This is a genomic window from uncultured Gilvimarinus sp., from assembly GCF_963972205.1.
Classification (GTDB): Bacteria; Pseudomonadota; Gammaproteobacteria; order Pseudomonadales; family Cellvibrionaceae; genus Gilvimarinus; species Gilvimarinus japonicus.
The window spans coordinates 230687-288357 of sequence record NZ_CAXAUC010000001.1; the positions used below are offsets into that span (position 1 = coordinate 230687).

Sequence of the window (57671 nt, forward strand, 5' to 3'; positions counted from 1 at the left end):
TTTGGGCAAGCGACGTTTTACATTGTTTCCGCCAGAGCAAATTGACAACCTTTATCCCGGCCCGTTAGAGCCTACCCCAGGTGGCCAGCCTATTAGTATGGTGGACTTCGCCAATCCCGATTTTAACTGTCACCCTAGGGCGAAGTGGGCTATTGATTCGGCGCAAGTGGCAGACTTAGAACCGGGAGACGTATTATTCTACCCCAGTATGTGGTGGCACCAAGTGGAGTCTTTTAGCCCTTTTAATGCCATGATTAACTACTGGTGGGATACCACTCCAGATTATATGGGGACGCCAACGAGCGTTCTGATGCATGCACTTTTGAGTATTCGAGGTCGACCCGAGCAGGAGCGAAAAGCTTGGAAGCATATTTTTGATTATTATGTTTTTGGCTCTACCGAAAATTCTGTGGAGCACTTGCCTGAGCATGCTTGGGGTGACTTGGGAGCGTTAGATGGTATGAAGGCGAGAAAGCTCAGAGCATATCTGCTCAATCGTCTTAACCGATAGCTAGCACTGTGAAATAGGCTTAATTTTTAGGTAGGGACTACCGGCAAAGTGTACTTAAATGTACTCTTGAGTGGTCGCATAATGTACAGCGTTTAAAGAGCTTTTGCCACTTTATACTCATGCGCGAGGTGGGGCGCATTCAGGGTGTGAAATACAGTAATCTTGGCGCATATTTACCTGCTGCATCGGTGGTTAACGAATGTTCAGCAAACACGATCTTGATAAACGATACTGATAAAACTTATAAGGAGCCTATATGGCTATTAATGCCTTTCAGCGCCTAACCCTGGCGGGGGCCGTAATGGCCGCTCTGGTGGGGTGTCAGACGCAAAATGACTCAGCCTCAGCGGGTACGAGTAAAAGTAACCATGTGACTTGGCCTGCGGTGCACAGTGAAGTCGAGCAGGACCCTGCGATCGAGGCCCGTATCGACGAGCTGTTGTCCCAGATGACGCTCGAAGAGAAAGTGGGACAGATGATCCAGCCGGAAATTAAGCAGGTAACCCCGGAAGACATCCGCGAGTATCACATTGGCTCGGTGTTAAACGGCGGTGGTACGACACCCGATAACAACAAGTATGCCAGCGTCCAAGATTGGGTCGATTTGGCTGATAGTTACTATTACGCATCTATCGATAAAACCGATGGTCGCACTGGGGTACCAATTATCTGGGGGACCGATGCGGTCCACGGTGTGGGCAATGTGGTAGGTGCTACCTTGTTCCCCCATAACATCGCTTTGGGAGCGACTCACAATCCGGATTTGCTAGAGCAAATCGGCTGGGTTACCGGGCGTGAACTAAAAATCACCGGTATCGATTGGAACTTCTCTCCTACCGTGGCGGTATCGCGCGATGAGCGCTGGGGCCGCGCTTACGAGGCCTGGTCAGAAGATCCAGAGCTGGTAGGCCAGTACGCCGGTCGTATGATTCGCGGTTTGCAGGGCGAGCCCAAATCGGACGACTTCTTAAATGAAGATCACGTTATTGCAACCGCCAAGCACTTTATTGGCGATGGCGGCACCGCTAAAGGTATTGACCGTGGTGAGACGCTCGCGACGGAAGAGCAGTTGCGCGATATCCACGGCGCTGGTTATTTTAGCGCTCTCGAGGCGGGCGTACAGGTGGTGATGGCATCGTTTACCTCGTGGGAGGGCACGCGTATGCACGGTCATGAGTATCTGCTGACCGATGTGCTGAAAGGCCAAATGGGCTTTGACGGCTTTATTGTGGGTGACTGGAGTGGTCACGGCTTTATTCCCGGCTGCACTGCACTTGATTGTCCGCAGGCTGTTAACGCCGGTTTGGATATCTATATGGCGCCGGAGCCCGAGTGGAAAGAGCTGTTTGCCAGCACGGTAAAACATGCCGAAGATGGCACTATCCCCATGTCTCGTATTGATGATGCGGTGCGTCGCATCCTGCGCGTTAAGCTGCGTGCTGGCCTGTTTGAAGTAGGTGCTCCATCCGAGCGCGGTATCGCCGGACGGGCCGACCTGTTGGGCGCTCCCGAGCATCGTGAAGTGGCTCGCCAAGCGGTGCGTGAGTCGTTGGTGTTGTTAAAAAACAGCGATGGCTTATTACCGCTAAGTCGGGACGCGAAAGTCTTGGTGACCGGCGACGGCGCGGATAATATCGGTAAGCAAGCCGGTGGTTGGTCGGTAACGTGGCAGGGAACGGGTAATAAAAACTCCGATTTCCCCGGCGCGACGTCTATCTACGATGGTATTGCCGAGGCGGTTGAAGCTGGCGGTGGTAGCGCTGAGCTGAGTAAAAACGGCAGTTTTAAAGAAAAGCCCGATGTCGCCATCGTGGTATTTGGTGAAGACCCTTACGCCGAAATGCAGGGCGATTTGACCAACTTGATGTACAAGGGCGGTTCGGAGTCCGATCTAGATTTACTTAAATCTTTTAAAGATCAGGGTATTCCGGTGGTATCGCTGTTTATCACTGGACGCCCACTGTGGGTCAACCGCGAACTTAACGCCTCTGATGCCTTTATGGTGGTTTGGCAGCCGGGTACCGAGGGTGAGGGCATTGCCGATGTTGTGTTCCGCAAAAACGATGGCTCGATCAATCACGACGCTACAGGGCGGTTGTCGTTTAGCTGGCCTCAACGTGCAGACCAGTACCGTTTAAATCGCGGCGACAAAAACTATAACCCGCTGTTTCCTTACGGGTTTGGTTTGAGCTATGCCGATAAAGACACGCTGGGTGATGAGCTGCCAGAAAGCGGCCTAAAGCAAGCCGATACCCAGGACGTGCTAGAACTGTTTAATCGTCGTCCTATCGAGCCTTGGGGTATTGAGGCCGTGGGCGCTGAGAATGACCGTGCTGTCATGACCAGCAATACCCTGCAAACCTCTACGGTATTGGTTGAGGCGGTGGATCGTAATGAGCAGCAAGATGCCCGTCGAGTAGTGTTTAACGGTAAGGGAGCAGGCCATGTTGCTTTGTTTGCCGAGGATCGTCAGGACTGGAGCGGTTATGTGAAAGCCAAATCCGTGCTGTCTTTTGATATCAAAGTCGACAAAGCCCCGACCGAAACCACATACTTGCGTCTCGGTTGTGGCTCTTACTGTGCATCCGATATTGATATGACTCAAGGTATGCGCGAGCATTTGGCGGGTAGCGACTGGCAAACCGTGACGGTTGATCTGTCGTGTTTCCCCGCTGCTGGCGAAAACTTCGGTTTGGCTCAGCCGCAATCTGAGTACATCACTCAAGTGCTCCGCCCGTTCACCATTTATACTACCGGTGAACTGGATATGAGCTTTGCTAATGTACAGCTCTTAAAAGGCCGTGCGGAGAGTGCTATGGTGAATTGCCAGTAGTATCGCCATGTAAAATGCCGTTTCGGGCACTGTTGCCGGAGCGAGTCATATAAAAGCAGCCTCACCTGAGGCTGCTTTTTTGTTTCGGGAAAGCTTCTTTTTTTACAGGATCCGAAGTTTGGTTTATCGCGTAGGTCTTGCCGATTTAAGCGGTATTTCGCCTTAACGCTTATCGCAGGGCGCCTTTACCATAAAAATTCTTTCTGGTTATTCTTCTTTATAGGTAGGGCAGGCGCGGCTTACCTGCTGCACTCGGTTCTCGGTTACGCTGCTTCTCTCTAATATCGCTTCATTTTGGCGCAAAAACCACCATGTAATGGGTTACATAGTGAAGTGTAATGGGTTACACTTCGGGTCGATCGCCGTCGCGGTCATGCCTTAGGGGCCAAAAATAAGCGTTTATACGCCAGCCCTAGTTGGCTAACCAGTTTCCAATCGGCTTCTGAAACTCAGGAGCGCGAGACTGGCTAAGCGGCCAGTAGTATTCGCTTAGACAAGCGGAACCACGATAAAGAAGACCTAGCCCGGTCTTTGATACGAGGTAGTGCGTACGGGAATAGTTAGTGATTCCTAATCATAATAAAGGAGAGATCCATGTATAAGAACACCAATTTTAAGAGAAAGATGATGGCATCGGTAGTGGCCTCTTGCGCGTTGGCCAGCCTTAGTGGGGTCGCTGTCGCACAGGATGATCCGATGCTGGAAGAAGTTGTTGTCCGCGGCGTTCGCGCTGCACAGGAGACAGCGGTAAATATCAAGCGTGACGCAAACTCAGTAGTGGACGCAATATCGGCCGAGGATATAGGCAAATTGCCCGATGCGACTATTTCTGATTCATTGCAGCGTATTCCCGGCATCCAAATCCGCCGCTCAGCTGGTGAGGGCTCATCGGTTAATATTCGCGGGCTACCGCAAGTGATTACCCAGCTCAATGGTGAGCAGTACCTCGGCGCTAATTCTGTGGTTTCTATTCAGCCCAACTTTGGGGATATTCCGTCACAGTTGTTTAAGGGGGCTGATGTATATAAAACTTCAACAGCCGACCTTAAATATAGCGGTATTACCGGTACTATTAATTTAAAAACCTACCGTCCTTTTGATTTTGATGAAGGTTTTACTTTTGCTGGCGGTGTAGAAGGGCAATACGGTGAAGAGACTGGTGAGACAGATCCATCGCTCAACGCGTTGATGAATTGGCAGAATGAAGACGTTGGTTTTATGCTTGCGGGCACCTACGCCAACGTCAATTTGGCGAATTCTTACAATGGTATTAATACCGGGTCTCCGGGCGATGCAGGCTGGACGTCGCAAATTACCGACACTCAGGTTGGCTTGCCCGATATGGGGCGGCGCTATATGGGTTCGCAAGGTTTTTCAGCCTGGAAGCAGGTGACTGAGCGTGAGCGCATGGGGTTAAACTCATCTTTTCAGGCTGACCTTGGCGAAGGCTTTATGTTGACCGCTGATTGGTTTTATACCGAGCAAGATGAGTACAACCGAAAAGTGGGTATGAGCGCCACCAATAAATGGCAAGGCGATAATTGGTTTGTACCAACGCAAGATGCTGCCGCCGGCGCTGAAGACTGGTATTCATGGACAGAGGCTGAGTTGTCGCCGAAGCGGTTAAAGTCTTTTACCCAAAACGATGTTTGGCATACTTCATCAAACAATATTAATGTCCAGTTGGACTACGATAACGGCGGTGCTTTTACCGGAAGTTTCCGAGCGGTAACCGGTAGTGCGGAGCGCGAAAAGCGTCATGCCTATAACGAAGGTGATTTAACGAATGGCACGACCACGGGTGTTAACCCATTAACATGGAGCGGTAGTGGCACACCTACGGGTTTTTTCCCCGCATCTGAATGTGGCCCAGACGCAATCGTTTTGGGTGCCGACGGCGGATGTTTTCAGCCTATTAATCCCGGTGGTTATAGTGAACCCCCCCAGATTACCTACAACACTGCCGGCGAGCACGCCCAGTGGGGTGGCTTTGATCGCCCGCTGGCCGGTGGGCTTGGTGCCGATGCAACCATTGCCGATTACATGGGTAACTTAGACAGTTATAACGTTGGCGCATTCTCATCAGAAAACAATGAAAATGCCGAAGGCGATTTGACCGCTTTTAGTATGCAGGGGAATTATAAATTTGATGAAGGCTTTATCACCGATATTGATATTGGCCTGCGTTCTGGTCAAAGGTCATCTGAGTTTGAGCGTTACAACTTATTTAACCAACCTTACGCTGATAGTTGTGAAGTTCAGTGGAAGGCAACCGATGTGCAGATGCATAGCGGGCCTTGCCAAGACGGAGAGCTGGTAAGCGGAACCCTAAACGGAACGGCCATCGACAATATGTTTGTCGGTTATACCGCTTTACCGCCTACGGCGTTGGATGAGCACAACAATGTTAACTGGGTAACTGATTTTGGACCGGTAGGCGGTATACCCGGTATGTGGGCGGTTGATCCCACAGACTACGATGACCCGGAGGCTTTCCAAGAGCGTGTTTTTGGGCCCTCCACAAAATATGTAATTCCAGGCAGCAGCTTTGATGTCAACTTGGATGAGCTGACTTACTACGCCCAAGCAAACTTTGAAGCCGGTGCTTTACAAGGTAACTTGGGGCTTCGTGTTGTTGAGACCGACCTTACCGTTCGCGAAAATGTGGCTGGCACACAAAAAAGCTACGGTAACACCAATATAGACGAGGGCGATAAAGTTACCAACCGTAAATACACTGATTACCTCCCATCGTTAAACCTTGCCTACTGGGTTAATGATTCGCTGGTAGTACGTGCCGCCTATACGGAAAATATGGTGCCGCTGGATCTAAACCAATACGGCGAAGGCTTGGTGTTGAACTATACCATTGACAGTGAAGCGGGTAGCCCTACCGAAGGTCAATTCGTCGTATCGGGCGGTAGTGATACGGGGAATGCCAGCCTTGAGCCTTGGCGCTCAACTAATTATGATCTTTCTGTCGAGTGGTATGCGGGGGCGGCGACTGTATTTAGCGCAGCGGCGTTTTATGTGGATATTGAAAGTTTTACCGAGTCTACAACGAGCAACGAACCTCAACCTGATGCTGACGGTGTCATTCGACGTAACGTTGATATTACTCGTTTAGTGCAAGGTGAAGGCGGTAGTGTAGAAGGTGTCGAGCTGTCGGCCAAAATTGCCTTTGGCGACTTTACCGATAGCTTCCTGGGTAATTTTGGTTTGGATAGTAACTATACTTACTCGCCTAGCGAAGGGTCGGGCACTGATATTTTCGGTGAGAAAAATCTATTCCCCGACAACTCAGAAAGTCAGTTCAACTTGGCTGCGTGGTATGAAGCGGACCGTTTTCAGGCGCGGATTGCCTACAACTACCGTAGTGAGCGTTTAGTCGCTATCGGCGGGGGCGCTTGGGGTGCTTTGAACCTCTATCAAGATGAGGCTGCCTATGTGGATGTGTCTGCCAGTTATGACATTACCGATGCTGTGACACTCTATGCATCCGGCTCTAATGTAACCGGTGAGTACGAGCACTACTACCTCGGCTTTGAGGATCAGTACGCTTTCCAAAACTATTACGAGCCGCGTTATACATTAGGCGTTCGCGCGCGCTTCTAAGCTATTATTTCATGGGACTTACTTTGCCGCCCTTAACCGGGCGGTTTTTTTTGCTTGATCAATAGAGTAAGCAGTGAAATATTATAAAGGTTATAAATTTGAATTTTAGCTGTGACGCTTACGGCCTTAAGCTTTTGTGCGTCACTCACTATCATACTCAAGACACGAGCTTTTAAAGTGCGAGCCTTGATGCGCCGCGTGCGGGGGATATAATGAGTGGCTAGGAAACGTTAAATTACGATACAAAAATGCCACTTTTGAGTGGCATTTTTTTGGGTAAACTAATAACCTCGAGCACCAATACGTCATTGAGGGCAACGGTCTAACGCCAGCGCTCCCAAGCATCCATAACTTTAGCCGAGTAGCGATAACTGCCGTAGCTGCCGTTGTAGCGGGCCAGCGCCTCGGCCAATCGGCCATCGGCGATATCAATATAGTGTTTTAAAATAATACAGCCGTAGCGTAAGTTCGTGGCAGCATCAATAAGGTTGTCTTCTGGGCGTCCGATTTCGTTCTTCCAAAAGGGCATAATTTGCATAATACCCATAGCGCCGACGGGCGATATGGCAAAGCGATCAAAGTGGCTTTCGGTTTCGATTACCGCGAGCACCAGCTCAGGTTTAACATCGGCAGCGGTTGCCTCGCGGTGAATCAAGCGTAGCAGAGCTAAGCGCTCATCGGGGCTTTTAATATAGCGGGCCAGCCTAGTGTCCATCAGCATCAGCCAGGCTTCGGCATCAAAGCGGTCGGTAAAACTGTCGGCGCGTTCGATGTGGTTTTTAAGCAGCTGGCGCAGCTCGTCATCGACTGTTGACTGCGGGATGATGGGCTGTTCTGTAGCGGGGGTTAAGATGATATTGCCTGCCATTTGCTCGGCGCTCAGCTCGGCAGCGCCTACGAGCAAACCGCAGGCAAGCGCGAGTGCGCACGCCTGCGGGGCTTGGTGCCGGCTGTTAACCGCGAGCGAGCGCATCGCTAATAAGGCTGACAATGTGCTCTTGTGCCACGTCTTGCTTCTCGGCGTCGCGACGGCCTTTGTATTCGACGTTACCTGCCTCCAAGCCGCGATCGCCCACCACAATGCGGTGGGGAATACCCATTAAGTCGGTGTTGGCCAGCAGTACGCCTAGGCGGGCTTTTTCTTCATCCATAAGCAGCACGTCGGCGCCGGCGGCTTGTAAGTCGCGATACAGTTGCTCGCAGGCTTCGGCTACGCGCTCAGATTTGTGCATGTTGATGGGCACAATCGCTACTTGAAACGGGGCAATGGCGGCGGGCCAAATAATGCCGTTTTCATCGTAGTTTTGCTCGATGGCCGAGGCCACCACCCGGGTGACGCCGATGCCGTAGCAGCCCATAATCATGGTTTGCTCTTTACCGTTTTCATTGAGTACGGTAGCGCCCATGGCTTCGGAGTATTTGGTGCCCAGCTGGAAGATATGACCGACTTCGATGCCGCGCTTAATTTCTAAGGTGCCTTGGCCGCACGGGCTAGGATCGCCAGCGACGATGTTGCGAATATCGGCCGCTTCGGCCAGCGGTAAATCGCGCTCCCAGTTAACGCCGGTGCTGTGTAGGCCGTCTTTGTTGGCACCGCAGACAAAGTCTGCCATGGCCAGGGCACTGTGATCGGCAATCACGCGAATAGGTAAACCACACGGGCCAATAGAGCCTACGACCAAACCCAGCTCCGCTTTAATACGCTCCTCAGGGGCAAAGGTAAGCGGGTTGGCAATACCGTCGAGTTTTTCGGCTTTAATATCGTTTAGTTCGTGATCGCCGCGCAGCACCAGTGCTACCAATGGCTGCTGAGCGTCTTCCTCTTTGGCTTCACCCAATACGATCAGGGTTTTAATTGTCTCGCGTGGGGCAACCTGTAAAAATTCAGCGACCTCTTCGATGGTGTGCTTACCTGGAGTGGCCACATCTTGCTTGGTGGCGCTCGCTGCGGCGCGTTCGGTAGCGGGGGCCAAGGCTTCGGCTTTTTCGATATTGGCGGCGTAGTCCGAACTGTCGCTAAAGGCGATGGCGTCCTCACCACTGTCGGCCAACACGTGAAACTCGTGGGAGAAAGCGCCCCCGATAGAGCCGGTATCGGCCAGAACGGGTCGGTACGCCAAACCAATACGGCTAAAAATGTTGCAGTAAGCGCTGTGCATGCGCTCGTAGGTTTGCTGCAGGCACTCAGTGCTGGAATGAAAGGAGTAGGCGTCTTTCATAATAAACTCACGGGAGCGCATCACGCCAAAGCGCGGGCGAATCTCGTCGCGAAATTTGGTTTGTATCTGGTAAAAGTTGGCCGGTAGCTGTTTGTAGCTGTTTATTTCGCCGCGCACTAAATCGGTAATGACTTCCTCGTGGGTGGGGCCAAGGCAAAATGCGCGGTCGTGACGATCGTTTATGCGCAGCAGCTCGGGGCCGTACTGCTCCCAGCGGCCCGACTGCTCCCACAGCTCGGCGGGCTGAACTACTGGCATCATGACCTCTTGCGCACCCGCTTGGTTCATTTCGTCGCGTACGATGTTTTCGACTTTGCGCAACACTCGTAGCCCCAAAGGCAGCCAGGTGTATAGGCCAGAGGCGAGTTTGCGGATCATACCGGCGCGTAGCATTAGCTGATGGCTGATAACCTCGGCGTCGGCGGGAGTTTCTTTTAATGTGGCGATTAAAAAACGACTGGAGCGCATAGTGTTAAGTCTTGTCTAAGGGTCAATGTTTACTATTGGGGTTCGTTCTGGGCTAATGGCTGAGTTTAGGGCGCATGGACATGGTAATAATCGCTATACTCAGTGTTGTTATCTAGCCGGGCCCTGAGGCTTGGCAGTATCCGGGTATTCTACGCAGCTTAGACCTCGGGGTACAGATATCGAGGCGTAATTTGACAGGCCTGCCGCCGTGTTTGGCTACTGTGGCCAGGATAATCAGTGGAGAGCAATTATGTTTGTATTAGACCAACGTCTTACTGACGATACGTATGTTATCGGTCGTTTTGAGTTGTCGTTGTTATTACTGGCCAAAGACGCCAATTACCCTTGGTGTATTTTGGTGCCCGAGCGTGAGAATGTGATGGAACTGTATCACCTCAGTGACGCAGATCAGCAGCAGCTAACCCGGGAGTCCTGTCAATTAGCGGAGGTGATGAATAGCCTGTTTGATGCCGATAAAATTAATATTGCGGCGTTGGGCAATATCGTGCCGCAGCTGCACGTCCATCACGTGGCGCGGTTTGAGTCCGATGTTGCGTGGCCATCGCCTATTTGGGGGGCTGCAGATGCTCTAGACTATGAGTCTGAGCGGTTGCAACAGCGGATTGCGAAACTTACCGATGCGTTGGCCGGAGAAGGCTTTACGCCTTTGTCTAGCCAAGAACCATATCAGCCGCGCGAGACAAAAATCCCTAAAATTAACTGCTAACAAGTGTGTTAGATACAAAAAAGCCCGCGGCTGCGGGCTTTTTAGGGAGTGGCCGGAGTGTTACAGGGCCATTTCTTTTAGTTTTTTCAGGGGGCGAACCTTAACAGTGGTGGTGGCAGGCTTCGCTTTAAACATGGTTTCTTCACCGGTAAAGGGGTTGATACCTTTGCGAGCTTTAGTGGCAGGTTTTTTAACCGTTTGCACTTTTAATAGGCCGGGCAGAACAAATTCGCCACAGGCACGCTTTTTAATGTGACCTTCAATGACGGCAGACAGTTCGTCAAGCACAGACTGAACCTGTTTTTTGCTCAGCTCGGTGTTCTCGGCAATTTGCGACACAATTTGCGTCTTGTTGTAGCGCTCGCGAACAGCGGTAATTTTGCGCTCTGGTGCTGCTTTAGCCGGGGCTTTTTTGGCGACGGCTTTTTTGGCGGGTGCTTTTTTCGCCGGTGCTTTTTTTGCGGCCATGGTGTGATCCTTTTATTGAGAGTTGAATAAATAAAATACTAAAGCTGTAAGTTGCATGCCGTGCACGTTTATACAGCTTATTTTTAGTCGGCAACGCGATTGAGTCTATATATAAAGGATTAAAAAGCGATCAGCAAGAGAAAAGTCACTCTAGTAGGGGAAATACCGCAAAATTTACACTGTAAAGCAAAATTCGCCTACTGTTTGTGCTTGGACGCTGACTCGCGAGCGCGTTCGACTTTTATGTATATCGTCTGCCCCGAAAGAGGAAGTTGGTAGTGTTTGGCGGTATTCGAAGTGTTTTGGGGTTCGCTCGGGGTAAGCGCAAGCCACTGTCCAACCGGGCCTGAAACACGTGTTTCAATGTCGTATAAATCTTGCTCGACCTCATTGCCCTGGAAGTGACGAGTGGCCAGCTCGATGGTTGCTGTGTCGGCGTTGAGCGCGATTGTGGCGTAGAGTTCGTAGCCTTCGCTTTGTCGGCGCTGTCTATTAAATCCACCCCAGCCAGAGGGGGTTAGATCCTCTTGGATGTGCGATTGTGCGATTCGCGTTGGTTGCTGCGTTTGCGTGCGCACTTGTGGCGCACGCTGATTAATAGCCCGTGTTTGGTAGTGCCGATGATTGGTGCCGGCGCTTAAGCCGTTGGGCTCTTGCGGTGCACTAAAGCGAACGCTGAGTGTTAGCTCTTCGGCGGGAGTGTCCAGTTGTTGCAGTAACGCTTCTATTTCGGCAATGTTATGAGCGTTGCTGTTAATCACAAGCCGGTGATTCACCACCGCTATAGTGCCGGGCGCGGGGACAAAAGGGGCAAGCTGCTCGACCAACTGTTCAGCGTTTAAGTGGTGAAGAGGTAGTGTTTTAAGGATTAGCGTTGACTGCTCTTCGCCGGCCGTGGTATCGGCCAGAGCGTTGTTAGTGCTAGGCTCGGCACCTACGGCGACATTAACGCCGCTAACGCCTACAAAAAGCGCTGTGCATAATAGCCAGCGGATGTAACGGTAAGCGCGCATATTGGCTCCTGGTGACAAGGTTATAGGTGAAGAGGTCGTAAACCGGGCTCGGCTAGCGCGTGTTGCCAAATCCTTTGGTGCTCGTCAGCAAGGTTTTTTACCTCTTGCGCGGCCTGGTAGTTGGCAAATCCAGTCGGCTGCGTATCATCGTTTTTGTACAGCAAAAAATCCCGGTCTGCGCATATAAACCCCATCTGCGGGTTGTTGGGCTCAATCACTAACTTGCGCAGTTGTACCTTACTGGGTAAACGTTGGTGCAGGCGAGCAATACGGTGGCCGCGCTCTAACATATCGGCGGTATCGCGGACGAGAATGTGTAACTCACAATTGCGCGCCCGGCGGGCAAATTGTGACAACGCTAGTGCGGTATCGTCTCGATCGTAGATCAAAGGGTCTAATTGGTGGCTGATAATATAAAGCTTACGCCGCGCTTTAGCGATAACACGGAGAGTGTGCTCAAGGCAGTGCGCTACCGAGTCAAATAGGTAGAAGCTGTCGTTAGCGTCGGGTTGATGGTTCACGTTGCCTCCGCTGTTACTATCACATGGTTTTTATAAGCTCGTTTGCCAGATCATCGCGCGATGTTGAATGCCAGCATCCATAAAAACGTCCCCGTGGGCATAAAAACCTAACCGCTCGTAAAACGGTATCACGTCGCACTGGGCGTGTAAAAACACCTGATTACAGTGAGTATAGTCGGTTTGTTGTTGGCACCAGCGAAGCAGTTCACGCATTAAATAAGTGCCCGCGCCGTGCTGACGCGCAGGCGCCACAATGGCGACCCGGCCGACATGAAAATGTGTGCAGCCTGCGCAGTCTTCCCGTAAAACTCGTGCACAACCGATGGCGCCGCTAGGTACGCGAGAGGTTTGCGCCGCTGAGGTCAGTAAAAAGTGATTCGCCTGGTGGTCGGCATCGTCCCATTCTAGCTCTGGCGGCACATGTTGCTCTTCGATAAACACTTGCCTGCGAACTTCGCACAGAGCTTTGGCGGCCGAGCGCCAGCTGACGGTATGGCATGTAAGCGCGGTCACGATTGTTCGTCGTCCAGTTCGTCCTCGTTATCGATAATGACCAGCGTGTTATCGGTTAGCAATTGCATGACTAAGGATGTGTCGGTGTCGTTACTAAGCAGCGCGTCTAGTGATTTAATTGACCATTGGCGCTGGTTTGATAGGGCCGCCGCAAGCGGCGCCGAGCAGGAAAAGGCTTGGCCGTCGACGAATAAAGTGGTGGCGTTGTCGTCGGTAAAGTAGCAAAAACGTGCCCCCAGCTCGCGCTCCGCTTGGGCGTTTCGCTTAAGCCACTGCTGCCATTTTTGTCTGGTAATGTTCTCTGGGGTACTCTCTAATGCGAGCTTGGGCTCGGTCATATAGCGACCAAACCACTGGGCGATATTGGCAGGTGTTAAGTGGCTGATGAGTTGTTTCTGCAGTTGTTCAATAACGGCTATATCAATAGCGCCCGGGCTCGTGCTTGCCCGCGCATTTTGATCTTTATAGCGATTGTCATTGGTAAGCGTGGCGGCAATGTGTTGGCCAAACTCATCGAGAATGTCAGCTTCAGAGGGCGCTCTAAAGCCGATGGAGTAAGTCATGCACTCGTCGTCCAGAGCTGTGCCCCAGTGGGCGACGCCGGGTGGGATATAGAGCACGTCGCCGGGCTGGGCGACGTAAGTCGCCTCGGTTGTAAAGTCGCGCAAAATGTTTAAGTCGGTGCCCTCTAAGCGTGGACTTGTGCTATCGCAGCGCTGGCCAATGTGCCACTCGCGAGTACCAGCCCCTTGGACTAAAAATACATCGTAATAATCAAAGTGGGGCCCGGCACTGCCACCGGTAGGTGCGTAGCTGACCATGACATCATCGAGTCGCCAATTGGGAATAAACCGAAACTTATCCAGCAAGTCGGCCACCTGAGGCTCCCAGTGATCTACCGCTTGTACTAATAAGCTCCATTGCTCGGCGGGCAGTTCGGCAAAGTCCCGCTTGGTAAACGGTCCGGTTTTTAGCTGCCACGGGGCTTGGTCGTCGTGAATAATTAAGCGAGACTCAATGACTTCTTCCAAAGCTAAGCCTGCGAGCTCGTCGGGGCTTAAGGGCGAGTGAAAACCGGCCAGCGCCTGCGGTAAAAAAACCGCGTGTTGCTGCCAGTAGTTTTTTAAGAATTCGTCGATGGGTAGTTCGCTCAGATGGGTGAGAATCGAAGAGGCCGGAGACATGGTGACACCTCAAAGCAAGGCCGGCCCAATAGGGCCGGCTTGTGGGGTTAAATCGCTTGGGCTTGCGCGGTGGCGTTGCCGATATAGTTTGCGGGAGTTAGTTCGCGAATTGTTTGCTTAGCGTGCTCTGGAATATCCAGAGTCTCGACAAACTCGGCCAGCACTTCGCGGGTAATTTTTTGTCCACGGGTAAGGGCTTTAAGTTTTTCGTAGGGCTCGGCGACATCGTAGCGACGCATAATGGTTTGGATTGGCTCGGCCAATACTTCCCAGCTATTGTCCAGGTCTTCGGCTAAGCGGGTGCGGTTAATTTCGAGTTTGCTAACACCTTTTAAGGTCGATGCGTAGGCGATTAGGCTGTAACCAAAACCAACGCCCATATTGCGCAGCACGGTGGAGTCGGTCAGGTCGCGCTGCCAGCGCGAGATGGGCAGCTTTTGCGCCAAATGGCTAAAAATAGCATTGGCGATGCCGAGGTTGCCTTCGGAGTTTTCAAAGTCGATGGGGTTTACTTTGTGCGGCATGGTGGACGAGCCTACCTCGCCCGCAATGGTCTTTTGTTTAAAGTAACCCAGAGATATATAGCCCCACACGTCGCGGTCAAAATCGATCACGATAGTGTTAAAGCGCGCGATGGCGTCAAATAACTCGGCGATATAATCGTGTGGTTCAATTTGTGTGGTGTAGGGGTTCCAGTTTAAGCCCAAAGAGGTAACAAAGGCTTTGGCATTGGCTTGCCAGTCGACGTCGGGGTAGGCCGACAGGTGCGCGTTATAATTGCCCACAGCGCCGTTAATTTTGCCCAGCAACTCAACGCTTTTAATTTGCTCCAGTTGACGACGCAGGCGCGCCACCACGTTGGCCATTTCTTTGCCGACCGTAGTGGGCGAGGCGGTTTGCCCGTGGGTGCGCGATAGCATGGGATCGGCGGCGTAGTCGTGGGCCAGCTTGGCTATGCCGTCGCTGATGGCCAGGGCGTCGCTCAGTAGTACATCGCGGCCGCGGCTGAGCATTAAGGCGTGCGACAGGTTGTTAATGTCTTCGCTGGTACAGGCAAAATGGACAAACTCAAGCACGGCTTCCAGCTCGCTATTGCCCGCAAATTTCTTTTTAAGGAAGTACTCAACGGCTTTAACATCGTGGTTGGTGGTGGCCTCGATGTCTTTAATAGCCTGTGCGTCTGCCTCGCTAAATTGTGCAACGATGGCGTCTAACTGTGCGTGGGTGGCATCGCTAAAAGCGGGCACCTCGGCTACGCCGTCGAGCTGGCTCAGCTGTTGTAGCCAGCGGACTTCAACTTCGACGCGGCAGTGAATAAGGCCGAATTCACTGAAAATAGGTCGTAGAGCGGTCGTTTTGCTGCCGTAACGGCCATCGACGGGGGACACAGCACTCAGCGGGGAAAGTTCCATGGGGCGATCTCGCAAGTTAGTCAGAGTAAGTTAATAGGCTTGTGGAGTGGGCGTTAAATCGGCCTGTACTAGCCGGCGGTCAGTGCCAGCTAGTCCTCCTTAAAATAGGGGCGGTATGATACCGTAAAGTCGGTGGTTTTTCAGTCAGTTTCTATGGGTAGCTTATACCCGTAAGTTGCGCAGTAGGTTTTCGGTTTCGGCCAGGATACGCTTGCGTTGTAGCACTAGGTGCAGCCGTGTGCCCCCGAGTTGGCGCCAGAGGGTGGCCGAGCGAATAGCCGCCAACAGTAATGCGCGCACTTGGTTGGCCACCCGTTGTTGCTGCAAGTAGCCGGGGTCGCCCGCCACTTGAATACGAAAGCGAAAGCGACTGATAGTGTCGCTGTAGATATCTGCCAGATTCCCGATGACATTCTCGTGGGTGGGGCCAAAGTGCAAGGCCTGCTGCGAGGCTTGTTTGAGGCGGCTGGAAAGCACCCCCAGCATGTCTTTGCGTTTGCGCAAGCGCCCCTGTAGGTGCAGAACGCCGGCGCTGTAGCGCACGGTGTTGTTTTGCAGTTGCTTGCTGGACAGCAGCAAGTCACGCAGAGTTTCGAGTCCTAAACGCAGGTTTTCCGGGCGACCGCCGTAAACGCTGATGGTATCGGGTGGGTTTAAGTCCAGTAGGCTATTAATACTGCACTCATAGGCATCGCTGGGGATAAACCCTGTGCGTGCTAACTGATCGACAAGGGCTGCGGCCTGAAGTATGCCAGCCGCTGCCAATGTTACTTCTTGCCAGTTGTTTACCTTAGCCAATGAAAACTGCCTTATCGAAGATGGTTGAAAAAATACGCGGTTTAGCGGTTTTCGCTGTGTTCGATGACGCCGCCGCCGAGGCATACATCATCTTGATAAAAGACCACCGATTGCCCGGGTGTGACGGCTCGCTGTGGCTCGTCAAAGGCTACCGCTAGCTGACCTTTGGGTAGTAGAGTTACCTCACAAGTCTGGTCGGGTTGGCGATAGCGGGTTTTGGCGGTAACCCGCAGCGTGTCCGTTGCCGGGGCACCGTTGATCCAGTGAGCTTGTCCCGCGCTTAAAAAGTTAGTGTACAGCAGTGGGTGGTCGGTTCCTTGCGCCACCTGTAATTGGTTGTTATCCAGATCTTTGGCGATTACAAACCAAGGTTCATCGGGGGCCCCTTTGACGCCGCCAATACCAAGCCCCTGGCGCTGGCCAATGGTGTGATACATCAGCCCGGCGTGTTGCCCGATGACGGTACCCTGAGTAGTGACGATCTCGCCGGGCTGAGCTGGCAGGTACTGCTCTAAAAAGTCTTTAAAACGGCGCTCACCAATAAAGCAAATGCCGGTGCTGTCTTTTTTGCTGTGCGTAACCAGGTTGTGCTGCTCGGCAATACGCCGCACTTCGGGTTTTTCCAGCTCACCCACGGGGAATAGCGTGCGGGCAAATTCGGCCTCGCCCACGGCGTGCAAAAAGTAACTTTGATCTTTGTTGTTATCGAGCCCGCGCAATAAATAGGTATGGCCATCGCGCTTGGTGCGGCGCACATAGTGGCCGGTTGCGATTAAATCGCCACCCAGCATCTCAGCGTACTCAATAAACACCTTAAACTTGATTTCGCGGTTGCATAGAATATCTGGGTTGGGTGTCCTGCCGGCTTTGTACTCGGCTAAAAAGTGCTCAAACACATTGTCCCAGTATTCGGCGGCAAAGTTAGCGGTGTGTAATTTAATACCAAGGGTGTCACAAACCTTTTGCGCGTCGGCCAAATCTTCTTTGGCGGTGCAGTAGTCGGTGCCGTCGTCCTCTTCCCAGTTTTTCATAAATAGCCCTTCTACACGGTACCCTTGTTGCAGCAGCAGCAGGGCAGATACCGACGAGTCGACGCCGCCGGACATGCCGACGATCACCAGAGGGGTGTTTGTGTTACTGCTAGAGCTCATCATGTAAAAGGCCAGACGCTATAAAGTGGGGAAAAACCAGAGGCGGGCATTTTACCCGTCTGTGGCGACGACCTCCAGCGCAAAACGGCGGCCAGCGAGGTAATCGTCGATAACCCCGAGCACCATCGGGCTGCGCAGTGTGTCGAGCGACGCGGCCACCTGGTCGCGGGTGAGCCATTGCGGGCCAATAATGCCGTCGTCTAATGTAAATGTGGGGCGATGTTTGATGGCTTTGCCAATAAAGGTGGTACGCACATAGGTTTCGCTGTTGGCGGGGGCTTTGTAGACATCGACGCCCACAACCCCGGTCAGCTCAATGTCCCAGCCGGTTTCCTCAAGTGTTTCACGGACGGCGGCTTGTTGCAGCGACTCGTCGGCCTCAAGGTGTCCCGCTGGCTGATTAAGGCGCTCTTGGCCATCGATCAGCTCGCGAACCAGTAAAAATTTGCCATCGCGCTCAATGATGCAGGCGACGGTAACGTGGGGAAGAAAACGTTTCATGGGCGAGAGCGCTTGTTGTGGCGATGTTTGTTGCGGTTGTTGGTGGCGGGCTTAGTGGTGCGGTCGCTGCCGGTTTTACCCGCGGCTGGCATATGTAGGTTTTGGCTGATCGACTCGCCCGGCTGTAACGCACCTAATTGCCAGTCACCGATACGCACCCGAATCAGGCGCAGGGTAGGGTGCCCTACGAACGCCGTCATGCGTCTAACCTGGCGGTTACGACCTTCGGTGATGGTGATGGCCAACCACTGGGTGGGAATGTTTTTGCGCTCTCGCACCGGTGTTGAGCGCGACCACAGCGTGGGTGGGGGGATACGCTCGACAGTGGCAGGGCGGGTAGGGCCATCGTTTAATTGGATGCCGTGGCGCAACGCGTTGAGTGGCTCTGAGTTGGGCTCTCCCTCGACTTGTACCCAGTAGGTTTTGGGGAGCTTGTTGCGCGGGTGGGTAATTCGGTGCTGCAATGCGCCGTCATCGGTTAGCAACAGTAGCCCCTCAGAGTCTAAATCTAGCCGTCCAGCGGGGTAAACGCCTTTATCTTTAATGTACTTGGCGAGTGTCGCGCGGCCGTTATCGTCCCGAAACTGACATAAAACGTCGTAGGGCTTGTTGAAAAGTACCAATTTGGCCATATAGTTAAACGAGGCGGTTGCAAAGCAGGCCAGTGTACCGCAGCTAGATTGGCGGTGCGAGGGGCGTTAGTGTGTAAAGACGGCCTGCGACCGTCTTTACTCTGGCGCTTGGTGTTAGCCGGGCTGGCTTTCGGTATGTGGCAGGTTAATATCGATGGCGTGTAAGCCTTTGTCGCCTTTGGATATATTGAACGAGACTGTCTGGCCGGCTTTAAGCGTTTTATAGCCTTCCATATCGATGGCTGAGTAATGGGCGAAAAGGTCTTCTGAGCCCTCGTCCGGGAGGATAAACCCGTAACCTTTGGCGTTATTAAACCATTTGACGGTACCGGTAGGCATATTGTTATTCCTTCTTCTTATTGGCAGTCGTGCGGCAATGCCTGCCTCACGTTGATTATTATAATGGTCGTGCTAGGTGGTCATTGAATTTGTCGGCTGATGTAGAATTCTTTGTAAAGCATGCATCTAAAACCAACACTAACACCGTACCTTACATTGCACGCACTCATTACTGCGCAGGTTTTAAGCCTGATGTTGGTTCGGCTTGGCAAAACGGTGTGCACTGACCAGCCATTGTTGTTGCCGATTATTGGTATTCGAAGTGCTGGCAACCGTAGGTTTATTGCTGCTCACCGTCGATCTTATTGTTGTGTATGAGTTAGCGGCAGACTTAATGACTGTATCAGTCGCTAAGTACAAATTTTGAACACCAGTGAGCTTTTTAGCCGACCGTATCGGCATTGTCAAGTGTGAGGCGCGGCAACATATTGCCGGTTATCGGGCTAAAGAACCCCCCTAGTTGCTTTGTGCTGTGCGGTAGCCGATGGGGTACAATGGGTTTTTGGCACTTCTGAATGTTAAGAAGTGCATCGCCAAAGACAATATTTACGGTCAAAACCACCTATGACTATGGGAAAGTTTGAAAACATTCGACTAACATTAAATCAGTTGCGCTGTCATAACTCTGATGATGAATATGACGATAGCTACGATGACGGTGTCGCCCTGCAAGAGGCGCCCCCACAGCTAAAAAGGCCATCGCGTTATAAGGTTGTTATGCTTAACGACGACTATACCCCGATGGAATTTGTTGTTGAGACGCTGGAAGTGTTTTTTGGCATGAATCGTGAAAAAGCAACTCAGGTGATGCTGACGGTTCACATGGAAGGTAAAGCAACCTGCGGGGTTTATACGCGGGATATTGCCGAGACCAAAGCCGCTCAGGTAAACCAGTTTGCCAAAGATAATGAGCACCCTTTGGTATGCGAAATAGAAGCGACCGAAGAGGATGATGAATAATCGCGGTGGCGAGTGCGAGAACTGACACTAAGTTACGTCCGTGTATAGATGTCGTAAATGTGGTGTGTGGAGTTTAGCGTAAATGGAGTTAACTCCTGATTGTAGGCTCCTGATTGAGAGGTACTATTGATGCTGAGTAAAGATCTTGAAGTCACCCTAAATATGGCTTTTAAAGGTGCCCGTAGTAAACGGCATGAATTTATGACCGTTGAACACCTGTTGTTGGCGCTGATCGACAATGAATCGGCGGCAATGGTGCTGCGAGCCTGTGGCGCTGATTTAGTCGTGTTGCGCCGGGAGCTTATTGAATTTGTCGATTCAACGACGCCTTTGTTGCCAGAAAACGAAGAAGATCGCGAAACGCAACCGACTCTAGGGTTTCAGCGGGTGTTACAGCGCGCGGTGTTTCATGTTCAATCCTCCGGCAAGCAAGAGGTTACCGGTGCCAACGTATTGGTGGCAATTTTTAGCGAGCAAGAGAGCCAGGCGGTTTATTACTTAAAGCAGCAGAGTATTGCCCGGATTGATGTGGTGAACTACATCACCCACGGTATTCAAAAAGTCGCCGGTCACGAGCATGGCTCGGAAGAGCCGTCACACGATCAGGCCGATGAAGACGCGTTGGGTGTAGAACAGCCATCGCAGAGCCCGCTGGAAAACTACGCCACCAACTTGAACGAACAAGCGCAAAACGGCCGCATAGATCCATTGGTTGGTCGGGCGCTGGAGCTGGAGCGTGTGGCGCAAATATTGTCTCGCCGACGTAAAAATAATCCGCTGCTGGTGGGCGAGTCCGGTGTGGGTAAAACCGCTATTGCAGAAGGGTTAGCCCGCCGTATAGTCGATGGTGAAGTGCCCGATGCTCTGGCCGACAGTGTTGTTTATTCACTTGATATGGGTGCGTTGCTCGCCGGTACTAAATACCGCGGTGACTTTGAAAAACGTTTTAAAGGCTTGTTGGCGGAGCTGAAAAAGCAAGAGCACTCGATTTTATTTATCGATGAGATTCACACCATCATTGGCGCCGGTGCAGCATCAGGTGGCGTTATGGATGCGTCAAACCTGCTCAAGCCACTGCTTAGCTCTGGTCAGTTGCGCTGTATGGGTTCAACCACCTATCAGGAGTATCGCGGTATTTTTGAAAAAGACCGCGCGCTGTCCCGTCGTTTCCAAAAAGTGGACGTCAAAGAGCCGAGTGTCGATGACACCTATCAAATTCTTAAAGGGCTCAAGAAAAACTTTGAAGAGCACCACGGGTTGCGTTACACCGACCCGGCGTTGCGAGCTGCCGCTGAGTTGGCCGAGCGCTATATCAACGATCGCTTCTTGCCCGATAAAGCCATCGATGTGATCGATGAGGCCGGTGCGTATCAACAGTTGCAGCCCCCGAGCAAGCGCAAAAAGACCGTGGGGGTGGGTGACGTTGAAGCCGTTGTTGCCAAAATTGCCCGTATTCCGCCCAAAAGCGTTTCGTCGTCTGACCTTGAGCAGCTGCGTAAGCTTGACGACAACCTCAAGATGACGGTGTTTGGCCAAGATGAGGCCATCGATACGTTGTCGACGGCTATCAAACTGGCGCGTGCTGGCTTGCGCTCGGGCGATAAGCCCATTGGCTCGTTCTTGTTTGCCGGCCCCACAGGGGTGGGTAAAACCGAGGTGAGTCGTCAGTTGGCGACGTGTTTAGGCGTCGAGCTGATTCGCTTTGATATGTCCGAGTACATGGAGCGGCACACGGTGTCGCGCTTGATTGGTGCGCCGCCCGGTTACGTTGGTTTTGATCAGGGCGGGTTGCTAACCGATGCGGTAACCAAGGCGCCGCACAGCGTGGTACTACTGGACGAGATTGAAAAAGCGCACCCCGATGTGTTTAACCTGTTGTTGCAGGTGATGGACCACGGCACGCTGACCGATAATAACGGTCGTAAAGCGGATTTTCGTAACGTTATCTTGATCATGACCACCAATGCCGGTGCCGAGGATGTTAGCCGTACCTCCATTGGCTTTACCAAGCAGGATCACTCCAGCGATGGTAAAGAGGCCATTAAGAAAATGTTTACGCCTGAGTTTAGAAACCGTCTGGATGCTACGGTGCAGTTTGGGGCCTTGCCGCTCGATGTAGTCGAAACCGTTGTCGATAAGTTCCTGACGGAGCTGCAATCCCAGCTGGATGAGAAGAAAGTTACCTTGGACGTAACGGAGGCTGCGCGCAAATGGTTGGCCGAGCACGGTTACGATGAAAAAATGGGTGCCCGGCCCATGGCTCGCTTGATTCAGGAAAAAGTGAAAAAGCCATTGGCCGAAGCGGTATTGTTTGGTGAGCTGGCAAGTGGCGGTGGTACGGTGCATGTTGCCGTTGCCGACCACAGCGATGAACTGGAGCTTGAGTTTGACCCAGTACACTAGCCACTTGTTGCGCGTTATTGGCTGAGCTGAGTAAGCTAAGCAGCGCGCATTACTGAACAAAAAAATCCCGGTAAAGCCGGGATTTTTTTGTGAGGTGGCAGTTATTTCTTTGGCTTGGGATTGGGCCGGGGGCACAGTGTTAGGCCCCACTGCGCTTTTTACCCCACTGCGCTTTTTAAAAATTACTTTTGCTAAAAACAACAAAGCCCCGCATTGGCGAGGCTTTGAGTGTGCCGGCTAGCCGGCGGCGTAAGTTTAACGCGCGCGGTAGGTGATGCGTCCCTTGCTTAAATCGTAAGGGGTCATCTCTACTTTAACTTTGTCACCGGTTAAAATGCGGATATAGTTTTTCCGCATTTTGCCAGAGATATGCGCAGTTACCACATGGCCGTTTTCCAGCTTTACTCGAAAGGTGGTGTTGGGCAGGGTATCAATTACTTCGCCTTCAAATTCGATGTTGTCTTCTTTTGCCATTCGGCAGATTCCTCAATTTGGTCTCAAACACGTAAGTCACGGGCACGAAAAGCCGGCAATTGTGCCTGAAATAGACGCGTTAGCCAAGGGTGAAGGCGATATTTTAGCCAAACAGAGGGAAGATACGCCTAATTAGGCTTATTTAATTTGTACCCAGCGCTTATTAACCAGCATTTGCAGTGGGCGGTACTGGGTTTTATAGGCCATTTTACGGCATTCGCGAATCCAGTAGCCTAGGTACACGTAGGACAGTCCCATGCGCTTGGCCTGCTCGATCTGCACTAAAATGGCAAAAACCCCTAGGCTACGTGGTGCTAAATCGCCGGCAAAAAAGGTGTATACCGCCGAGAGGCCGTCGTTGAGTTTATCGCACACGGCAACGCCTACCAGTTTTTCCTCGCAGCGATATTCGATATAGCAAGTGACGCCCCATTCGCGGCTTAAAAAGGTTTCGTATTGCTCGCGGGTGGGGGGGTACATATCGCCGTCGCGGTGACGGGTGTTAATGTAGTGCTCGTATAAGGCGTAGTGCTCGTCGGTATTGATGTCGTCAATAACGCGAATGTCTAAGTCTTGGTTGCGTTTGGCGCAGCGTCGCTGGCTGCGGTTTGGACGAAACTGATTGACGGGAATACGGCAGGAAATACAAGCTTGACAATTGACACAGTGGGGGCGGTATAAGTGCCCGCCGCTGCGGCGAAAGCCCAGCTCGGAGAGTTCGCTGTAGAGTTCGGCGTTGACGTCGGCTTGCGGATCAATAAAGACCGTGGTCGCCTCTTCGCCCTCGAGGTAACTGCACGGATGCGGTGCAGTGGCAAACAGTTTTAAGCTTGATAAATCACTCATGCGGTACCCACCTAGGTTGTCGGTGTCCCGTTAGCGGTTGTCTTGGTTTTACTGTAGAGGAAATGTCGCGGTTTGTCTGCCCCATAGGTGCTTCTATGCGCCCCTGGGCAACTCAAGTGAGACTGTGTTATCAGGCCAGAGCGAGGCCCCGCTGGGGTCCGCCAGTGCCTGCAGCACTCGGGTAAATGTAGGGCGGGGCAGTTCGAAGGCCCCAAGGCTGTTTAAGTGGTCGCTACTGACCTGACAGTCGATTAAGCCAAAGCCCCATTTTTGTAGATAGCTCGCCAGGGTAATAAATCCGATTTTTGACGCGTTGCTCTGTCGCGCAAACATGGACTCGCCAAAAAATACCCCACCCAACGCCAGTCCGTAGAGGCCGCCCACCAGCAATTCGCCATCCCACACCTCAATGGAGTGTGCAATACCGCGCTCGTGGAGCTGTTGGTATGCATCAAGCATTTCGTCGGTAATCCAAGTGTTCGCCGTTTGCGCGCGCGGCGCGGCGCACTGGCGGACGATACGCTCAAAAGCGGTGTCGCAGGTTACCCTTAGTGTCGATTTACGTAAGGTTTTAGCCATCGAGCGGGAGATGTGTACGCTGTCAGGTTCGACCACCGAGCGCGGGTTGGGGCTCCACCAAAGTATTGGCTGGTCGTCTTCATACCAAGGGAATATGCCTTGGCAATAAGCCTGAATCAGGCGTTCAGGTCGCAAATCACCGCCGCCGGCCAGCAGGCCGTCGGGATCGGTTAGCGCCATATCGAGTGGCGGAAATTCGAGAGAATCTGGGTCGAGCCAAGGTAATTGAATCACCGCGCTATTTAATCATAAAACGGCTGGGAAGTGACATACTGAGTGCCTAGGGCGTCGCCGTTGGCCGTGGCTCAAGGTGGGCAGTTCAGTTGCCAGCAGCGCTTAAAAACGACGGTCGGAGCCGCCGTTTTTAAGGCTTTTGAGGCTGGTTAGTCGTCTAAAAATTTCTCGGCATCCAGCGCCGCCATACAGCCAAACCCGGCAGAGGTGATCGCTTGGCGATAAACGTGATCGGATACGTCGCCCGCCGCAAACACACCGGGTACGCTGGTGGCAGTGGCATTGCCTTCCAAGCCGCTGTTGATTTTGATGTAGCCATCTTGCATATTTAGCTGGCCATCAAAAATACCGGTGTTGGGTTTGTGGCCGATAGCGATAAATACGCCGGCGACATCAAGCTCTTGCGAGCTGGCATCGGTGGTGCTGTTAAGCTTTAAGCCGGTAACGCCCGAGCCGTCACCCAGTACTTCGTCTAATGTGTGGTTCCACAAGATTTTAACGTTGTCTTTGGCAAACAGCTTATCTTGCAAAATTTTCTCAGAGCGCAACTTGTCACGGCGGTGAACTAGTGTCACCTCGCTACAGATGTTCGATAAATACAGCGCCTCTTCAACGGCTGTGTTACCACCGCCGATAACAGCGACTTTTTGATCGCGATAGAAGAAACCGTCACAGGTAGCGCAGGCGCTTACGCCTTTACCCATAAAGGCTTCCTCAGAGGGCAGGCCCAAGTACTGGGCCGAGGCGCCAGTTGCGATGATTAACGCATCGCACGTGTAGGTTTCAGTGCCGTGAAGCGTAAAAGGGCGCTTGCTCAAGTCGGTCTTATCGATGTGATCAAAGATGACTTCGGTGTCAAAGCGCTCTGCGTGTTCTTGCATTTGCACCATTAAATCTGGCCCTTGTAGGTCGGCAACGCCGCCCGGCCAGTTTTCCACGTCAGTGGTAGTGGTCAGCTGACCGCCTTGCTGCATGCCTGTGATGATGACAGGCTTAAGATTGGCACGGGCCGCGTAAATAGCAGCGGTGTAACCGGCGGGGCCGGAGCCGAGGATGATTAAGCGATGATGCTTGGGTTGGCTCATGTGCAGAGGTCCTTGTTAAAAAATTCAGGCGACAATAATAAGTCAATCAATGAATGCGGGCAAAATTGTACTCTTCAATACCTTAGATTGGTAAAATTAATCAGCTTAATGGATGATATAGCCGAGATTTGCCAACTTCACCGCTCGGCAAACGCCTTTGGGCGGCCGCGATGCATTACAATAGCGGGTTACCGTGACTGCGGTGAGACGTTTTTACATAAAAGAGTTAAGCAAATAGGTACACGTTTGAGTAAAAAAAATACCAGTAAAGCGTCAGTCGCTCGGCCCGAGGCGTCTACTTTAATACTGCGAATCGTACGCGAAGGCGCGTTGATTGGTTTAGTTGCCGTATGCGTGTTCGTGCTACTGACCTTATTTACCTACGATGTCGGCGACCCCGGTTGGTCCCGCACAGGTGATAATACTCGGGTAAGCAATGCCGGCGGCCCCGCCGGAGCTTGGTTGGCGGACGTCTGTTTCTCGCTATTTGGCTATTTGGCGTTTTTGTTTCCGCTGATGCTCGGCTATCGCGCCTGGTTGGTATTTCGCGACCGAGCTCATCCAGCGGCCTTCGATCCGGTGCTGCTGGGGCTTCGCACCATCGGCTTGGTGCTGGTGATGGTGGCTGGCACCGGGCTTGCGGTACTGCACATTGGCGGCAAAGAAAGTGCTCTGCCGTTTTCTGACGGCGGTATTCTTGGTGTGTCGGTAGCCGACTCAGTGGCCGGCGCTTTTAGTCACACCGGCGGCACATTGCTGCTGTTTGCGGTGTTCTTTTTTGGTTTAACGATTTTCACCGATCTATCGTGGCTCGGCCTGATGGATGATATCGGCCGCTGGACGCTGGAGTTAACCCGAAAAATTGGCGAGGGTTGGAGCAACTGGCGCAGTAAACGGGCCGAGAAACGAGAGGTTAAAGTGCAACAGCACCAGCGCCGTGAAGTGATCGCAACCCGTAAAAAAGAAGAGTCTAAGCGCGTACCACCGACCATCTCAGAGCCGGTTAAAAAGAAGCCTGCCGAGAGTGCGCGGGTGCAAAAAGAGCGGCAGGCCTCATTGTTTGATAAAGACACCCCAGTGGTGGGGGAATTGCCACCGATTAGTCTGCTCGACCCCGCCGATGCGCGTAGCGATAAAAGCTTCTCTAAAGAATCGCTGGAGGCTATGTCTAAGCTACTGGAGCTTAAGCTGAAAGATTTTGGCATTACCATTGAGGTAGTCTCGGTACAGCCAGGTCCGGTGGTGACCCGTTTTGAAATTCAGCCCGCGCCTGGGGTGAAAGCCAGTCGTATTACCAATTTGGCCAAAGATTTAGCCCGCTCGCTGGCGGTTATCAGTGTGCGTGTGGTCGAGGTGATTCCCGGCCGTTCAGTGATGGGCATCGAGATCCCCAACGAGCACCGCGAAATCGTGCGCTTGAGCGAGGTGATCGCTTCGGATATCTATGAAAAATCCCGCTCGCGCCTGACCATGGCGCTGGGGCACGACATCGCTGGCGAGCCGGTGATTGCCGATTTGGCCAAAATGCCGCACTTGTTAGTTGCCGGTACCACTGGCTCCGGTAAGTCGGTAGGGGTCAATGTGATGTTGCTGTCGCTGTTGTATAAATCCTCGCCCAAAGATGTGCGCTTGATTTTAGTGGACCCAAAAATGTTGGAGCTGTCGGTGTACGAGGGCATTCCGCACTTGTTGACCCCCGTTATTACCGACATGAACGACGCCTCCAATGGCCTTCGCTGGTGTGTCGGAGAAATGGAGCGACGCTATAAGTTGATGGCGGCCATGGGTGTGCGCAACTTAGCAGGCTTTAATCGCAAAATAGAAGACGCCAAAAAAGCCGGCAGCCCGATTGCGGATCCGTTGTTTGTACCCGATGAACATTTCGAGGCCGGCAGCGCTGAAGCCACACCGCCCGAGTTAGAAACACTGCCCGCGATTGTTGTGGTCATCGACGAATTTGCCGACATGATGATGATTGTGGGCAAAAAAGTGGAACAATTGATCGCCCGTATTGCTCAAAAGGCTAGGGCGGCTGGCATTCACTTGATTTTGGCCACTCAGCGGCCCTCAGTGGATGTGATTACTGGCCTGATTAAAGCCAATGTGCCTACCCGCATGGCCTTTCAGGTGTCCTCTAAAATTGATTCGCGCACCATTCTTGATCAAGGCGGTGCCGAACAGCTGCTGGGCCACGGCGACATGCTTTATTTGCCACCGGGCACCAGCGTGCCGGTGCGGGTGCATGGCGCGTTTGTCGATGATCACGAAGTGCACAAGGTGGTGGCCGACTGGAAACGTCGCGGCGAGCCCAATTACCTCGAAGAGATCGTCGATGACAGCACCAACAGTATTCCGGTACCAGGTTTGTCTGGTGGCGACGACGGCGGCGATGATGAAAGTGACGCTCTTTACGATGAGGCGGTGGCGTTTGTGCTGGACTCACGCAAGGCCTCTATCTCATCAGTGCAACGCAAACTGCGCATTGGTTACAACCGCGCAGCTCGTTTAATCGAAACCATGGAGGCGGCCGGGGTAGTCTCGGGCCCCGGCCACAATGGTAGCCGCGAAGTTCTGGCGCCTAAATCTTAAGCTGTATTGGAGATACTATGTTAAAGCAATTATTGGCGGCTGCTTCTGCTGTGCTTATGGTGCTTGGCACCGCGAGCTACGCACAAGACGGTAGCAGCGCTAACGCGTTGCGTGATGCCTTGGCCGCGACAACTAGTTTGCGTGGGCAATTTACGCAAACTTTGCGCGACGCCGAGGGTGAAGTGATTGAAAGCAGTGACGGGAGCTTTGTGTTGCAGCGCCCCGGGCGTTTTTTTTGGCACACCAAAACGCCTTTTGAGCAGCAGTTGATTAGCGATGGCGATACCATCTGGTTGTACGACCCGGATTTAATGCAAGTCACGGTGCGCCCGGTTAACGACAACCTTAAAACCACACCTGCGGCGCTCTTAAGTGAAAGCGCTGAAGGCTTGGCCGAGGCCTTTCGCATTACCCGCAGCGTTGGCCAGGACGGACACGAGGTGTTTGGTTTGGCGCCGATAAACGATGACGATAGCTTGTTTGCCCGCCTTGAACTAGAGTTTGATGGGCCGCAGCTATTGCGTATTGTGGTACACGATAGCCTTCGCCAAACCACCGAGTTTGCCTTGACTGATACCGAGCGCAACAAGCCAGTTGCGGCGGAGCAGTTTACCTTTGACGCGCCCGAAGGCGTTGATGTCTTGATCGATTGATTTTGTTTCGATGACTGATTTGTTTACCTCCGAGCCCGCCTATCAGCCGCTCGCGGCACGCATGCGGCCGCGCTCGCTGGACGATTACATAGGCCAGACGCACATTCTAGGCGCGGGCAAACCGCTGCGCGAGGCGGTCGATAAAGGCCAGCTACACTCGATGATCTTATGGGGCCCGCCAGGGGTGGGCAAAACCTCGCTGGCGCGTTTGTTTGCCGAGCGTGCCGACGCCCGCTTTGAGACTCTATCGGCGGTTTTGGCGGGCGTTAAAGATATCAGAGCTGTGGTGCAGATAGCGCAACAGGAGCGCTCGGGCCGGGGGCGCAAAACGATTCTGTTTGTGGATGAAGTCCACCGCTTTAATAAATCTCAGCAAGACGCTTTTTTGCCCTACGTTGAAGATGGCACCTTTATTTTTATTGGTGCCACCACCGAGAACCCGTCCTTTGAACTAAACAACGCCTTGTTATCGCGCTGTCGGGTGTATGTGCTGCGCTCGCTGGATTTAACCGATACTCAGGCGATTATTCACCAGGCGCTGACAGATCGCGAGCGCGGCCTGGGTGATGTGCCTTTGCGCATTGACGACGACTCGCTGGCGCTGATGGCCAATGCCGCCGATGGCGATGCGCGTAAAGCCCTAAATTTGCTAGAGTTGTCGGCCGACCTAGCCCGCGATGACGCCGAAGAACGGGTAATCGACCAAACAGTGTTAGCCGAGGTGTTGGGCGGCGATGTTCGCCGCTTTGATAAAGGCGGCGACTTATTTTACGAACAGATATCGGCCATGCATAAATCGGTACGTGGCTCCTCGCCCGATGGCGCACTCTACTGGTTGGCGCGAATGCTCGATGGTGGTTGCGACCCGCTGTACATTGCGCGCCGAGTGGTGCGCATGGCGAGCGAAGAAATCGCCAATGCCGATCCGCGGGCGTTGCCGTTAGCCTTGGCCGCGTGGGATACCCAAGAGCGGCTGGGCAGCCCCGAGGGCGAGCTTGCTATTGCTCAAGCCATTACCTACCTCGCTTGCGCGCCTAAAAGTAATGCGGTGTATACTGCGTTTAATCAAGCGATGCGCGATGTGCGCAGCACCCCAGGCTATGAAGTGCCAATGCACCTGCGCAATGCGCCCACCAAGTTAATGAAGAGCATGGACTTTGGTGCCGAGTATCGCTATGCCCACGACGAGCCAGGCGCCTATGCGGCGGGGGAGAATTACTTACCGCGCGAGATGGCCGATCGGCGTTACTATCATCCGGTGGAGCGGGGCTTGGAGCAAAAAATTAGCGAAAAGCTGCAGTATTTGCAAGAGCAGGACAAGGCGAGCCGCTATCGCCGCTACCGTGACGATCCACCACAAAAGTAAGAGGATTCACCATGCAGTGGCTCTTTGTCGCCACCGGCGGGGCTCTGGGCGCTATGTTGCGCTTTTACATTACCGCTCACCTGTACCCGGTGACGGGCAATCGCTTTCCCCTCGGCACTTTAGTTGTTAACGTGCTGGGCTGCTTTCTGGTGGCGCTGTTCTATGTGGTGATCATTGAAAAAGCCATGCTGCCGCCGTACTGGCGTCTGCTATTGATTACCGGCTTTCTGGGAGCGTTGACGACCTTCTCGACCTTCTCGCTCGACGCGCTCACGCTGTGGCAAAACGGCGTGCCGGTTATTGCGCTGCTGTATGTGCTGGCCAATGTTGTTCTGTGTTTGCTGGCAGTCACCGCCTCGTGGTATTTGGCTAACTTTGTGTTATCTTAACCGCCCCAAAAATGGGGTGCTGACGTGCACCCTGATATTCCTCAACCGAACCGAAAAGTCATTGATATGTTAGATCCTAAACTGATTCGCTCCAACCTCGACGACGTAGCGGGCGCGCTTAAAAAGCGTGGCTTTAGCCTAGACGTTAGCCTTTTGCAACGCTTAGAAGAAGAGCGCAAGGCTATTCAGGTAAAAACTGAGCAACTGCAGTCCGAGCGTAACAGTCGATCAAAAAACATCGGTAAGGCTAAAGCCGCAGGTGACGATATTACGCCTCTGCTCAAAGAGGTTGACCAGCTAAAGCACGACTTGTCTCAGGCAGAAACAGAGCTGCACGAAGTGCAAAACAAGCTGGATGAGTATTTGTCGGGCGTGCCTAATATCCCCGCCGATGAAGTCCCTGAGGGCTTGAGCGAAGACGACAACGTCGAAGTGCGCCGCTGGGGTACACCGCGCGAGTTTGACTTTGAGGTAAAAGATCACGTCGATTTAGGCGCAGATATCGATGGCCTAGACTTTGAAACTGCCAGCAAAATTACCGGCTCGCGCTTTGCTGTTATGCGTGGCGGTGTGGCGCGTATGCACCGAGCGTTGGTGCAGCTGATGCTCGATATGCATGTGGCTGAGCACGGCTATCAAGAGGTCAATGTCCCGTACATTGTCAATGCCGAATCGCTCTACGGCACCGGTCAGCTGCCCAAGTTTGCCGACGATCTGTTTAAGCTCGACGACGAGCGCGAGTTTTATTTGATTCCCACCGCCGAGGTGCCGGTGACCAACCTGCTGCGCGATACGCTGCTGGATAAAGACGCGGCGCTGCCACTTAAGTTTGTCGCCCACACCCCGTGCTTTCGCTCTGAGGCGGGCAGCCACGGCCGCGATACTCGCGGCATGATTCGTCAGCATCAGTTTGAAAAAGTCGAGCTGGTGCAGTTTGTGCGCCCGGAAGACTCCGACGCAACGCTGGAAAGCTTAACCGGTCACGCCGAAGCGATTTTGCAAAAACTCGGTTTGCCATATCGCACTGTGATTTTGTGTGGTGGCGATATCGGTTTCTCGGCGGCTAAGACTTACGATATTGAAGTCTGGGTGCCGTCGCAAAACAAATACCGCGAGATTTCCTCGTGTTCTAGTTTTCGCGATTTCCAGGCGCGCCGTCTAAAAGCGCGCTACCGCGACCCAGAAACCGGTAAGCCCGCGTTGTTGCATACCTTAAACGGCTCGGGCTTGGCTATTGGTCGCACTCTGTTGGCAGTGCTGGAAAACTACCAGCAAGCCGATGGCAGTGTATTGGTACCTGAAGCGCTACAGGGGTATATGGGTGGTGTGACGCGCATCGGCGCCGAGGGCTAACGCATGCAGTACTTCCCGTTTTTTATGCATCTGCGCGGTGAGCGCGTGCTGCTGGTAGGCGGGGGTGATATTGCCACACGCAAAGCGCGCTTGCTGAGTAAGGCGGGTGCCCACTTGGTGGTGGTTGCGCCAGAGATTGATCCGGAGTTGGAATCATTAATTAGCGCGACTCACGGCGAGCTTCGCCGCCGTGAGTATCAAACTGATGACTTAAACGGCGCGGTGCTCGCCGTGGCCGCCACCGATACGGCTGCGGTAAACGAGCAGATCTCTCACGATGCTCGCGCCCGCCAGCTTCCGGTTAATGTGGTGGACAGCCCTGAGTTGTGTACCGTGATTACCCCCGCCATTGTCGATCGCTCACCACTGGTTATTGCCATATCCAGCGGTGGCGAGGCGCCCGTGTTGGCGCGTATGGTGCGCGCCAAACTCGAAACGCTCATTCCCGCCAGTTATGGTCGTTTGGCCGCGCTTGCCAGTAAATTCCGCGAGCGAGTAAAGCAAACCTTTAGCAGTGGCGATGAGCGCCGGCGCTTTTGGGAAGATACCTTGCAAGGCCCGGCCGCCGAGTTGGTATTTAGCGGTCAGGATGCGCAGGCCGAGCAAGTGCTGCAACAGCGTTTAAACGTCAAAGCCGGCGAGACACGCCAAGGTGAAGTGTATTTGGTGGGCGGTGGCCCAGGCGACCCGGAGCTGCTTACGCTGAAAGCCCTGCGGCTGATGCAGCAGGCCGAAGTGGTGCTGTACGATCGTTTAGTGTCCCCCGAGGTAATGGAGTTAGTGCGCCGCGATGCCGACCGCATTTATGTGGGTAAACGCCGCAGCGAGCACGCGGTTGAGCAAAAGGCCATAAACCAGATGCTGGTGGACCTCGCTTGCGAAGGCAAACGAGTACTGCGCTTAAAAGGCGGCGACCCTTTTATTTTTGGTCGCGGCGGCGAAGAGATCGAGTTGTTGGCGGAAAACAATATTCCCTTTCAGGTGGTGCCGGGCATTACCGCCGCGTCAGGCTGTGCCGCCTACGCTGGTATCCCGTTAACGCACCGTGATTACGCTCAGTCGGTACGTTTTGTGACAGGGCACTTAAAAACCGATAATGCCAATCTAAGCTGGCCTGAGCTGGCTCGCGTGGATCAGACCTTGGTGATTTACATGGGGTTGATCGAGCTTGAGGCTATTTGCCGCGGTCTAATACAGGGCGGGCGAGCCTCGACAACGCCGGTAGCCCTGGTAGAGAAGGGCACAACCCAAGAGCAGCGAGTGATCGTGAGTGACTTGGCCAGTATTGGTGAGCGGGTGGCGACTGAATCCGTGAGTGCCCCGACATTATTGATTATCGGTGAGGTTGTTAAATTGCACCGCCAACTCAGTTGGTTTACACCTGATGCTTCGCAATAGCTAAAATTGCCCTTAAGTTTATTTGGCGTCGGCCGATATTCCTAGTATCGACTTTATTTACGAGGATGCGTCATGGTGTATTTGGGCCCCATCACTCGCCTGACACCGATTACCAAGCCAAAGCCTGCGACTGGCTACGAGCCGGATAGAGATATTGTGGTGAGTAAACAGCTGCCCGAGCATCTGCCACCCGTGGTCGAACGTCGTCGGGGGGATCGTCGTAAGCAGCGCGAGGGCGCGGTGCTGGATACTCGCACCGGAAAAGATCGCCGCCGCGCTAAACCTCGCCCCAATATAGACATCGAAGTCTAACCCTCCTTATACCCCGCATGTCAGCGCCAGTGCTACACTGGGCTTTGTCTAATCGTAAGCCTGTTGTTCAGCGTGGAGAGCTTTATGCAACATTTTGATCTATTGGTGATTGGTGCGGGCTCGGGGGGCGTGCGCGCCAGCCGTATTGCCGCAAGCCTTGGTGCAAAGGTGGCGGTTGCCGAAGAGCGCTACCTTGGTGGCACCTGCGTTAATGTTGGGTGTGTCCCGAAAAAATTATTTGTCTATGCGTCCCACTTTAGCGATTTATTTTCTCAGTCGCGCGGTTATGGCTGGGCACTGTCTGACCCGCAACTCAGTTGGAAAACCCTGCGAGAAAATAAAGATCGCGAGATAGAGCGCCTCAATGGCGTGTATGGCAGGCTGCTCGATAATGCTGGCGTTACGCTGTTAGAAGGGCACGCCACATTGCTGGGATCAAAGCGCGTGATGGTTGGTGATGAAGAGGTGTCAGCCGAACGTATTATTATTGCCGTGGGCGGTTGGCCCTTTGTGCCAGAGTTTCCGGGTCGAGAGCATGTTATTGACTCGAATGACGTATTTTATTTGGATGAGCTACCCGAAGAAATTGTTATTGTCGGTGGTGGCTATATCGCTGCCGAATTTGCCGGTATCTTTAACGGCCTTGGGGTCAAAACCCATTTGGTGTATCGGCGCGAGTTATTTTTACGTGGTTTTGACCGAGAAATTCGGGAATTTATGGTCGAACAAATGCGCGCTAAAGGTGTAGTGCTGCACTTTAACGCCGATGTGACCTCGGTCAGTGTTGACGCTGCGGGTGTCCGTAACGTGACCCTCGATAACGGGCAGCAACTGAGCGCCGGCCAGGTAATGTATGCCACGGGGCGCCGGCCACTGTTGGATAACTTAGGCTTGGAGTCGACCAGTGTGCGCTTGACTGACAAAGGTACGATTGACGTTGATGATAAGTTTGAGACTCACGAGTCAGGCGTGTATGCCATCGGGGATGTGGTTGGCCGGGCAGAACTAACGCCTGTCGCTCTTGCCGAGGGGATGGCGTTAGCGCGCAACTTGTTTGGTGAGGTGGGGCAGGCTGTTAATTACGATTTGATTCCTACAGCGGTGTTTACTCAGCCTAATATCGCTACGGTCGGGCTGAGCGAAGAGGATGCACGTGAGCGCTATGAGCAGGTTGCAGTGTACCAGTCGAGCTTTAAACCTATGCAGCTCTCCCTAACCGACAGCGATGAGCGCTGCATTATTAAGGTGATTGTCGATGTTGCCAGCGACCAAGTGGTGGGGTGTCATATGGCCGGTCCAGAGGCGGGCGAGATTATTCAGGGGTTGGCTGTTGCCATGACCGCCGGTGCAACAAAGGCCGATTTTGATCGGACGATAGGTATCCACCCGACCCTGGCAGAAGAGTTTGTTACTTTGAGGCAAGCAGTACGTTAGTCATTTGCCGCTATTGATTTAATGGCGGTATTAGTAGTTGCGGGCACGCGCTGCAGTTGCGATACTTTGCCCGCTGTTTTGCCTTGTCGGTGATAGCAAAACCACCAGTTTAATAATCCGGTGTGCGATGTGTAAACGCGCACCGACAGAATGATTGAAAGGAGATCAATAGTGTCGATTTTATCTAAAAAAGCAGTTTTGGGAAGTTTGGGGTTAGTGTTAGTGCTTAGTGCCGCACAATCGCAGGCCCGGGACGATGAGTCAATGCGCCCCGTTAGCGATGTGCTAGAAAAATACGAATCTAAGCTGAATAGTGATGTGGCTTTGTACTTTGGCAAACAGTCGCACCCGGCCGTAGCTAAAAAATTGGGGGAATACCCTACCAATAAAAAAACAAATGGTTTTAATAAGTCTGACAGCGAAGCGTGTGAGTGGGTGATGTTATCGGCATTGCTTTCTCTGCAAGAGCGCGCTGTACGCGAAGGTGGTGATGCGGTAGTCAATATTCGCAGCTATTACAAAAAAGATGAAGTCAGCAGCGAGACAGAGTACGAATGTCACAATGGCGCGTTTGTGGCCGGCGTCGCTCTGATTGGTGAGGTGGTTAAACTCGAGAAATAACGTAATTTTTAGAGTTAAAAAGCGCTGCAAACGCAGCGCTTTTTTTATGCCTGCTTGTTGTGCTCGAGTCGATTAACCAAACACTCATGCAATTGTGTTTAGCGTCGCAATACGCTGGGCGTGCGATACATTTGTGCAGTAAGAGATTTGTGCACCGGTACTTACGCATTATTTAAGGGCGTATTTTGCGCCTCTCATTGAGGCGCCGGGGTGTGATTGTGCTCAAATGCGGGCCGCTCGGGCTGGAAGGTATTGCTGTTGAATTTCTTAGCTGGATCTCTGGCGTACTTTCTTTTTGTGTCTTAAGTCTATGTAATAAAAGGAAAATAACTTTCCGAAAAATATTTTTAGGTTTGCTGGCATAAGCATTGCTCTGTGGGGTTTAACCGCAGTGAGCCGGGGTAACAAGCAAAAGTGCGATGCACACTAAACGCTCACAAACGACCGAAAAAAGATGTCAAAAATAGGGCGCGGTGGGAAGAAACCCGATAATTGACGAGTGTGGAGATTAGCAATGAAAAAACCAATGGTTCGACTGATGTGTGCAGTAGCGGCCGCGATAAGTGTGGGGGTACAGGCGCAAGAGGAGTCGGCGGCGAGTTTAAAGCAAGCGCTGACAGAGGCCGACGTAAAGCTGAACTTGCGGTTACGCTACGAAGATGTGAGCTGGGATGGCCTAGAAGATTCAGATGCACTCACATTGCGGACGCGATTGTCGTTTACGTCCGCAGACTATCACGGCTTTGGCTTGACGCTTGAAATGGATGATGTGACGGCGCTAACAGATGTGGATTATCGTACCGCGGGTAACGACCCGGCCAACCCCGGCACCGCCGTAATCGCAGACCCGGAAGGTACTGAAGTAAACCAATCGTATTTATCCTATAAGGGGCTCGATACCACATTGAAGTACGGTCGACAGCGTATCTTGTTGGATAACCAGCGTTTTGTCGGCGGGGTTGGTTGGCGTCAAAATGAGCAGACCTACGACGCGTTCTCGGTGAGCAACAAAAGTGTCGATGACGTTACCTTATTTTACGCTTATCTTTACAACGTTAATCGGATATTTGGTGAAGACAACCCCATTGGTGATCACAAGCAGGAGAGTCATCTGCTAAACGCTAACATCGGCGGCTGGAGCGCTGGTACTTTGTCGGTGTATGGGTATTTACTGGACAATAAAACCGCTGCGTCGTTATCCAGCGATACCTATGGTGCACGTTGGATGGGTAAAGTAGGGGAGTCTTTTACTTATAATTTGGAATACGCAACCCAGTCTGAAGCGGGTGATAATCCGGTTAGTTACGATGCTGATTATTTGCTGGCAGAGGTGGGGGTAAGCGTTGGCGCGGTGCAGTTAGGCGGTGGTTATGAGTTGCTTGGCTCGGATGATGGTGTGGCCGCCTTTAGTACACCCTTGGCAACACTGCATAAGTTTCAGGGGTGGACAGACCGTTTTTTAACAACCCCGGATGATGGTGTTGAGGATTTGTATGTGAGTGCTAGTGGTGCCTTGGCGGGTATTAAACTCGCTGCTAGCTATCACGATTTAGCGTCGGATTATGGCAGCACCGACTACGGCCAAGAGCTGGACCTGAGTGCTGCCAAACAATTTGGACCGGTAACGGTACTGCTTAAGTATGCCGACTATCAGGCGGATGAGTTTGGCAGTGATACGCAAAAGTTTTGGTTGATGTTTAATGCGACCTTTTAGGTCTGTTTCGAGAGCCTAAAAGTGGCCGTTGTCCGTAACTATTTTAAAATGCTGTTACTCTTTACAAATAGTTTTCGAGCCAGCGGCGAATCTCTTTTTGGTGTCGTCTGCCCGTAAGGTTTTCGGTATGAATGTGCACCGGGTTTAGGCAGGCGTTACCGTGCTTGTCTTTGCTAAAGCAAAATCGTCGGTTGGCCCCTACGGCTTGATTTTCTGAGCCGTATAGGCCAATAACGTAGATACACAGCGATTGTGCTTGAGCCGCGATATCCTGCTGCGAAGCTTCGCTTTCGATGCGCTGAATGATATTGTCAAATTCCCCCATGTCACGATAGTCACCGCCCTTTAGTGGTCCCTGAACCGTAGTGCTTTTACTTCTGTCCTTGTCGGTAATTTCTAAATCGGTGACCGAGCAGCGGTAGGTTTTGTCGCCAACGTCTATTTCGGCAATTACTAGTGAGACGTAAAAGGATTGTTCGCTCATATTGCAGATAAGGCAGCGCGACTGTAGGGCAGTTCCCAAGCTTTGATTGATCAAAACTTTTGGCCGCAACTTGCGGCGGTAGTCACGCAGTAACAGTTGTGCGTACAGTATCCAGATGGCCAGCATGCCGGCGTTGATTAATACTGATAAGGGGCCTTGGTTCTCTGCGAGCCAGTTCAATACTCTTACTCCCGTTATGTGCTGAAACAAAGAGTCTACTGTTTTTAGGGGCGGAATTTAAGGCAATAAAAAAGGCCCCGAGGGGCCTTTGTCAGAGCAACTAATGGCTTATGCCGGATAATCGCGCTGGGTGTAGCCGGTGTACAATTGGCGCGGACGGCCAATTTTATAAGGTTTGCTGACCATTTCGTCCCAGTGTGCGTACCAACCAACGGCGCGGCCGGTGGCAAAAATAACGGTAAACATCTCGGATGGGATGCCAATGGCTTTCATGATGATGCCGGAGTAAAAGTCTACGTTGGGGTAGAGTTTCTTCTTAATGAAGTACTCGTCTTCCAGGGCGATTTTCTCCAGTTTTTTGGCGATGGCCAGCAGTGGGTCATTCTCGAGTCCCAGCTCGGCCAGTACTTCGTCACAGGTTTGTTTCATCACTTTGGCGCGCGGGTCAAAGTTTTTGTAAACCCGGTGACCAAAGCCCATCAGCCGGAATGGGTCCGCTTTGTCTTTGGCTTTATCAACATAGGTGTCGATGTTGTCGACGCTACCGATCTCTTCGAGCATGCTCAGCACAGCCTCGTTGGCGCCGCCGTGAGCAGGGCCCCACAAGGTGGAGACGCCGGCGGCGATTGCCGCAAACGGGTTGGTGCCGGATGAGCCAGACAGGCGCACGGTCGAGGTAGACGCGTTTTGCTCGTGATCGGCGTGCAGCAAAAAGATGCGATCCATGGCCTTGGCCAGTACCGGGTTTACTTTGCTGTCGCCGGCTTTGCCAAAGGTCATGTTTAGGTAGTTTTCGGCGTACTCAAGGGCGGCGTTAGAGTCGACAAAATCTTCGCCTTTGAGGTGCTTGTAAGTCATTGCGGCCAACGTGGGCATCTGACCGATTAAGCGGAAAGCTGTGGTGTCACGGTCTTCCTCTTTGGTGATGTCGGTCTCTTCGTGATAAACCGCCGCTAGCGCCGCAACAGCGCTGCACAGCACCGCCATAGGGTGAGCGTCTTTCGGGAAGGTTTGAATCAGGTTGGCAACGGAGGGGGCGACAGCGGAGTGATTTTTGACAGCGTCAACAAATGCTTTTTTCTGATCGGCGTTAGGAAGTTCGCCTTTTAGCAGTAAATAGCAGGTTTCTAGGTAGTCGGAGTGCTCTGCCAGCTGGTCGATGGGGTAGCCGCGATGCAGTAAAACCCCTTTGCCGCCATCAATGAATGTGATTTGTGATTCACACGATGCGGTGGACATAAAGCCCGGATCATAAGTGAAATAACCGTTTTTTGTCAGGCTGGTGACATCAATGACGTCTGGACCAACGGCGCTGGCATAAATAGGCAGCTCTACGTCTGCATCTAGGCCCTCGACCGTTAAACGTGCTTTTTTGTCAGTCATTACGGACTCCTGTAGTTACTTGACGGGCTCGACTGCATCTTGGCGGTCAAACCGATAAATTACGTGACATGCGACCGCATGGCTCCGGCCCAGCAAGGGTGCCAGTAATGGGTCTGTACGTTATATACATGGGTTGTGAAGACGAATCAGGCATATACCATTCGGTATGCTGCAGGTCGCGCTCACCAGGTGGTGTTGCTGCGGCTCTTTACCGAGCTCTTTGTTTGCGTCGAGCCAGAAGGTTAATCCGAGTGGCTCGTCGTGGCTCTGTCTTAAACTATATTCAATAGAACAATCATTAAGGCAACACATTTCTGTGGCAGGGTGAGTCAACGCCCCTGTCATCAGGAGGCGGCATTATAGATGAGATTTTACGCTTAAGCATAGCTTTCGGGGGTAAACGCGATATTTTTGTTCTATTTTATTGCTTGAGGCTGGCGGTTTAATGAGCTTGTGCGCGATCTCGGTGCGCTCGGTAAGGCCAATTTGGGGCGCGGGGCCGTTTTTGCGCGGTTATGGCGCAAATTAACCCAACTTGAATGGGCAATTGTGTCGGGAAGTGCTTGGAAAATCGGCAAAAAATCCCTTTTTGTGAGTTTCCTTTTTATTTGTGTTTCGTCAGTCAAATCCCTATAATATGCCGCGACTTGCAGGATGCGGCTGGGGGTCGTCTGCGGCGCACAATTATGGCGCATGTTGGATGGTCTCGCTTTATTCATGGGCGATAGACCCAGACGCTGATTCTTACAAACCGGCCTCACAAGGGCAAAAAGGTGATTAGCTACCGTGAACAAAAATAGACCTGTCAATCTCGAATTATCGACGATTAAACTACCCTTACCAGCTATTGTCTCCATCTTACATCGCGCATCAGGCGTGTTTATCTTTGCCGGCGTGGCGGTGTTGTTGTGGATGCTCGATTCTAGCTTAAGCTCCGAAGAAGGTTTTGCCGCCGTCCAAGACGCGCTGGCGAGCCCTGTATGCAAATTCATTATCTGGGCGGTGCTTGCGGGCCTTGCGTACCACTTGGCAGCCGGGGTCCGACACTTAATTATGGATTGTGGCGTGGGTGAGAGCCTGGAAGGTGGTCGCTTAGGCGCCAAGTTGGCGTTGGTGTCAGCGGTAATTTTGATGGTTTTGGCAGGGGTTTGGGTATGGTAACGGCAATTACAAATTTGGGCCGCAGCGGCCTGTATGACTGGCTAATTCAGCGCCTGAGCGCTGTGGCCATGACCGCTTATGTGATTTTCTTAGTCGCTTACTTGGTTGTTAACCCCGATTTAGATTTTGGTCAGTGGCGCGCGTTGTTCGATCAGCTTTGGATGCGCGTGTTTAGCTTGATTACGCTGATGTCGATTGTGGCGCACGCGTGGATCGGCCTCTGGGCCGTATTAACTGACTACATTACTAACCAGACGCTAGGTGGCAAAGCCACTGTGGTGCGCGTATTTGCTCAGGTTGTCCTGGGTGTTGTCGCCATCACTTATACCGTCTGGGGTATCCAAATCATCTGGGGGCTTTGATAGATGGCTAATATGCGCACGATTTCTTTTGACGGCATTGTTGTCGGTGGCGGTGGCGCTGGTATGCGCGCTGCGCTGCAGCTAGCCCAGTCTGGTTACAAAACAGCGGTAATTACTAAGGTTTTTCCTACCCGTTCGCACACAGTGTCGGCTCAGGGCGGGATCACTTGCGCGATTGCCAGTGATGATCCGCAGGACGATTGGCGCTGGCATATGTACGATACCGTTAAAGGCTCCGATTATATCGGCGACCAAGAGGCTATCGAGTACATGTGTTCGGTGGGCCCTGAGGCTGTGTTTGAGCTTGAGCACATGGGTTTGCCTTTTTCACGCACCGAAGAGGGTCGTATCTATCAGCGTCCCTTTGGCGGTCAGTCGAAAGATTTTGGTCGCGGTGGCCAAGCGGCGCGCACCTGCGCGGCGGCAGACCGTACCGGTCACGCTCTGTTGCACACCCTGTATCAAGGCAATATTAAGCACAACACGGTGTTTCTGAACGAGTGGTTCGCCGTCGATCTGGTGAAAAACGAAGATGGCGTTGTGGTAGGTGTTATCGCCATCAATATGGAAGACGGTGAGACGGTTTTCATTAAGTCTAAAGCGACTGTATTGGCCACTGGTGGGGCAGGTCGTATTTTCGCCTCTACCACAAACGCCCACATTAATACCGGCGACGGTATTGGTATGGCGCTGCGCGCGGGCTTCCCGGTGCAAGATATTGAGATGTGGCAATTTCACCCCACCGGTATTGCCGGTGCCGGGGTGCTGGTTACAGAGGGGTGTCGCGGTGAAGGCGGCTACCTGATTAACAAAGACGGCGAGCGCTTTATGGAGCGCTATGCCCCCAATGCGAAAGACTTGGCTGGCCGCGACGTTGTGGCTCGCTCGATGGTGTTGGAGATTCTGGAAGGCCGTGGTTGTGGTGAAAATGGCGATCACGTATTCCTTAAGCTAGACCATTTGGGTGAAGAAACCCTAAACGCCAAGCTGCCAGGTATTTTGGAGTTGTCTCGCACCTTTGCGCATGCCGACCCGGTTAAAGTGCCGATTCCGGTTGTGCCTACGTGCCACTACATGATGGGCGGCATTCCAACTAACGTTAGCGGTCAGGCGTTGCGTCAAGATGAAAATGGCAACGATCAAGTGATTGAAGGGCTGTACGCCTGTGGTGAGGTGGCGTGTGTTTCTGTACACGGCGCTAACCGTTTGGGTGGCAACTCACTGCTCGACTTGGTGGTGTTTGGTCGCGCTGCCGGTCAATACATCGAAAAAGCATTGCGCGAAGGTGTTGAATACCGCGAAGCCACAGACGCTAATATTGAAGCGGCTATGTCACGCCTCAATAGCTTAAACAACTCGACTGGCGGTGAGTCGGCGGCGGTGTTGCGCACTGAACTGCAGAATGTTATGCAGAATCATTTTGGTGTGTTCCGCAAAGGCGAGTTTATGGAACAGGGCATTAAGAAGCTTGCCGAGTTGCGTGAGCGAATTGCCAATGTCGCACTCGACGATAAAAGCAACGCGTTTAATACGGCGCGTATCGAGGCGTTGGAGCTGCAAAACTTGTTTGAGGTGGCGGAGGCGACCGCTATTGCCGCCGATGAGCGCAAAGAGTCGCGCGGCGCACACGCGCGTGATGACTTTACCGAGCGCGACGATGAAAACTGGTTGTGTCACTCCATGTACTTCCCGGCCGAGAAGCGGGTGGGTAAGCGCGACGTGAACTTTGCGCCTAAGACCATGGCCAAGTTTGAACCAAAAATTCGTACATATTAAGGGGTGGGCCTACTATGTTAAAAGTAGAATTATATCGCTATAACCCAGAGACCGACTCCAAGCCCTACATGAAGAGCTACGAGCTCGACACGCAGGGTAAAGATTTGATGGTTCTTGATGTTTTAGAACTGTTGAAAGCTCAGGACTCTTCTATCGTGTACCGCCGCTCGTGCCGTGAAGGCGTGTGTGGCTCGGACGGTATGAACATTAACGGTAAAAATGGCTTAGCCTGTGTTACCGCGCTTTCTGAGTGTATAAAAAATAATACGCTGATCTTGCGTCCACTGCCGGGGTTGCCGGTGATTCGCGATTTGATCGTGGATATGTCGCAGTTTTACGCGCAATACAACAAAATAGAGCCATATTTGCAAAATGAAAGTCCCGCTCCGGCCATTGAGCGGTTACAATCCCCAGAAGACCGTGCCAAGCTGGATGGCCTGTACGAGTGTATTCTCTGTGCCTGCTGTTCAACCAGTTGTCCGTCCTTTTGGTGGAATCCCGATAAGTTTATTGGCCCCGCCGGCCTTTTGCAGGCCTACCGCTTCTTGGTAGATACCCGCGATGAGGCGACGGAGCATCGCCTGGCAAACTTGGATGACCCGTTTAGCGTATTCCGCTGTCACGGTATTCAAAACTGTGTGGCGGTATGCCCCAAGGGGTTAAACCCTACACGGGCGATTGGTCATATTCGCTCTATGTTATTGCGCAGTGCAACGTAGCGCGGAGTCGGGTTATATGAACGAGTAAACAGATGCGCTGCCCGGTTGTAATGTGTTGTTACAGCCTGCGGCGCATTTGTGTATGTGCCAAACTCTGAAATGGTGCGATTAAGCGGCGGGCCCGGCCACAAGCGGGGCGCGTTTTGGAAGCTAACGGCTATTTATAGCAGGGGGGCTTAGGGCATCACCTGAGCCTGTTCAGTCTGTCAAACTCGCGAGCCTGACCTGGCTTGCGTGCGGCTGACCGGATAATCCCCGTAAAAAGGTGGGTGGAATGCAAGACAGCATTATGGAGAGGCTATGGAGTACGTCCCATATATCTGGTGGGAATGCTTCGTATGTGGAAGACCTCTACGATATTTATTTACACGATCCTAACGGCGTGCCAGAGCAGTGGCGCGAATACTTTGATCAGTTGCCCCGAGTCGAGGGGGTGGTCTCGCAAGACTCACCGCACTCGGTCATTCGCGAGCAGTTTGCGCAGCTGGCTAAAAACCGCTCGCACAGCGCCTCGCCAACCGCTGCCTCAGCCATCTCTATTGAGCATGAGCGCAAGCAGGTTAAAGTCCTACAACTGATTAGCTCTTACCGTTTCCGCGGTCACCAGCGCGCCAAGCTCGACCCTCTCGGCATCATGGAGCGCGAGACAGTTCCCGATCTGGACCTGGCCTATCACGGCTTAACCACAGCCGATCTCGATACTACCTTTCAAACCGGCACCATGTTCATTGGTAAAGATGCCGCTCCGCTACGAGAAATTGTCGAGGCGTTAGAGCAGACCTATTGTGGTCACATCGGCCCAGAAATCATGCATATTACCAACTTGGCCGAAAAACAGTGGCTGCAGCAACGGCTTGAGAGCGTGCGATCCAAGCCGACTTATAACGCCGAGCAGAAGTTGTCGGTGTTAGAGCGCCTGACCGCGGCCGAGGGGCTTGAGCGCCACCTGGACAGTAAATACCCGGGTACCAAACGTTTTGGTCTAGAGGGCGGCGAGAGTTTTATTCCGCTGGTTGACGCGGTAGTAAAACGCTCAGGTTCTTACGGCGCCAAAGAGATCGTGTTGGGCATGGCTCACCGTGGTCGTCTTAACACCTTGGTGAATGTGTTTGGTAAAAGCCCTGCTGAGTTGTTTGGTGAGTTTGAAGGTAAACGCCTGGTCGATACCTCGGGCGATGTGAAATACCACCAAGGCTTTTCCTCTAATGTGATGACCCCTGGCGGTGAGATTCATATGGCGATGGCGTTTAACCCGTCGCACCTAGAAATTGTTTCGCCTGTGGTTGAAGGGTCGGTACGCGCTCGCCAAGATCGTCGCGATGACCATGTGGGCCATAAAGTTGTGCCGATCGTTGTGCACGGCGACGCGGCTTTTGCCGGGCAGGGCGTGGTGATGGAGACGTTCCAGATGTCTCAAACCCGCGCCTATAAAACCGGCGGCACGCTGCACTTGGTGATTAACAACCAAGTGGGCTTTACCACCAGCCGCCGCGAAGATGCGCGCTCGTCGGAGTACTGCACCGATACCGCAAAAATGGTTGAGGCGCCGATTTTTCACGTGAATGCCGATGACCCGGAAGCGGTGTTGTTTGTGGCTCAGTTGGCGACAGACTATCGTTACGAGTTTCACAAAGACGTTGTTATTGATCTGGTTTGTTATCGTCGTCGCGGCCACAACGAGGCCGATGATCCGTCGTCGACTCAGCCGGTGATGTACAAAAAAATTCGCAACCATAAAACCGTACGCACGCTTTACTCCGACGCCATGATTGAGGCGAATGTAGTGAGCAAAGAAGAGTCGGCCAAAATGATGGACGACTATCGCGCAGCACTCGATCGCGGCGAAAGTGTGGCCAGTGGTTTGGTGTCGGAGCCTGACAGTTCACTGTTTGTCGATTGGTCGCCTTATATTGGTCACGACTGGCAAACACCGGCCGAGACCGGCTACGAGTTGAAAGCACTGCAAGCGGCTGCTTACAAAATGTGTGACGTGCCAGACGGTGTGGTATTACAACGCCAAGTGTCAAAGATTTACGACGATCGGCGTAAAATGGCTGGCGGCGCGTTGCCTATCAACTGGGGGTTTGGTGAGACACTCGCTTACGCCACGTTGCTAGAGCAAGGTTTTCAGGTTCGCTTGACCGGTCAAGACGTTGGCCGCGGAACGTTTTCGCATCGCCATGCGGTGATACACAGCCAAAAAGATGGCACCAGTTACACTCCACTGGCACATATGAACGAAGAGCAGCCCGCTTTTGATTTGTACGATTCGTACTTATCCGAAGAAGCTGTGCTCGCGTTTGAATATGGTTATGCCACTACCATGCCCAAAGGTTTGGTAATTTGGGAAGCGCAGTTTGGTGATTTTGCCAACGGTGCACAAGTGGTGATTGACCAGTTTATCACCAGTGGCGAACACAAGTGGGGCCGCCTGTGTGGCCTGACAATGTTATTGCCGCACGGTTATGAAGGGCAGGGCCCTGAGCACTCATCTGCGCGTCTCGAGCGCTTTATGCAGCTGTGTGCCGAGCATAATATTCAGGTGTGTATCCCCACGACACCTGCGCAGGTGTTTCATATGCTGCGTCGTCAGGCGATTCGGCCAATGCGTCGCCCGCTGGTGGTCATGAGTCCAAAGTGGATTCTCCGTCACCCGCTGGCAACCTCCAGCATTGAGGAGTTATCCGAGGGCACATTCCAAAATGTGATTGGCGAGAAAGACATTGATCCGGCCAAAGCCAAGCGCGTTGTACTTTGCAGCGGTAAGGTTTACTACCACCTGTTAGAGGAGCGCATCAAGCGCGAACAGGATGACGTCGCATTGATTCGTCTGGAACAGTTGTATCCGTTCCCAGAAGAAGAGCTTAAAGCGGCGCTTGCCCCTTTTGCCAACGTTAAAGACGTTATGTGGTGTCAGGAAGAGCCAATGAACCAAGGTGCTTGGTATTCGAGCCAACACCATATGCGCCGCGTTGTGTACGACTTAAACCCCGAGTTGTTTTTAGGTTACGTGGGTCGCGATCCATCGGCCGCACCAGCAGCGGGTTATGCCTCGGTGCACCTGGAAGAACAAAAACGTTTTATCAACGAAGCATTGAGTGTTTGACACGCAAACTGCAGCACAGAAAACTAGCGAAAGCTAAGGACACGTAATGAGTACTGATATTAAAGCCCCTACTTTTCCCGAATCTGTTCAGGACGGGACCATTGCGACCTGGCACAAACAGCCAGGTGAAGCGGTTTCGCGTGATGAGCTGATTGTCGATATTGAAACAGATAAAGTGGTACTGGAAGTGGTTGCCCCCGCTGACGGTGCGTTAACGGAAGTGTTAAAAGGCGAAGGCGATACCGTACTTAGCAACGAAGTGATTGCTAAGTTCGAGGCCGGCGCTGGCGGCTCGGCCAAAGCCGACTCAGACAGCGATGAGAAAGGTGACGCAAAAGAAGCGTCTGCCGAGCAAAAAGACGACAGTTCTGCCCCAGAGAGTGGCGATGCGGGCGATAAAATTTTGAGCCCAGCCGCGCGTAAAATTGCCGACGAAAACAACGTGAATCCAGCATCTGTTAAAGGTACCGGCAAAGATGGCCGCGTTACGAAAGAAGATGTCTTAAATCACGTTACATCGGGCGACTCTAAGCCTGCGGCGGCAGCTCCTACGCCGGCTGCAGCGGCACCTGCTGCGCCAGAGGGTGACCGAGTAGAAAAACGCGTACCTATGACACGTTTGCGCAAGCGTATTGCCGAGCGTCTTTTAGAGGCTACCAGCACTACCGCGATGCTCACTACCTTTAACGAGGTTGATATGGGTCCGGTAATGGAGCTGCGCAAACAATACAAAGACAAGTTCGAAAAAATTCATAATGGCACTCGTTTGGGCTTTATGGGCTTTTTTGTTAAAGCGGCGACAGAAGCGCTGAAGCGTTTTCCTGCGGTTAATGCCTCGCTGGACGACAACGACGTTGTTTATCACGGCTATCAAGATATCGGTGTCGCGGTCTCGACCGAGAAAGGTTTGGTTGTGCCGGTATTGCGCAGCACCGAAAACATGAGCATTGCTGAAGTGGAATCGACGATTCGCGATTTCGGTTTACGTGCCCGTGACGGTAAGCTGGGCATCGATGAAATGACCGGTGGAACCTTTACGATCACCAACGGTGGTGTGTTTGGTTCACTGCTGTCGACGCCTATTTTGAACCTGCCGCAAACGGCTATCTTGGGCATGCACAAAATCCAAGAGCGTCCAATGGCCGTTAATGGTGAAGTTAAGATTCGACCAATGATGTACTTGGCGCTGTCTTACGATCACCGTCTGATCGACGGTAAAGAGGCTGTGCAGTTCCTGGTGGCGATTAAAGAGCTCCTGGAAGATCCAGCGCGCATCCTGTTAGAAATTTAATTCGGGTGCACTCGCTCCGGCCGGCTTACCGGTTGGCCGGATAAACATTTTGCCGGAACACCAACGCCGGCTACGCTAAAATTTTTGGGAAACGACTATGTCTGACAAATACGATGTGATTGTAATTGGTTCTGGTCCGGCCGGTTATGTGGCTGCCATTCGCGCTGCACAGTTGGGTTTAAAAACCGCCTGTATTGAAAAGTGGAAGGACGGGAAAGGTAAAGGTGTAAATGGTGGTACTTGTCTGAACGTTGGCTGTATCCCGTCAAAAGCTTTGCTGGATAGCTCAGAGAAATACCACGAAGCGGAAGTTTCTTTTAGCAAGCACGGTATCTCTACCGGTAAGTTGGCCATCGACGTGCCCGCCATGATCGAGCGTAAAAACAAAGTCGTAGAGCAGATGTCAGGCGGTATTGGTGGTTTGTTTCAGGCAAACAAAGTTACTAGCTTGTTTGGTACCGGTAAGTTGCTTGCCGGCAAAAAAGTCGAATACACCAATAACGATGGCAAAACAGAAACCCTAGAGGCCGAAAACGTTATTTTGGCCTCGGGCTCGGTGCCGGTCAATATCGGTGTGGCTCCAGTGGATAACGATGTGATCGTTGACTCTACAGGTGCATTGGAATTTACCGAAGTGCCTAAGCGTTTGGGTGTTATCGGTGCCGGTGTCATCGGGCTTGAGCTGGGTAGTGTCTGGAAACGTTTGGGGTCTGAGGTTGTGTTGTTGGAAGCGATGGATAACTTCCTCGCGATAATGGACCAGCAGATTGCCAAGGAATCATTCAAGATTTTTGGCAAGCAAGGTTTGGACATTCGTCTTAGCTGTCGTGTGACCGGCTCGGAAGTTAAAGGCAAAGGTAAGAAAAAAGAAGTTACGGTGACCTTTACCGATAAAGACGGTAATGAGCAGCAAGAAACCTTTGATAAGCTGATTGTTTGTGTAGGTCGCAAGCCCTTCACCGAAGGTCTATTGTCTGAAGACAGTGGCGTAAACTTGGATGAGCGTGGCTTTATTTACGTCAACGATTTATGTTCTACCGACGCTCCCGGCGTCTGGGCTGTCGGGGATGTTGTGCGCGGCCCCATGTTGGCGCACAAAGGTTCTGAAGAGGGTGTTATGGTTGCCGAGCGTATTGCCGGCCAAAAACCTTTGGTGAACTACGACATCATCCCCAATGTGATCTACACTCACCCAGAGGTTGCATCCGTCGGTAAAACCGAAGAGCAGCTAAAAGCTGAAGGCGAGCCCTACGAGGTAGGTACCTTCCCGTTCTTGGCTATTGGTCGCGCGGTTGCCGCTGATCAGCCAGAGGGTATGGTTAAAATGATTGCACACGCTGAGACCGATCGTATTTTGGGTTGCCACATCGTGGGCCCAAGCGCATCGGATCTAATCCAAGAAGTTGCAATCGCTATGGAATTTGGCGCCAGTGCTGAAGATATCGGAATGACTGTGTTTGGTCACCCGACCTTCTCTGAGGCCGTCAAAGAAGCAGCATTGGCAGTGGCGGGTCACGCCATCCACATGCCAAATCGCAAGCGCAAAAAATAATTATTTAAAACAACGATGAAGCACTGAGTCTCTCGATGGCAAACGCTGTCGAGTTGGCTCTGTGGTCGCGACCTAGAGCCACTAGAGGCGCGATCGGGAAGAAACCAGGGGTAGGCACGATGTGCCTTGGTATGTTTGCTGTACTGAGGTTGCAGATTTCGCTGGCCTGCTAGCAGTTTTTAAGTCACGTTAACAGAACGGAAGAACATCATGAATTTGCATGAGTACCAAGGCAAACAGTTGTTTGCGCAATATGGTTTACCCGTCTCCCAGGGTGTAGCAGCACAGACTCCTGCCGAAGCGGCAGCAGCAGCTGACACAATTGGCGGCAGTGAGTTTGTCGTAAAAGCTCAGGTTCACGCCGGCGGCCGCGGTAAAGCTGGTGGTGTAAAATTGGTTAAAACCAAGGGTGAAATCGAAGCGTTTGCCAAGCAGTGGCTGGGCAAAAACTTGGTGACCTATCAGACCGACGAGAAGGGTCAGCCGGTTAGCCGTATTTTGGTTGAAACCTGCACCGATATCGACAAAGAGCTGTACTTGGGTGCAGTGCTTGATCGCTCGAGCCGTCGTATTGTGTTTATGGCCTCTACCGAAGGTGGTGTAGAGATCGAGAAAGTGGCCGAGGAAACACCAGAAAAGATTCTTAAGGCGACTGTTGATCCGCTGGCCGGTGCGCAGCCTTACCAAGGTCGTGAGTTGGCATTTAAACTGGGTCTTGAAGGCAAACAAGTTAAACAGTTTGTTCAGATCTTTTTAGGTTTGGCAAAATTGTTTAAAGAAAAAGACCTCGCGTTGATTGAAGTTAACCCGCTGGTTATTACGCCCGCTGGCGACTTGCATTGCCTAGACGCCAAAGTCGCTATCGATGGTAACGCATTGTATCGTCACGCTGACCTGCGTGAAATGCACGATCCTTCGCAAGAAGACGAGCGCGAAGCGCACGCTGCCAAATGGGAGCTTAACTATGTCGCGCTTGATGGCAATATCGGCTGCATGGTTAACGGTGCTGGCTTGGCCATGGGTACCATGGATATCGTTAAATTGCACGGCGGCGCGCCTGCCAACTTCCTTGACGTAGGCGGCGGTGCAACCAAAGAGCGCGTTGTTGAAGCGTTTAAAATTATTCTGTCTGACGAAAATGTAAAAGCTGTTTTAATTAACATTTTCGGCGGTATTGTTCGCTGCGACTTAATCGCCGAAGGCGTGATTGGTGCAGTTGAAGAAGTAGGCGTTAAAGTACCCGTTGTGGTTCGTCTTGAAGGTAACAATGCTGAGCTGGGTGCTAAAGTACTGGCTGACAGTGGTCTGAATATTATTGCTGCGACCAGTTTGACTGATGCTGCCGAGCAAGTAGTAAAAGCAGCGGAGGGCAAGTAAATGAGCGTTTTAATTAATAAAGACACCAAAGTAATCTGTCAGGGTTTTACCGGTTCGCAGGGAACGTTTCACTCTGAACAAGCGATTGCCTACGGCACCAAAATGGTTGGCGGTGTAACACCAGGTAAAGGCGGCCAGACTCATTTAGGTCTACCTGTTTTTGATACTGTTGCTGAAGCGGTTGCCGAGACCGGCGCAGAAGCTTCTGTTATTTACGTGCCAGCCCCGTTTTGTAAAGACTCAATCCTGGAAGCGGCCAACGGCGGCATCAAATTGATTGTTTGTATCACCGAAGGTATCCCTACGCTGGATATGCTTGACTGTAAAGTTAAGTGTGACGAGCTGGGTGTACGTTTGATTGGTCCCAACTGCCCCGGTGTGATCACTCCCGGTGAGTGTAAAATCGGCATTATGCCCGGTCACATTCACAAACCAGGTAAAGTCGGTATCGTATCGCGCTCTGGTACTTTGACGTATGAAGCGGTTAAACAGACCACCGATAACGGCTTTGGTCAGTCTACCTGTGTTGGTATCGGCGGAGATCCAATTCCCGGTTCTAACTTTATCGATATCCTGCAAATGTTCCAAGACGACCCACAGACTGAAGCGATCGTGATGATCGGTGAGATTGGTGGTAGTGCCGAAGAAGAAGCGGCGGCATTCATTAAAGCGAATGTAACCAAGCCTGTTGTCTCTTACATCGCCGGTGTTACCGCACCTGCCGGTAAGCGCATGGGGCACGCTGGCGCTATTATCGCCGGTGGTAAAGGTACGGCTGATGAGAAGTTTGCTGCGCTGGAAGACGCCGGTGTAAAAACCGTGCGCAGCTTGGCCGATATCGGCACCGCTTTGAAAGAAGTGACCGGTTGGTAAGCTTTACAGTTGTTACAAAAAAGGCGGCCTGAATTGGCCGCCTTTTTTGTATCTGGCTGGTATTATTGTGATTTTTCGCGCGTTGCCAAGATTGGTGATCTCTGGCATGGTGAGCAAACTGCAAAAGTTGCTATCAAAAGCCTTTTCTTTTAGCCCAAAATGTGGAGAATTGCGCGACTTTGAGCGGATGTTCTCCGTTATCTGCACACCCTAAACAGGAGTTGAGCGATTGAAAGAAACCTCTGATAGTTGGTCAGCAAAGCATTCGGCTGAGCTCTACGGTATTGAAGAGTGGGGCAGTGGTTATTTTGGTATCAACCACGCTGGTAATGTCGAAGTGCGCGCGCCCGGTGAAGGTGCCGCGGATGTGTCCGTTGATTTAACCCATATTATTGATGGGTTACAGCAGCGGGGGCTGGAGATGCCCGTATTGTTACGTATCGAGAACTTGGTCGATAGCCGTATTAGTATACTCAACGAATCATTTGCTGAGGCCATTGCCACGACCGGTTACCAGGGTGTGTATCGCGGTGCGTTTCCTATTAAGGTGAATCAGCAAAGTCATATTGTCGAAGAAATTGCGCGTTTTGGCGAGCGCTATAACCATGGTCTTGAAGCTGGCAGTAAGGCTGAGCTGATGATCGCCATGTCGACCTTAAAAAACCTAGAAAGCCTGATTATTTGTAATGGCTATAAAGATGCTGAGTTTATTGATCTGGGTTTGCAAGCTCGTAAGCTGGGCTTTAAGTGCATTTTTGTGCTGGAGACCGTCGCCGAAGTGAAGCTGGTGATAGAGCGTAGCCGGTTGTTGGGTGTTGACCCAATTCTTGGGGTGCGTTTAAAGCTTTCCACAAAAGTAGAAGGGCATTGGGCAGAGGATAGCGGCGACCGTAGCCTCTTCGGTTTAACGACGAATCATCTGATCGAGGTGATGGACCAACTACGCAGTGCTGATTTACTGCATTGCCTAGAGCTTTTGCATTTTCACCTGGGATCGCAAATTCCAAATATTCGCAGTATTCGCGCCGGTGTTTTAGAGGCTTGCCGCTATTACATTGCCATGGTTGGTGAAGGTGCACCACTCAGTTATATCGATCTTGGTGGCGGTCTGGCCATTGATTACGACGGAACCAGCAGCGTAAGTGGTCACAGTCGCAACTATTCGGTGCAGGAGTATTGCGTCGATGTCGTCGAGGCGTTGGCGCAACAATTAAACGCGCATAACTTGCCGCACCCGACCATTGTCACAGAGTCAGGCCGTGCCACGGTGGCGCACACTTCAGTACTGTTGTTTAACGTATTAGATGTTGGCCACTTTGAGCCGGGCCCGGTACCGTCTGAATTGCCCGAAGAGAGTCACGAGCAGGTGTCCAACCTGTGGTTTACCCTCAAGGCGATCAACGTAAATAAGCTGCAAGAAAGCTATAACGATGTTATCTATTATCGTGATCAAGTTCGCGACTGCTTTTTTAGCGGTGAGGTGAGTTTGCGCGAGCGGGCATTTGCAGAAAACCTTTGTTTTGCTGGGTTGCAGCGTATTGTCGCGCTACTGCCTGAGATGAAACGTATTCCGCCAGAGCTTGAGCAGCTGCCCGAACAGCTGGCTGATATTTACTACGGTAACTTTAGCGTGTTCCAGTCGTTGCCAGATTCTTGGGCAATTAACCAAGTGTTTCCGGTGATGCCTATACACCGTTTGGATGAAAAGCCTAATCGTCAGGCTACTATCGCGGATTTAACCTGCGATTGTGACGGTAAACTCGATAGCTTTGCCGGGCCAGAGGGCGAGACTCGAACTTTGTCGTTGCACTCGGTAAAAGAAGGCGAAGAGTATTATTTAGGTGTGTTTTTAGTGGGGGCTTACCAAGAGACCCTGGGTGATCTACACAACTTGTTTGGCGATACCAACGTTGCCAGTGTGCGCATTAACACTGACGGTAGTGTCGATTTTGTTCACGAGTTGCACGGCGACAGTATTGCCGACGTGTTGAGTTATGTCGAGTACGACCCACAGCAGATGTTTCGCCAGTTCCGGGTGGCTGCAGAGCAGGCCGTGCGAGATGGCCGTATCAATGTGTCGGAGCGCCAGAGTATGTTAAGTGCGTACTCTGAAAGCCTGCGTGGTTACACCTATTTTGAACGTTAACGATCCAACGTTAGAGGAAAGGTTTATGGCTAAAGTAATGATTATCGGCGCCGGCGGCGTCGGTGGAGTAGTGGCCCACAAGTGTGCGCAGTTGCCGGAAGTGTTTACCGAGATCGTGCTGGCCAGTCGTACCGAATCTAAATGTAAAGCGATTGCAGCGCAACTGCCAAGGCCGGTATCTACTGCGCAGGTCGATGCGGATAATGTCGCTGAGACCGTTGCCCTGCTAAAGCGCGAGAAACCCGACTTAGTCATCAACGTCGCTCTACCTTATCAGGACTTAGCCATTATGGACGCCTGCTTAGAAGCTGGTGTGGACTACCTTGATACCGCCAACTACGAGCCGCCAGAAGAGGCTAAGTTCGAGTACAAATGGCAGTGGGCTTATCAAGATAAGTTTACCGAAGCTGGCCGTATGGCGCTGTTGGGCTCGGGGTTCGATCCTGGGGTGACCAATGTGTACACCGCTTATTTGAAAAAGCATTATTTAGACGAAATTCACTACTTGGATATTATCGACTGTAATGCTGGTGATCACGGGATGCCGTTTGCTACCAACTTTAACCCCGAAATTAATATCCGTGAAGTAACGGCCAATGGCCGTTATTGGCAAGACGGCCATTGGCAAGAAACCGCACCACTAAAAGAAAATCGCTCATTTGATTTTCCGGCGGGTATCGGGCCCAAACAAATTTACCTGATGTATCACGAAGAGCTGGAATCCATTACCAAGCATTTGCCTGAGATTAAACGGGCACGTTTTTGGATGACATTCTCTGATAACTATCTTAAGCACCTGGAGGTGTTGGGTAATATTGGGATGACCTCGATAGAACCGGTTGAATTTGAAGGCAAAGAGATTATTCCGCTGCAGTTTTTAAAAGCCTTGCTGCCTGATCCGGCGAGCCTTGGACCCTTAACAAAAGGTAAAACGTGCATTGGTTGTATCGCACAAGGCGTAAAAGACGGCGTTAAGAAAACTTATTACATATACAATATATGCGATCACCAAGAGTGTTACGCCGAGGTCCAGTCGCAAGCGATCTCTTACACCACTGGTGTGCCTGCAATGATTGGCGCCAAGATGATGCTGGAGAAAAAATGGGCCGGTGCCGGGGTGTGGAATATGGAGCAACTTGACCCAGACCCCTTTATGGATGATTTGAATCAATACGGGTTGCCTTGGCAGGTCGTCGAGATAGACCAGCCTACAGGTATGGAAGAGTAGATAGCTACACCTCACCATTGTTTGACGGCGGCGAAGGCCGCCGTTTTTATATTGCGCAGCGGAAATAGCGATGAAAAAACGGCAATATTTTTCTCAGTTTGATGCCACTCGTGTGCCATCGCCTTGTTTTGTGGTGGATCGCGCAGCGGTTGAGGACAACCTTAAGTTGTTGCATCACGTAGGGCAGCAAAGTGGCGCAAAAGTGCTGGGCGCGTTAAAAGCGTTTAGCTGTTGGTCGTTGGCGGAGCTTAATCAAAAATACTTGTGGGGCAGCTGCGCCAGCGGTGTCAATGAGGCAAAGCTTGCGCGGGAATACTATGGTGGTGAGGTGCATACCTATTCGGCCGCTTTCAAGGAAGCCGATTTAATTGAAGTGCTAAAGCTGTCAGATCACGTGGTGTTTAACTCGATGAGCCAATGGCAGCGTTTTAAGCCCTTGTGCTTGGCTGCGCAGCAGGATCGGCCTGAGTTAAAGTTTGGCCTACGTATTAACCCCGAGCACTCTGAAGGTGATGTACCACTGTACGATCCGTGTGCGCCGAAATCGCGCATGGGTGTTCCGCTGTCGGAGTTTCAGCCCGATTTTTTAGAGGGAATATCGGGCCTGCACTTTCACACGCTGTGTGAGCAAGATGTGCCGCCACTGGCGCGCACCCTCGCCGCGGTAGAGGAAAAATTTGGCCGTTACCTGGCGCAAATGGAGTGGGTAAATTTCGGTGGTGGCCATCATATTACGCGCGAGAACTATCAAATCGATGAGCTAATCGCGCTGGTGCGTAATTTCTCGGAGCAATTTGATGTGCAGGTCTATCTAGAGCCGGGCGAGGCGGTGGCAATTCGCAGCGGGGTTTTGGTGTCTGAGGTGTTGGATGTGTTTCACAGCACTGTAGCGCAAGCGATTTTAGATACCTCGGCTACCTGTCATATGCCAGATACACTGGAGATGCCATACCGCGCCGATGTGCTGGGTGCCGGTGAGGCCGGAGAATTGGACCACACTTATCGGTTGGGTGGTATGACCTGCCTGGCGGGTGATGTGATTGGGGATTATAGTTTTACTCAGCCGCTAGAGGTTGGCCAGCGCTTGGTGTTTGATGATATGGCGCACTACACCATGGTGAAAACCACAACCTTTAACGGTATTAACTTGCCGGCTATCGCCTTGTGGGATTCGCGAACCGATGAGCTACAGGTTATACGCGAATTTGGTTACGACGATTTCAAAATGCGTTTGTCGTAAGCTCCCTCACGACTGATTGTTAAGAATTTCCTGCACGCGTATTTGCAGTGCAGGAATTACCTCTTGTTCAAACCACGGATTTTTTGCCAGCCAACGATTATTGCGGCCACTCGGGTGAGGCAGGGGCAGCTGTGCGGGCCAATATTTACGCCAATTGCCCACACGCTCTGTCAAAGTCCTCTCGCTGTTGGGTAAATGGTATGCTTGGGCGTACTGACCGATTACCAACGTTAACTTTATCTGGGATAAATACTCCAGCAGCTCTTCTCGCCATGTCGGGGCACACTCGGGCCTCGGGGGCAGGTCGCCACCTGCTCGGGTACCGGGGTAGCAAAACCCCATAGGCACCAGCGCAAATAAACCCGGATCGTAGAATTGCTCGTGGCTGACCCCCAGCCAGCGGCGCAGCCGATCGCCACTGGGGTCGTCAAATGGACGGCCAGCCTCGTGAGCGAGCTTGCCAGGCGCTTGCGCTGCGATCAAGATCTTGGCGTTACGCTCGGCTTGCAGAACCGGCTTGGGGGCTAGCGGCAAATGCTGCTCGCATAAGGTACATCGGCGGATGCGCTCCATTAGTGGGCTGGATGTATAGTTCATATCTACCGTTTAGAGTGGTGTGAATGAGATGGCATACGGCACTTACTTGCCTGTGACAATACTGCGATAACTCTGAATCAACAACCGGTGACAGCTGGGTTTGCGCCTTTTATGAGGTTGTTTTGACATTGACACCAATTGCTACAGTGGGGCGTCAGGCTCTGGTAAAGCAATTACCCCAGCACTAAGAGTTTTTTAATGATCAAACCTATGGCGCAAAAAGTTGCGTATCTGATGATGACCCGTTGGGTGGAATAGCGACTCGTAAACAACAATACAACAATACCTTTGATGTCGCCGCAGGTACTTTTTTGCCTCCAAGTGGCGGTAAATATTAGGGCGCACTGAAGACGGCTTTGGCTGGCCTCTTAGCTACTACGCTGAGTTTTACCGCTCTTTGATATAAAACTCTGACATTTGCGGCAAGTAGCGCATAAGTCTTTTGGTTTTACCTATTTTCTACGAATGTTATCGTTACAGATAACGTTGACACGCTATCAATCTACTGTTAACGTTAACGATAACGAACACCGTTGGTGTCGTTATGCTTGCAGGTTGGCGTAGCCGGAGGTTTGCCCACTCTGGTTAGGGCTCCTTAGATACTGGTTTACCTAGGGTGCGAGCAAAACCAATGACTTGCTGTGGCGCGATGAGGAGAGCTCGGTTCTGACGTAAGTGCAGATGCAGTACAGCAGGTGAACTGATCACAATTTGGGTACAAAAATAATGAGTCAATCAACTATGAAGCGGACCATATTATCCACATCAATTGCTGCACTGATGGGCACATTGCCTGCCGCTGCGGTATTTGCACAAGACAATACAGACGTGCTGGAAGAGGTTGTTGTTACCGGTATTCGGGCCTCGCTAGATCGCGCGAT

At 52.1% G+C, this 57671-nt stretch carries 49 protein-coding genes (2 of these 49 running past the window's edge); 29 read left to right on the top strand and 20 right to left on the bottom strand.

Translation table 11 applies throughout. The features are described from left to right. The 3 genes from AACY82_RS00970 to AACY82_RS00980 form a co-directional block, all read left to right on the top strand. Nucleotides 1-511, top strand: partial view of a cupin-like domain-containing protein gene (locus AACY82_RS00970; RefSeq protein WP_339614887.1) — the final stretch only. 524 nt of this gene lie to the left of the window's left edge; the window shows 511 of its 1035 coding nt (coding positions 525-1035); its start codon lies off the left edge, out of view; it ends in the stop codon at nucleotides 509-511. A 256-nt stretch (nucleotides 512-767) separates the two neighbouring features. Further along, a complete protein-coding gene (locus tag AACY82_RS00975) occupies nucleotides 768-3344 on the top strand; it encodes a glycoside hydrolase family 3 N-terminal domain-containing protein (RefSeq protein ID WP_339614888.1) in 2577 nt (858 codons plus the stop codon). A gap of 594 nt (nucleotides 3345-3938) precedes the next feature. After that, nucleotides 3939-6959 (top strand): TonB-dependent receptor, encoded by a 3021-nt coding sequence (locus AACY82_RS00980; RefSeq protein ID WP_339614889.1) that lies wholly within the window; start codon nucleotides 3939-3941, stop codon nucleotides 6957-6959. A gap of 322 nt (nucleotides 6960-7281) precedes the next feature. Here the strand turns inward: AACY82_RS00980 and AACY82_RS00985 are convergent, their stop codons facing one another. Both AACY82_RS00985 and AACY82_RS00990 read right to left on the bottom strand, forming a co-directional pair. Then, nucleotides 7282-7950: a lytic transglycosylase domain-containing protein gene (locus AACY82_RS00985; RefSeq protein ID WP_339614890.1), complete on the bottom strand. Its 669-nt coding sequence runs from the start codon at nucleotides 7948-7950 to the stop codon at nucleotides 7282-7284. Then, a complete protein-coding gene (locus tag AACY82_RS00990) occupies nucleotides 7913-9646 on the bottom strand; it encodes a proline--tRNA ligase (protein ID WP_339614891.1) in 1734 nt (577 codons plus the stop codon). Before AACY82_RS00990 ends, AACY82_RS00985 begins: the two co-directional genes overlap by 38 nt. 250 nt (nucleotides 9647-9896) lie before the next feature. On the opposite strand from AACY82_RS00990, the gene AACY82_RS00995 reads away from it, so the two are divergent. Beyond that, nucleotides 9897-10373: an HIT domain-containing protein gene (locus tag AACY82_RS00995; RefSeq protein WP_339614892.1), complete on the top strand. Its 477-nt coding sequence runs from the start codon at nucleotides 9897-9899 to the stop codon at nucleotides 10371-10373. Nucleotides 10374-10433: 60 nt separating this feature from the next. On the opposite strand, the gene AACY82_RS01000 is transcribed toward AACY82_RS00995, so the two are convergent. From AACY82_RS01000 to cspD, 11 genes are all read right to left on the bottom strand, one after another. Continuing rightward, nucleotides 10434-10841, bottom strand: a complete 408-nt coding sequence (locus AACY82_RS01000) for an HU family DNA-binding protein (protein ID WP_339614893.1) — start codon at nucleotides 10839-10841, stop codon at nucleotides 10434-10436. Between the two features lie 197 nt (nucleotides 10842-11038). Continuing rightward, complete coding sequence (locus AACY82_RS01005) at nucleotides 11039-11854, bottom strand: secretin N-terminal domain-containing protein (protein WP_339614894.1); 816 nt, start codon at nucleotides 11852-11854, stop codon at nucleotides 11039-11041. 20 nt (nucleotides 11855-11874) lie between these two features. Beyond that, the gene (locus AACY82_RS01010; protein ID WP_339614895.1) at nucleotides 11875-12375 is read right to left on the bottom strand and encodes a hypothetical protein; all 501 of its coding nucleotides are present in this window, start codon (nucleotides 12373-12375) and stop codon (nucleotides 11875-11877) included. A gap of 30 nt (nucleotides 12376-12405) precedes the next feature. Further along, complete coding sequence (locus tag AACY82_RS01015) at nucleotides 12406-12888, bottom strand: GNAT family N-acetyltransferase (protein WP_339614896.1); 483 nt, start codon at nucleotides 12886-12888, stop codon at nucleotides 12406-12408. Then, nucleotides 12885-14072: a cupin domain-containing protein gene (locus tag AACY82_RS01020; RefSeq protein WP_339614897.1), complete on the bottom strand. Its 1188-nt coding sequence runs from the start codon at nucleotides 14070-14072 to the stop codon at nucleotides 12885-12887. Before AACY82_RS01020 ends, AACY82_RS01015 begins: the two co-directional genes overlap by 4 nt. Nucleotides 14073-14119: 47 nt before the next feature. Then, nucleotides 14120-15484: an adenylosuccinate lyase gene (gene purB, locus AACY82_RS01025; RefSeq protein WP_339614898.1), complete on the bottom strand. Its 1365-nt coding sequence runs from the start codon at nucleotides 15482-15484 to the stop codon at nucleotides 14120-14122. A 162-nt stretch (nucleotides 15485-15646) separates the two neighbouring features. Further along, nucleotides 15647-16282 (bottom strand): high frequency lysogenization protein HflD, encoded by a 636-nt coding sequence (gene hflD, locus AACY82_RS01030; protein WP_339614899.1) that lies wholly within the window; start codon nucleotides 16280-16282, stop codon nucleotides 15647-15649. Between the two features lie 41 nt (nucleotides 16283-16323). Next, nucleotides 16324-17436: a tRNA 2-thiouridine(34) synthase MnmA gene (gene mnmA, locus AACY82_RS01035; protein WP_339614900.1), complete on the bottom strand. Its 1113-nt coding sequence runs from the start codon at nucleotides 17434-17436 to the stop codon at nucleotides 16324-16326. A 48-nt stretch (nucleotides 17437-17484) separates the two neighbouring features. Beyond that, a complete protein-coding gene (locus AACY82_RS01040) occupies nucleotides 17485-17934 on the bottom strand; it encodes an NUDIX hydrolase (RefSeq protein WP_339614901.1) in 450 nt (149 codons plus the stop codon). Further along, nucleotides 17931-18566 (bottom strand): pseudouridine synthase, encoded by a 636-nt coding sequence (locus AACY82_RS01045; protein WP_339614902.1) that lies wholly within the window; start codon nucleotides 18564-18566, stop codon nucleotides 17931-17933. Before AACY82_RS01045 ends, AACY82_RS01040 begins: the two co-directional genes overlap by 4 nt. Nucleotides 18567-18680: 114 nt before the next feature. Continuing rightward, the gene (cspD, locus tag AACY82_RS01050; protein ID WP_339614903.1) at nucleotides 18681-18905 is read right to left on the bottom strand and encodes a cold shock domain-containing protein CspD; all 225 of its coding nucleotides are present in this window, start codon (nucleotides 18903-18905) and stop codon (nucleotides 18681-18683) included. Between the two features lie 570 nt (nucleotides 18906-19475). Here cspD and clpS point away from each other — a divergent pair. Together clpS and clpA are read left to right on the top strand one after the other, a co-directional pair. Then, a complete protein-coding gene (clpS, locus tag AACY82_RS01055; protein ID WP_339615589.1) occupies nucleotides 19476-19865 on the top strand; it encodes an ATP-dependent Clp protease adapter ClpS in 390 nt (129 codons plus the stop codon). Between the two features lie 129 nt (nucleotides 19866-19994). Then, a complete protein-coding gene (clpA, locus tag AACY82_RS01060; protein WP_339614904.1) occupies nucleotides 19995-22268 on the top strand; it encodes an ATP-dependent Clp protease ATP-binding subunit ClpA in 2274 nt (757 codons plus the stop codon). 255 nt (nucleotides 22269-22523) lie between these two features. Here the strand turns inward: clpA and infA are convergent, their stop codons facing one another. The 4 genes from infA to trxB all read right to left on the bottom strand — a co-directional run bounded on the left by infA (nucleotide 22524) and on the right by trxB (nucleotide 25486). Beyond that, nucleotides 22524-22742, bottom strand: a complete 219-nt coding sequence (infA, locus tag AACY82_RS01065) for a translation initiation factor IF-1 (RefSeq protein WP_049722125.1) — start codon at nucleotides 22740-22742, stop codon at nucleotides 22524-22526. Between the two features lie 138 nt (nucleotides 22743-22880). Further along, on the bottom strand, nucleotides 22881-23588 hold the full coding sequence (locus tag AACY82_RS01070; protein WP_339614905.1) for an arginyltransferase: 708 nt from the start codon (nucleotides 23586-23588) through the stop codon (nucleotides 22881-22883). A 93-nt stretch (nucleotides 23589-23681) separates the two neighbouring features. After that, nucleotides 23682-24401, bottom strand: a complete 720-nt coding sequence (gene aat, locus AACY82_RS01075) for a leucyl/phenylalanyl-tRNA--protein transferase (protein ID WP_339614906.1) — start codon at nucleotides 24399-24401, stop codon at nucleotides 23682-23684. Nucleotides 24402-24550: 149 nt separating this feature from the next. Further along, nucleotides 24551-25486, bottom strand: coding sequence for a thioredoxin-disulfide reductase (gene trxB / locus AACY82_RS01080; RefSeq protein ID WP_339614907.1), 936 nt, complete (start codon nucleotides 25484-25486; stop codon nucleotides 24551-24553). A gap of 246 nt (nucleotides 25487-25732) precedes the next feature. Between trxB and AACY82_RS01085 the strand changes: the two genes are divergently transcribed. The 10 genes from AACY82_RS01085 (at nucleotide 25733) to AACY82_RS01130 (ending at nucleotide 37315) form a co-directional block, all read left to right on the top strand. Next, nucleotides 25733-28075, top strand: a complete 2343-nt coding sequence (locus AACY82_RS01085; protein ID WP_339614908.1) for a DNA translocase FtsK 4TM domain-containing protein — start codon at nucleotides 25733-25735, stop codon at nucleotides 28073-28075. 17 nt (nucleotides 28076-28092) lie between these two features. Next, complete coding sequence (gene lolA, locus AACY82_RS01090; protein WP_339614909.1) at nucleotides 28093-28728, top strand: outer membrane lipoprotein chaperone LolA; 636 nt, start codon at nucleotides 28093-28095, stop codon at nucleotides 28726-28728. A gap of 10 nt (nucleotides 28729-28738) precedes the next feature. Next, nucleotides 28739-30094 carry a replication-associated recombination protein A gene (locus AACY82_RS01095; protein ID WP_339614910.1) on the top strand — a complete coding sequence of 452 codons (1356 nt, stop codon included), beginning with the start codon at nucleotides 28739-28741 and terminating at the stop codon, nucleotides 30092-30094. A gap of 11 nt (nucleotides 30095-30105) precedes the next feature. Then, nucleotides 30106-30483: a fluoride efflux transporter CrcB gene (crcB, locus tag AACY82_RS01100; RefSeq protein ID WP_339614911.1), complete on the top strand. Its 378-nt coding sequence runs from the start codon at nucleotides 30106-30108 to the stop codon at nucleotides 30481-30483. A gap of 66 nt (nucleotides 30484-30549) precedes the next feature. Further along, nucleotides 30550-31836, top strand: a complete 1287-nt coding sequence (gene serS / locus AACY82_RS01105) for a serine--tRNA ligase (RefSeq protein ID WP_339614912.1) — start codon at nucleotides 30550-30552, stop codon at nucleotides 31834-31836. 3 nt (nucleotides 31837-31839) lie between these two features. Then, nucleotides 31840-33234: a siroheme synthase CysG gene (gene cysG / locus AACY82_RS01110; RefSeq protein WP_339614913.1), complete on the top strand. Its 1395-nt coding sequence runs from the start codon at nucleotides 31840-31842 to the stop codon at nucleotides 33232-33234. A 72-nt stretch (nucleotides 33235-33306) separates the two neighbouring features. Then, a complete protein-coding gene (locus AACY82_RS01115; protein WP_339614914.1) occupies nucleotides 33307-33546 on the top strand; it encodes a hypothetical protein in 240 nt (79 codons plus the stop codon). 84 nt (nucleotides 33547-33630) lie between these two features. Beyond that, nucleotides 33631-34980, top strand: a complete 1350-nt coding sequence (gorA, locus tag AACY82_RS01120) for a glutathione-disulfide reductase (protein WP_339614915.1) — start codon at nucleotides 33631-33633, stop codon at nucleotides 34978-34980. A gap of 171 nt (nucleotides 34981-35151) precedes the next feature. Next, complete coding sequence (locus AACY82_RS01125) at nucleotides 35152-35601, top strand: excinuclease ATPase subunit (RefSeq protein ID WP_339614916.1); 450 nt, start codon at nucleotides 35152-35154, stop codon at nucleotides 35599-35601. A 514-nt stretch (nucleotides 35602-36115) separates the two neighbouring features. Then, a complete protein-coding gene (locus AACY82_RS01130; RefSeq protein ID WP_339614917.1) occupies nucleotides 36116-37315 on the top strand; it encodes an alginate export family protein in 1200 nt (399 codons plus the stop codon). 61 nt (nucleotides 37316-37376) lie between these two features. Here the strand turns inward: AACY82_RS01130 and AACY82_RS01135 are convergent, their stop codons facing one another. Then, nucleotides 37377-37979: a hypothetical protein gene (locus tag AACY82_RS01135; RefSeq protein ID WP_339614918.1), complete on the bottom strand. Its 603-nt coding sequence runs from the start codon at nucleotides 37977-37979 to the stop codon at nucleotides 37377-37379. 108 nt (nucleotides 37980-38087) lie between these two features. Continuing rightward, a complete protein-coding gene (gene gltA, locus AACY82_RS01140; RefSeq protein WP_339614919.1) occupies nucleotides 38088-39362 on the bottom strand; it encodes a citrate synthase in 1275 nt (424 codons plus the stop codon). 786 nt (nucleotides 39363-40148) lie between these two features. Between gltA and sdhC the strand changes: the two genes are divergently transcribed. The 12 genes from sdhC to nspC all read left to right on the top strand — a co-directional run bounded on the left by sdhC (nucleotide 40149) and on the right by nspC (nucleotide 56193). Continuing rightward, nucleotides 40149-40523, top strand: coding sequence for a succinate dehydrogenase, cytochrome b556 subunit (sdhC, locus tag AACY82_RS01145; RefSeq protein WP_339614920.1), 375 nt, complete (start codon nucleotides 40149-40151; stop codon nucleotides 40521-40523). Next, on the top strand, nucleotides 40517-40885 hold the full coding sequence (sdhD, locus tag AACY82_RS01150) for a succinate dehydrogenase, hydrophobic membrane anchor protein (RefSeq protein WP_339614921.1): 369 nt from the start codon (nucleotides 40517-40519) through the stop codon (nucleotides 40883-40885). The genes sdhC and sdhD overlap by 7 nt, the downstream gene beginning before the upstream one ends. A 3-nt stretch (nucleotides 40886-40888) precedes the next feature. Continuing rightward, nucleotides 40889-42661, top strand: coding sequence for a succinate dehydrogenase flavoprotein subunit (gene sdhA, locus AACY82_RS01155; protein ID WP_339614922.1), 1773 nt, complete (start codon nucleotides 40889-40891; stop codon nucleotides 42659-42661). A 14-nt stretch (nucleotides 42662-42675) separates the two neighbouring features. Beyond that, nucleotides 42676-43380, top strand: coding sequence for a succinate dehydrogenase iron-sulfur subunit (locus AACY82_RS01160; protein ID WP_339614923.1), 705 nt, complete (start codon nucleotides 42676-42678; stop codon nucleotides 43378-43380). Between the two features lie 274 nt (nucleotides 43381-43654). Continuing rightward, a complete protein-coding gene (locus AACY82_RS01165) occupies nucleotides 43655-46486 on the top strand; it encodes a 2-oxoglutarate dehydrogenase E1 component (RefSeq protein ID WP_339614924.1) in 2832 nt (943 codons plus the stop codon). Nucleotides 46487-46532: 46 nt separating this feature from the next. Continuing rightward, nucleotides 46533-47777, top strand: coding sequence for a 2-oxoglutarate dehydrogenase complex dihydrolipoyllysine-residue succinyltransferase (odhB, locus tag AACY82_RS01170; protein WP_339614925.1), 1245 nt, complete (start codon nucleotides 46533-46535; stop codon nucleotides 47775-47777). Nucleotides 47778-47874: 97 nt separating this feature from the next. Continuing rightward, the gene (gene lpdA / locus AACY82_RS01175; protein WP_339614926.1) at nucleotides 47875-49329 is read left to right on the top strand and encodes a dihydrolipoyl dehydrogenase; all 1455 of its coding nucleotides are present in this window, start codon (nucleotides 47875-47877) and stop codon (nucleotides 49327-49329) included. 210 nt (nucleotides 49330-49539) lie between these two features. Further along, complete coding sequence (gene sucC / locus AACY82_RS01180) at nucleotides 49540-50706, top strand: ADP-forming succinate--CoA ligase subunit beta (protein WP_339614927.1); 1167 nt, start codon at nucleotides 49540-49542, stop codon at nucleotides 50704-50706. Then, nucleotides 50707-51579, top strand: a complete 873-nt coding sequence (sucD, locus tag AACY82_RS01185) for a succinate--CoA ligase subunit alpha (protein WP_339614928.1) — start codon at nucleotides 50707-50709, stop codon at nucleotides 51577-51579. A 229-nt stretch (nucleotides 51580-51808) separates the two neighbouring features. Next, nucleotides 51809-53725 (top strand): biosynthetic arginine decarboxylase, encoded by a 1917-nt coding sequence (speA, locus tag AACY82_RS01190; protein WP_339614929.1) that lies wholly within the window; start codon nucleotides 51809-51811, stop codon nucleotides 53723-53725. A 25-nt stretch (nucleotides 53726-53750) separates the two neighbouring features. Continuing rightward, nucleotides 53751-54953, top strand: coding sequence for a saccharopine dehydrogenase family protein (locus AACY82_RS01195; protein WP_339614930.1), 1203 nt, complete (start codon nucleotides 53751-53753; stop codon nucleotides 54951-54953). Nucleotides 54954-55023: 70 nt separating this feature from the next. Then, a complete protein-coding gene (gene nspC / locus AACY82_RS01200) occupies nucleotides 55024-56193 on the top strand; it encodes a carboxynorspermidine decarboxylase (RefSeq protein WP_339614931.1) in 1170 nt (389 codons plus the stop codon). 6 nt (nucleotides 56194-56199) lie between these two features. Here nspC and AACY82_RS01205 read toward each other — a convergent pair whose 3' ends face one another. Next, a complete protein-coding gene (locus tag AACY82_RS01205) occupies nucleotides 56200-56790 on the bottom strand; it encodes a uracil-DNA glycosylase family protein (protein WP_339614932.1) in 591 nt (196 codons plus the stop codon). Between the two features lie 741 nt (nucleotides 56791-57531). On the opposite strand from AACY82_RS01205, the gene AACY82_RS01210 reads away from it, so the two are divergent. After that, nucleotides 57532-57671 carry the start of a TonB-dependent receptor gene (locus AACY82_RS01210; RefSeq protein ID WP_339614933.1) on the top strand. Its footprint extends 2851 nt past the window's final position, so 140 of the gene's 2991 nt are visible here — the first part of the coding sequence; the start codon lies at nucleotides 57532-57534; its stop codon lies beyond the right edge, outside the window.

Coding starts and splice junctions, on each gene's coding strand:
- sucD (WP_339614928.1), top strand. CDS start 50,707: ATGAGCGTTTTAATTAATAAAGACACCAAAGTAATCTGTCAGGGTTTT.
- cysG (WP_339614913.1), top strand. CDS start 31,840: ATGCAGTACTTCCCGTTTTTTATGCATCTGCGCGGTGAGCGCGTGCTG.
- odhB (WP_339614925.1), top strand. CDS start 46,533: ATGAGTACTGATATTAAAGCCCCTACTTTTCCCGAATCTGTTCAGGAC.
- purB (WP_339614898.1), bottom strand. CDS start 15,484: ATGGAACTTTCCCCGCTGAGTGCTGTGTCCCCCGTCGATGGCCGTTAC.
- AACY82_RS01000 (WP_339614893.1), bottom strand. CDS start 10,841: ATGGCCGCAAAAAAAGCACCGGCGAAAAAAGCACCCGCCAAAAAAGCC.
- lolA (WP_339614909.1), top strand. CDS start 28,093: ATGTTAAAGCAATTATTGGCGGCTGCTTCTGCTGTGCTTATGGTGCTT.
- gorA (WP_339614915.1), top strand. CDS start 33,631: ATGCAACATTTTGATCTATTGGTGATTGGTGCGGGCTCGGGGGGCGTG.
- serS (WP_339614912.1), top strand. CDS start 30,550: ATGTTAGATCCTAAACTGATTCGCTCCAACCTCGACGACGTAGCGGGC.
- AACY82_RS00995 (WP_339614892.1), top strand. CDS start 9,897: ATGTTTGTATTAGACCAACGTCTTACTGACGATACGTATGTTATCGGT.
- AACY82_RS00980 (WP_339614889.1), top strand. CDS start 3,939: ATGTATAAGAACACCAATTTTAAGAGAAAGATGATGGCATCGGTAGTG.
- AACY82_RS01005 (WP_339614894.1), bottom strand. CDS start 11,854: ATGCGCGCTTACCGTTACATCCGCTGGCTATTATGCACAGCGCTTTTT.
- AACY82_RS01045 (WP_339614902.1), bottom strand. CDS start 18,566: ATGGCCAAATTGGTACTTTTCAACAAGCCCTACGACGTTTTATGTCAG.
- AACY82_RS01070 (WP_339614905.1), bottom strand. CDS start 23,588: ATGAGTGATTTATCAAGCTTAAAACTGTTTGCCACTGCACCGCATCCG.
- AACY82_RS01095 (WP_339614910.1), top strand. CDS start 28,739: ATGACTGATTTGTTTACCTCCGAGCCCGCCTATCAGCCGCTCGCGGCA.
- AACY82_RS00975 (WP_339614888.1), top strand. CDS start 768: ATGGCTATTAATGCCTTTCAGCGCCTAACCCTGGCGGGGGCCGTAATG.
- crcB (WP_339614911.1), top strand. CDS start 30,106: ATGCAGTGGCTCTTTGTCGCCACCGGCGGGGCTCTGGGCGCTATGTTG.
- infA (WP_049722125.1), bottom strand. CDS start 22,742: ATGGCAAAAGAAGACAACATCGAATTTGAAGGCGAAGTAATTGATACC.
- gltA (WP_339614919.1), bottom strand. CDS start 39,362: ATGACTGACAAAAAAGCACGTTTAACGGTCGAGGGCCTAGATGCAGAC.
- clpA (WP_339614904.1), top strand. CDS start 19,995: ATGCTGAGTAAAGATCTTGAAGTCACCCTAAATATGGCTTTTAAAGGT.
- nspC (WP_339614931.1), top strand. CDS start 55,024: ATGAAAAAACGGCAATATTTTTCTCAGTTTGATGCCACTCGTGTGCCA.
- AACY82_RS01205 (WP_339614932.1), bottom strand. CDS start 56,790: ATGAACTATACATCCAGCCCACTAATGGAGCGCATCCGCCGATGTACC.
- AACY82_RS01160 (WP_339614923.1), top strand. CDS start 42,676: ATGTTAAAAGTAGAATTATATCGCTATAACCCAGAGACCGACTCCAAG.
- clpS (WP_339615589.1), top strand. CDS start 19,476: ATGGGAAAGTTTGAAAACATTCGACTAACATTAAATCAGTTGCGCTGT.
- lpdA (WP_339614926.1), top strand. CDS start 47,875: ATGTCTGACAAATACGATGTGATTGTAATTGGTTCTGGTCCGGCCGGT.
- AACY82_RS01040 (WP_339614901.1), bottom strand. CDS start 17,934: ATGAAACGTTTTCTTCCCCACGTTACCGTCGCCTGCATCATTGAGCGC.
- mnmA (WP_339614900.1), bottom strand. CDS start 17,436: ATGATGAGCTCTAGCAGTAACACAAACACCCCTCTGGTGATCGTCGGC.
- sdhA (WP_339614922.1), top strand. CDS start 40,889: ATGGCTAATATGCGCACGATTTCTTTTGACGGCATTGTTGTCGGTGGC.
- AACY82_RS01020 (WP_339614897.1), bottom strand. CDS start 14,072: ATGTCTCCGGCCTCTTCGATTCTCACCCATCTGAGCGAACTACCCATC.
- AACY82_RS01115 (WP_339614914.1), top strand. CDS start 33,307: ATGGTGTATTTGGGCCCCATCACTCGCCTGACACCGATTACCAAGCCA.
- trxB (WP_339614907.1), bottom strand. CDS start 25,486: ATGAGCCAACCCAAGCATCATCGCTTAATCATCCTCGGCTCCGGCCCC.
- AACY82_RS01130 (WP_339614917.1), top strand. CDS start 36,116: ATGAAAAAACCAATGGTTCGACTGATGTGTGCAGTAGCGGCCGCGATA.
- sucC (WP_339614927.1), top strand. CDS start 49,540: ATGAATTTGCATGAGTACCAAGGCAAACAGTTGTTTGCGCAATATGGT.
- AACY82_RS01195 (WP_339614930.1), top strand. CDS start 53,751: ATGGCTAAAGTAATGATTATCGGCGCCGGCGGCGTCGGTGGAGTAGTG.
- cspD (WP_339614903.1), bottom strand. CDS start 18,905: ATGCCTACCGGTACCGTCAAATGGTTTAATAACGCCAAAGGTTACGGG.
- AACY82_RS00990 (WP_339614891.1), bottom strand. CDS start 9,646: ATGCGCTCCAGTCGTTTTTTAATCGCCACATTAAAAGAAACTCCCGCC.
- sdhD (WP_339614921.1), top strand. CDS start 40,517: ATGGTAACGGCAATTACAAATTTGGGCCGCAGCGGCCTGTATGACTGG.
- AACY82_RS01165 (WP_339614924.1), top strand. CDS start 43,655: ATGCAAGACAGCATTATGGAGAGGCTATGGAGTACGTCCCATATATCT.